Annotated in this window: 51 protein-coding genes, 1 tRNA gene and 1 pseudogene (2 of these 53 only partly in view); 41 read left to right on the top strand and 12 right to left on the bottom strand. The window is 69.0% G+C overall.

The window, feature by feature from the left end; translation table 11 throughout:
- From Q5Z10_RS20815 to Q5Z10_RS20795, 5 genes are all read left to right on the top strand, one after another.
- A protein-coding gene (locus Q5Z10_RS20815; RefSeq protein WP_303637235.1) for an RNA-binding protein crosses the window boundary here: on the top strand, positions 1-770 show its end. It extends 778 nt beyond the left edge of the window; 770 of the gene's 1,548 nt are visible here — the last part of the coding sequence; its start codon lies beyond the left edge, outside the window; it ends in the stop codon at positions 768-770.
- A 275-nt stretch (positions 771-1,045) separates the two neighbouring features.
- Positions 1,046-1,185 (top strand) — tRNA-OTHER (locus tag Q5Z10_RS20810).
- Positions 1,186-1,270: 85 nt separating this feature from the next.
- Complete coding sequence (locus Q5Z10_RS20805) at positions 1,271-2,497, top strand: RtcB family protein (protein ID WP_303637234.1); 1,227 nt, start codon at positions 1,271-1,273, stop codon at positions 2,495-2,497.
- Between the two features lie 82 nt (positions 2,498-2,579).
- On the top strand, positions 2,580-3,596 hold the full coding sequence (rtcA, locus tag Q5Z10_RS20800) for an RNA 3'-terminal phosphate cyclase (RefSeq protein ID WP_303637233.1): 1,017 nt from the start codon (positions 2,580-2,582) through the stop codon (positions 3,594-3,596).
- A 127-nt stretch (positions 3,597-3,723) separates the two neighbouring features.
- A complete protein-coding gene (locus Q5Z10_RS20795; RefSeq protein WP_005411629.1) occupies positions 3,724-4,170 on the top strand; it encodes a universal stress protein in 447 nt (148 codons plus the stop codon).
- 120 nt (positions 4,171-4,290) lie between these two features.
- On the opposite strand, the gene Q5Z10_RS20790 is transcribed toward Q5Z10_RS20795, so the two are convergent.
- Complete coding sequence (locus tag Q5Z10_RS20790) at positions 4,291-4,575, bottom strand: DUF2782 domain-containing protein (protein WP_303637232.1); 285 nt, start codon at positions 4,573-4,575, stop codon at positions 4,291-4,293.
- Between the two features lie 98 nt (positions 4,576-4,673).
- Here Q5Z10_RS20790 and polA point away from each other — a divergent pair, with 98 nt between their 5' ends.
- Entirely contained in the window at positions 4,674-7,448 is a 2,775-nt protein-coding gene (gene polA, locus Q5Z10_RS20785; RefSeq protein ID WP_303637231.1) for a DNA polymerase I, read from the top strand.
- A gap of 381 nt (positions 7,449-7,829) precedes the next feature.
- On the top strand, positions 7,830-8,303 hold the full coding sequence (locus Q5Z10_RS20780; RefSeq protein WP_303637230.1) for a DUF421 domain-containing protein: 474 nt from the start codon (positions 7,830-7,832) through the stop codon (positions 8,301-8,303).
- Positions 8,304-8,353: 50 nt separating this feature from the next.
- Here Q5Z10_RS20780 and Q5Z10_RS20775 read toward each other — a convergent pair whose 3' ends face one another.
- The 5 genes from Q5Z10_RS20775 to Q5Z10_RS20755 all read right to left on the bottom strand — a co-directional run bounded on the left by Q5Z10_RS20775 (position 8,354) and on the right by Q5Z10_RS20755 (position 13,925).
- Positions 8,354-9,517 (bottom strand): hypothetical protein, encoded by a 1,164-nt coding sequence (locus Q5Z10_RS20775; RefSeq protein ID WP_303637229.1) that lies wholly within the window; start codon positions 9,515-9,517, stop codon positions 8,354-8,356.
- A gap of 96 nt (positions 9,518-9,613) precedes the next feature.
- Positions 9,614-10,510, bottom strand: a complete 897-nt coding sequence (gene hemF / locus Q5Z10_RS20770) for an oxygen-dependent coproporphyrinogen oxidase (RefSeq protein ID WP_303637228.1) — start codon at positions 10,508-10,510, stop codon at positions 9,614-9,616.
- Between the two features lie 31 nt (positions 10,511-10,541).
- Positions 10,542-11,105 carry a hypothetical protein gene (locus Q5Z10_RS20765; protein ID WP_303637227.1) on the bottom strand — a complete coding sequence of 188 codons (564 nt, stop codon included), beginning with the start codon at positions 11,103-11,105 and terminating at the stop codon, positions 10,542-10,544.
- Between the two features lie 34 nt (positions 11,106-11,139).
- Positions 11,140-11,559 (bottom strand): NUDIX hydrolase, encoded by a 420-nt coding sequence (locus tag Q5Z10_RS20760; RefSeq protein WP_303637226.1) that lies wholly within the window; start codon positions 11,557-11,559, stop codon positions 11,140-11,142.
- Entirely contained in the window at positions 11,556-13,925 is a 2,370-nt protein-coding gene (locus tag Q5Z10_RS20755; protein WP_303637225.1) for a S9 family peptidase, read from the bottom strand. Before Q5Z10_RS20755 ends, Q5Z10_RS20760 begins: the two co-directional genes overlap by 4 nt.
- A 167-nt stretch (positions 13,926-14,092) precedes the next feature.
- Between Q5Z10_RS20755 and Q5Z10_RS20750 the strand changes: the two genes are divergently transcribed.
- The 26 genes from Q5Z10_RS20750 (at position 14,093) to Q5Z10_RS20625 (ending at position 38,835) form a co-directional block, all read left to right on the top strand.
- Positions 14,093-14,422, top strand: a complete 330-nt coding sequence (locus Q5Z10_RS20750) for a hypothetical protein (RefSeq protein WP_303637224.1) — start codon at positions 14,093-14,095, stop codon at positions 14,420-14,422.
- 37 nt (positions 14,423-14,459) lie between these two features.
- Positions 14,460-15,104: an RNA polymerase sigma factor gene (locus tag Q5Z10_RS20745; protein ID WP_303637223.1), complete on the top strand. Its 645-nt coding sequence runs from the start codon at positions 14,460-14,462 to the stop codon at positions 15,102-15,104.
- Positions 15,101-15,316: a hypothetical protein gene (locus Q5Z10_RS20740; protein ID WP_303637222.1), complete on the top strand. Its 216-nt coding sequence runs from the start codon at positions 15,101-15,103 to the stop codon at positions 15,314-15,316. The genes Q5Z10_RS20745 and Q5Z10_RS20740 overlap by 4 nt, the downstream gene beginning before the upstream one ends.
- A 258-nt stretch (positions 15,317-15,574) precedes the next feature.
- Positions 15,575-16,972: a cytochrome ubiquinol oxidase subunit I gene (locus Q5Z10_RS20735; protein ID WP_303637221.1), complete on the top strand. Its 1,398-nt coding sequence runs from the start codon at positions 15,575-15,577 to the stop codon at positions 16,970-16,972.
- A 1-nt stretch (position 16,973) separates the two neighbouring features.
- Positions 16,974-17,987 carry a cytochrome d ubiquinol oxidase subunit II gene (gene cydB, locus Q5Z10_RS20730; RefSeq protein WP_303637220.1) on the top strand — a complete coding sequence of 338 codons (1,014 nt, stop codon included), beginning with the start codon at positions 16,974-16,976 and terminating at the stop codon, positions 17,985-17,987.
- A 229-nt stretch (positions 17,988-18,216) separates the two neighbouring features.
- Positions 18,217-18,963, top strand: a complete 747-nt coding sequence (locus Q5Z10_RS20725) for a beta-ketoacyl synthase chain length factor (RefSeq protein WP_303637219.1) — start codon at positions 18,217-18,219, stop codon at positions 18,961-18,963.
- Positions 18,956-19,753, top strand: a complete 798-nt coding sequence (locus Q5Z10_RS20720; RefSeq protein WP_303637218.1) for a lysophospholipid acyltransferase family protein — start codon at positions 18,956-18,958, stop codon at positions 19,751-19,753. The genes Q5Z10_RS20725 and Q5Z10_RS20720 overlap by 8 nt, the downstream gene beginning before the upstream one ends.
- Positions 19,740-19,997 carry a phosphopantetheine-binding protein gene (locus tag Q5Z10_RS20715; RefSeq protein WP_005411610.1) on the top strand — a complete coding sequence of 86 codons (258 nt, stop codon included), beginning with the start codon at positions 19,740-19,742 and terminating at the stop codon, positions 19,995-19,997. Before Q5Z10_RS20720 ends, Q5Z10_RS20715 begins: the two co-directional genes overlap by 14 nt.
- 16 nt (positions 19,998-20,013) lie before the next feature.
- Positions 20,014-20,271 (top strand): acyl carrier protein, encoded by a 258-nt coding sequence (locus tag Q5Z10_RS20710; RefSeq protein ID WP_303637217.1) that lies wholly within the window; start codon positions 20,014-20,016, stop codon positions 20,269-20,271.
- A gap of 22 nt (positions 20,272-20,293) precedes the next feature.
- The gene (locus tag Q5Z10_RS20705; protein WP_303637216.1) at positions 20,294-20,845 is read left to right on the top strand and encodes a COG4648 family protein; all 552 of its coding nucleotides are present in this window, start codon (positions 20,294-20,296) and stop codon (positions 20,843-20,845) included.
- On the top strand, positions 20,838-22,523 hold the full coding sequence (locus tag Q5Z10_RS20700) for an ApeI family dehydratase (RefSeq protein WP_303637215.1): 1,686 nt from the start codon (positions 20,838-20,840) through the stop codon (positions 22,521-22,523). The genes Q5Z10_RS20705 and Q5Z10_RS20700 overlap by 8 nt, the downstream gene beginning before the upstream one ends.
- Complete coding sequence (locus Q5Z10_RS20695) at positions 22,513-23,283, top strand: glycosyltransferase family 2 protein (protein ID WP_303637214.1); 771 nt, start codon at positions 22,513-22,515, stop codon at positions 23,281-23,283. The genes Q5Z10_RS20700 and Q5Z10_RS20695 overlap by 11 nt, the downstream gene beginning before the upstream one ends.
- Position 23,284: 1 nt before the next feature.
- Positions 23,285-24,226 carry a lysophospholipid acyltransferase family protein gene (locus Q5Z10_RS20690; RefSeq protein WP_303637213.1) on the top strand — a complete coding sequence of 314 codons (942 nt, stop codon included), beginning with the start codon at positions 23,285-23,287 and terminating at the stop codon, positions 24,224-24,226.
- On the top strand, positions 24,216-25,766 hold the full coding sequence (locus Q5Z10_RS20685) for an HAL/PAL/TAL family ammonia-lyase (protein ID WP_303637212.1): 1,551 nt from the start codon (positions 24,216-24,218) through the stop codon (positions 25,764-25,766). The genes Q5Z10_RS20690 and Q5Z10_RS20685 overlap by 11 nt, the downstream gene beginning before the upstream one ends.
- Entirely contained in the window at positions 25,753-26,184 is a 432-nt protein-coding gene (locus Q5Z10_RS20680) for an acyl-CoA thioesterase (RefSeq protein ID WP_303637211.1), read from the top strand. The genes Q5Z10_RS20685 and Q5Z10_RS20680 overlap by 14 nt, the downstream gene beginning before the upstream one ends.
- Positions 26,181-26,810 (top strand): outer membrane lipoprotein carrier protein LolA, encoded by a 630-nt coding sequence (locus Q5Z10_RS20675; protein ID WP_303637210.1) that lies wholly within the window; start codon positions 26,181-26,183, stop codon positions 26,808-26,810. Before Q5Z10_RS20680 ends, Q5Z10_RS20675 begins: the two co-directional genes overlap by 4 nt.
- Positions 26,782-29,157, top strand: a complete 2,376-nt coding sequence (locus Q5Z10_RS20670) for an MMPL family transporter (protein WP_303637209.1) — start codon at positions 26,782-26,784, stop codon at positions 29,155-29,157. The genes Q5Z10_RS20675 and Q5Z10_RS20670 overlap by 29 nt, the downstream gene beginning before the upstream one ends.
- A 50-nt stretch (positions 29,158-29,207) precedes the next feature.
- The gene (locus Q5Z10_RS20665) at positions 29,208-30,458 is read left to right on the top strand and encodes an NAD(P)/FAD-dependent oxidoreductase (RefSeq protein ID WP_303637208.1); all 1,251 of its coding nucleotides are present in this window, start codon (positions 29,208-29,210) and stop codon (positions 30,456-30,458) included.
- A complete protein-coding gene (locus Q5Z10_RS20660; protein ID WP_303637207.1) occupies positions 30,446-31,003 on the top strand; it encodes a DUF3261 domain-containing protein in 558 nt (185 codons plus the stop codon). The genes Q5Z10_RS20665 and Q5Z10_RS20660 overlap by 13 nt, the downstream gene beginning before the upstream one ends.
- Positions 31,000-32,184: a beta-ketoacyl-[acyl-carrier-protein] synthase family protein gene (locus Q5Z10_RS20655; protein WP_303637206.1), complete on the top strand. Its 1,185-nt coding sequence runs from the start codon at positions 31,000-31,002 to the stop codon at positions 32,182-32,184. Before Q5Z10_RS20660 ends, Q5Z10_RS20655 begins: the two co-directional genes overlap by 4 nt.
- On the top strand, positions 32,181-32,639 hold the full coding sequence (locus Q5Z10_RS20650) for a hotdog family protein (RefSeq protein WP_303637205.1): 459 nt from the start codon (positions 32,181-32,183) through the stop codon (positions 32,637-32,639). The genes Q5Z10_RS20655 and Q5Z10_RS20650 overlap by 4 nt, the downstream gene beginning before the upstream one ends.
- The gene (locus tag Q5Z10_RS20645; RefSeq protein WP_303637204.1) at positions 32,636-33,367 is read left to right on the top strand and encodes a 3-ketoacyl-ACP reductase FabG2; all 732 of its coding nucleotides are present in this window, start codon (positions 32,636-32,638) and stop codon (positions 33,365-33,367) included. The genes Q5Z10_RS20650 and Q5Z10_RS20645 overlap by 4 nt, the downstream gene beginning before the upstream one ends.
- On the top strand, positions 33,367-34,605 hold the full coding sequence (locus tag Q5Z10_RS20640; protein WP_303637203.1) for a beta-ketoacyl-ACP synthase: 1,239 nt from the start codon (positions 33,367-33,369) through the stop codon (positions 34,603-34,605). The genes Q5Z10_RS20645 and Q5Z10_RS20640 overlap by 1 nt, the downstream gene beginning before the upstream one ends.
- Positions 34,606-34,642: 37 nt before the next feature.
- A complete protein-coding gene (locus Q5Z10_RS20635) occupies positions 34,643-35,083 on the top strand; it encodes an excinuclease ATPase subunit (protein ID WP_303637202.1) in 441 nt (146 codons plus the stop codon).
- A gap of 160 nt (positions 35,084-35,243) precedes the next feature.
- Positions 35,244-35,504, top strand: coding sequence for a YcgL domain-containing protein (locus Q5Z10_RS20630; RefSeq protein ID WP_303639236.1), 261 nt, complete (start codon positions 35,244-35,246; stop codon positions 35,502-35,504).
- Complete coding sequence (locus Q5Z10_RS20625) at positions 35,497-38,835, top strand: ankyrin repeat domain-containing protein (protein ID WP_303637201.1); 3,339 nt, start codon at positions 35,497-35,499, stop codon at positions 38,833-38,835. Before Q5Z10_RS20630 ends, Q5Z10_RS20625 begins: the two co-directional genes overlap by 8 nt.
- Positions 38,836-38,919: 84 nt before the next feature.
- On the opposite strand, the gene Q5Z10_RS20620 is transcribed toward Q5Z10_RS20625, so the two are convergent.
- Positions 38,920-40,707 (bottom strand): monovalent cation:proton antiporter-2 (CPA2) family protein, encoded by a 1,788-nt coding sequence (locus tag Q5Z10_RS20620; protein ID WP_303637200.1) that lies wholly within the window; start codon positions 40,705-40,707, stop codon positions 38,920-38,922.
- Between the two features lie 347 nt (positions 40,708-41,054).
- On the opposite strand from Q5Z10_RS20620, the gene mgtE reads away from it, so the two are divergent.
- Positions 41,055-42,425, top strand: coding sequence for a magnesium transporter (mgtE, locus tag Q5Z10_RS20615; protein ID WP_303637199.1), 1,371 nt, complete (start codon positions 41,055-41,057; stop codon positions 42,423-42,425).
- Positions 42,426-42,523: 98 nt separating this feature from the next.
- Positions 42,524-45,250, top strand: coding sequence for a bifunctional acetate--CoA ligase family protein/GNAT family N-acetyltransferase (locus Q5Z10_RS20610; RefSeq protein WP_303637198.1), 2,727 nt, complete (start codon positions 42,524-42,526; stop codon positions 45,248-45,250).
- A 48-nt stretch (positions 45,251-45,298) separates the two neighbouring features.
- Here Q5Z10_RS20610 and Q5Z10_RS20605 read toward each other — a convergent pair.
- Positions 45,299-45,390 (bottom strand): annotated as a pseudogene (locus Q5Z10_RS20605) (YbjQ family protein); the annotation flags it as partial.
- 158 nt (positions 45,391-45,548) lie between these two features.
- Between Q5Z10_RS20605 and Q5Z10_RS20600 the strand changes: the two are divergent.
- Positions 45,549-46,250, top strand: a complete 702-nt coding sequence (locus Q5Z10_RS20600) for an alpha/beta fold hydrolase (protein WP_303637197.1) — start codon at positions 45,549-45,551, stop codon at positions 46,248-46,250.
- Positions 46,251-46,323: 73 nt separating this feature from the next.
- On the opposite strand, the gene dkgB is transcribed toward Q5Z10_RS20600, so the two are convergent.
- Both dkgB and Q5Z10_RS20590 read right to left on the bottom strand, forming a co-directional pair.
- On the bottom strand, positions 46,324-47,133 hold the full coding sequence (dkgB, locus tag Q5Z10_RS20595) for a 2,5-didehydrogluconate reductase DkgB (protein WP_303637196.1): 810 nt from the start codon (positions 47,131-47,133) through the stop codon (positions 46,324-46,326).
- 87 nt (positions 47,134-47,220) lie between these two features.
- Positions 47,221-48,435 carry an MFS transporter gene (locus Q5Z10_RS20590; RefSeq protein ID WP_303637195.1) on the bottom strand — a complete coding sequence of 405 codons (1,215 nt, stop codon included), beginning with the start codon at positions 48,433-48,435 and terminating at the stop codon, positions 47,221-47,223.
- Between the two features lie 104 nt (positions 48,436-48,539).
- Here Q5Z10_RS20590 and Q5Z10_RS20585 point away from each other — a divergent pair, with 104 nt between their 5' ends.
- On the top strand, positions 48,540-49,442 hold the full coding sequence (locus Q5Z10_RS20585) for a LysR family transcriptional regulator (protein ID WP_303637194.1): 903 nt from the start codon (positions 48,540-48,542) through the stop codon (positions 49,440-49,442).
- 80 nt (positions 49,443-49,522) lie between these two features.
- Here Q5Z10_RS20585 and Q5Z10_RS20580 read toward each other — a convergent pair whose 3' ends face one another.
- Entirely contained in the window at positions 49,523-51,646 is a 2,124-nt protein-coding gene (locus Q5Z10_RS20580) for a methyl-accepting chemotaxis protein (protein WP_303637193.1), read from the bottom strand.
- Positions 51,647-51,829: 183 nt separating this feature from the next.
- On the opposite strand from Q5Z10_RS20580, the gene Q5Z10_RS20575 reads away from it, so the two are divergent.
- Both Q5Z10_RS20575 and Q5Z10_RS20570 read left to right on the top strand, forming a co-directional pair.
- Positions 51,830-52,285, top strand: a complete 456-nt coding sequence (locus Q5Z10_RS20575) for an Rrf2 family transcriptional regulator (protein ID WP_303637192.1) — start codon at positions 51,830-51,832, stop codon at positions 52,283-52,285.
- The gene (locus tag Q5Z10_RS20570) at positions 52,275-53,180 is read left to right on the top strand and encodes an NAD(P)/FAD-dependent oxidoreductase (protein WP_303637191.1); all 906 of its coding nucleotides are present in this window, start codon (positions 52,275-52,277) and stop codon (positions 53,178-53,180) included. The genes Q5Z10_RS20575 and Q5Z10_RS20570 overlap by 11 nt, the downstream gene beginning before the upstream one ends.
- An 83-nt stretch (positions 53,181-53,263) precedes the next feature.
- Here the strand turns inward: Q5Z10_RS20570 and Q5Z10_RS20565 are convergent, their stop codons facing one another.
- Entirely contained in the window at positions 53,264-54,220 is a 957-nt protein-coding gene (locus Q5Z10_RS20565; protein WP_303637190.1) for an aldo/keto reductase, read from the bottom strand.
- A gap of 170 nt (positions 54,221-54,390) precedes the next feature.
- On the opposite strand from Q5Z10_RS20565, the gene Q5Z10_RS20560 reads away from it, so the two are divergent.
- Both Q5Z10_RS20560 and Q5Z10_RS20555 read left to right on the top strand, forming a co-directional pair.
- Positions 54,391-55,248, top strand: coding sequence for a class I SAM-dependent methyltransferase (locus Q5Z10_RS20560; protein ID WP_303637189.1), 858 nt, complete (start codon positions 54,391-54,393; stop codon positions 55,246-55,248).
- A gap of 80 nt (positions 55,249-55,328) precedes the next feature.
- Positions 55,329-55,732 carry the 5' portion of a pseudouridine synthase gene (locus tag Q5Z10_RS20555; RefSeq protein ID WP_303637188.1) on the top strand. It continues 136 nt past the right edge of the window, so only the first 404 of its 540 coding nucleotides appear in the window; its start codon is at positions 55,329-55,331; the stop codon falls past the right edge of the window.

Raw genomic sequence — 55,732 nt, 5'->3', positions numbered from 1 at the left:
TGTTCGACGACCCGGCCAGGGTGCAGCGGATTGCCGGGCGCCTGCGCGATGCGCAGCAGGTGCGGCGCTCACGCGTGCTGCCGTACCAGCTGCTGATGGCCTACCTCGCCGGCGACGGCCTGCCGCAGCCGATCCTGCAGGCGCTGCAGGACGCGATGGAGATCGCGACCGGCTCGGCGCCGGCATTGCCGGGTCGGGTGGTGGTGGCCGTGGACGTGTCGGGCTCGATGCAGTCGCCGGTGACCGGCTACCGCAAGGGCGCCAGCACCCGGGTGCGCTGCGTGGATGTGGCCGCGCTGATCGCAGCCTGCGTGCTGCGTGGACAGCCCGAGGCCACCGTGTTGCCGTTCGACACGGAGGTGCGACCGGTGCGGCTGAACCCGCGCGACAGCGTGATGACCCTGGCCCGGCAGCTGGCGATCAATGGCGGTGGTACCTCGGTCAGCGCGCCGCTGTGCTGGCTCAACGTCCAGCGCCAGCCGGTCGACCTGGTGGTGATGGTGTCGGACAACGAGAGCTGGCGTGATACCCGTGCCGGCAACCAGACCGCCACGATGCTGCAGTGGGATGCGATCAAGCGTCGTTGCCCGCAGGCACGGCTGGTGTGCATCGACCTGCAGCCGGTGGCCAGCAGCCAGACCGTGCAGCGCGAGGACGTGCTGCACATCGGCGGCTTCAGCGACGCGGTGTTCGACCTGCTGGCGCAGTACGCGCAGGCGCCGTCTGATGGCGGCGGCTGGGTCGAGCGCATCGAGGACATGACGTTGTAAGGCGGCAGGGAGGCCGCAAGGAACCGCCCGGCTGGCAATGGGGCCAGCCGGGCAGGGCCAGAATCAAAGCTTTTCGCGGTGAATGCTGGTGGAACTACATTGGTTGTCCCTTCGGGGTCGGGTTCGAGTCCCGCCTTTCCTGCCGTGCGCGGGGAAAGAGACGTTCCACTCCTTTTGTCACCGCACCTGTTTCAACGCCGGCCCTGCGAATGCCGGAGGAACTACAGCCTGTCACGCTCCAGGTCGCGGGTTCGAATCCCGCTCGTCGCGGCAACGCGGCGGTAGCTCAGTGGTAGAGCAGGATGTTCCTCCAATGTTGTCGCAGTACCGGCGCCTTCGCTTTCGTTGCGCGGGGAATGCAGGCCGAACTACATCGGAAACCCTTCGGGGTCGGGTTCAAGTCCCGGCCGCCGGCCCCGGCAACGTGGCAGGCGGAGCGTTCGGCCACCTTTGTCACCGCACCTTTTCTGTTTTTGCTTTGGATGAAAGGAAACATCACCATGACCACCATGAACTATGACGTGATCCAGCAGCCGGGCGCTGCGCCGATCAAGCTGTGGACCCGCGGCGTGCCACTGGAAGACCAGGCGCGTGAGCAGCTGCAGAACATCGCCCGGCTGCCCTTCATCCACAAGTGGATCGCGGTGATGCCCGACGTGCACCTGGGCAAGGGCGCAACCGTGGGTTCGGTGGTGCCGACCGTTGGCGCGATCATTCCCGCTGCGGTGGGCGTGGACATCGGCTGCGGCATGATCGCCGTGCGCACCACGTTGACCGCCAGCGACCTGCCGGACAACCTGGCGGCGGTACGCAGCGCGATCGAGCGGGCGGTGCCGCATGGCCGCAGCGTGACCCGTGGCGGCCGCGACAAGGGCAGTTGGGACACGCCGCCCGAGCTGGCGGTGGAGGGCTGGGCGCAGCTGGTGGATGATTTCGCGCTGATCTGCGAGCGTCACCCGCGCCTGAAGAACACCAACAACCTCAAGCACCTGGGAACGCTGGGGACCGGCAACCACTTCGTCGAAGTGTGCCTGGACCAGGACCAGCGCGTGTGGTTCATGCTGCACTCCGGTTCGCGTGGCGTGGGCAATGCCATCGGCACCTACTTCATTGAACTGGCCAAGCAGGAAATGCGCCGCTGGATGATCAACCTGCCCGACCAGGATCTGGCGTACCTGCCCGAGGGCAGCCAGCACTACGGTGACTATGTGTTCGCGGTGGACTGGGCGCAGCGTTTCGCACGCATGAACCGCGAGGTGATGATGCGCAACGTGGTGGCGGCGGTGCGCACGGTGATCAGCAAGCCGTTCGAGGCGCAGGCCGAGGCGGTGAACTGCCACCACAACTACGTGAGCCGCGAAACCCACTTCGGCCAGGACGTGATGCTGACCCGCAAGGGCGCAGTCAGCGCGCGCAAGGGCGAGCTGGGCATCATTCCGGGCAGCATGGGCGCCAAGAGCTTCATCGTGCGCGGCCTCGGCAACGAGGACAGCTTCCACAGCTGCAGCCACGGTGCCGGCCGCGTGATGAGCCGGACCCAGGCGCGCAGGCTGATCAGCGTGGATGACCACGCCAAGGCCACTGCGCACGTGGAATGCCGCAAGGATGCGGAGGTGGTGGACGAGTCGCCGGCGGCCTACAAGCCGATCGAGGCGGTGATGGAGGCCCAGCGCGATCTGGTCGAGATCGTGCACACGCTGCGCCAGGTGGTGTGCGTGAAGGGATGAGGCAACCCGCGCGCGGCACGTACTGCGCCGCGCGCGGTGGTACCGCCTGGTACTGCAACACCGGGCAGCAAGGAACAGGCAGATGGACATGATTGAACTGGAGGGGGCGCACGGTGGCGGGCAGTTGCTGCGTTCGGCGCTGACCCTGAGCCTGTGCACCGGCACCGGCTTCACGATGCACAACATCCGCGCGATCCGGCGCAAGCCGGGACTGATGCGCCAGCACCTGACTGCGGTGAACGCCGCAGCGCGGATCGGCAACGCCTGCACCCACGGTGCTGCGCTGGGCGCCACCTCGCTGCGCTTCGAGCCGGGCGCGGTGACGGCCGGCGACTATCACTTCGCCATCGGCAGTGCCGGTTCGGCCACGCTGGTGCTGCAGACGGTGCTGCCGGCCCTGTGGCGCGCGCAGGGGCCGTCGCGGTTGCGCCTGGAGGGCGGCACCCACAACCCGCTGGCACCCAGTGCCGATTTCATCGCCGACAGCTACCTGCCGTCGCTGGCGCGGATGGGCGTGCAGGCCTCCATGCAGCTGCTTCAGCACGGTTTCCATCCGGCCGGTGGCGGTGTGGTCGAGGTGCAGGTGGCGCCCTGCGCGGTGCTGCAGGCGGCACGGATGGAACGTCGCCCGGCGCTGGAATCGATGCAGGCGCAGGTGCTGATGTCGGGCCTGTCCGGCAGCATCGGCGTGCGCGAGCTGCAGGTGCTGGCCGACAGACTGGGGGTGGATCCGCATCCACGCCACGTGCAGTCGATCCGGCCGGCCCTGGGCCTCGGCAATGTGGCCCTGGTGCGCGTGCGTCACGGCGATCATGTGGAAGTGTTCGCTGGCCATGGCGAGCGGGGCGTGTCGGCCGAGCAGGTCGGCGCGCGCCTTGCCGGCCAGGTGCAGCAGTATCTGGAAGGCGGCGGCGTCGTGGGCGAACACCTGTCCGACCAGCTGCTGGTGCCGATGGCGCTGGCCGGAGGTGGGTCGTTCACCACGCATGTGATCAGCGACCACCTGGCCAGCAATGCCCGCCTGATCGAGAAGTTCCTGCCGGTGGCGTTCGACTGGCAGCGGCACGAAGGCGCCTGGCGGGTGACCGTCGAGACGTGAGCATGCCGCCGGGCCAGGCCCGGCGGGCATCATTCCCGTCGCGGATTGATCGTGCTCAAGGCGCGATCTGCACATGGGGTGTGCAATGGTGGCGTTCCCATTGGGTAGATCACCGCGGAGCCCCACCATGTACAAGCGCATCCTGATCGCCACCGACGGTTCCGAGCTGGCCGACAAGGGCCTGGCCAAGGGCCTGGAGCTGGCCAAGGACCTCAACGCCGAGGTCGACATCGTCACCGTCTCCGAACCCTGGGCCGTCGGCATGTACGACGCCATGGGCTGGAGCGTGGGCTACATGAACAGCCCCGAATACAAGGCCGACCGCGAAGAGGGCGCACAGAAGGTGCTGCAGCCGGCGCTGGCCAAGGCCGCCGAGCAGGGCATCACTGCCAACCCGGTGCATGTGCTGGACCGCTACGCCGCCGACGGCATCATCGAGACCGCCGGTGAGCGCAACAGTGACCTGATCGTAATGACTTCGCATGGCCGCCGCGGCGTGACCCGCGTGCTGCTGGGCAGCCAGACCGCCGAGGTGCTGGCACGCAGCACGCTGCCGGTGCTGGTCATCCGCTGACACCACCGCGTCCCGGGGAGGGGACCCGACGCCGGCCGCAGGATGCGCGCCGGCGTCATCTTTCGTGGCCTGATGCGCCTCCACGCCCGGCGTGGAGGACGCCCTCCCGCCGCACCCGCATCACCAGCTGTACAGCTTCCAGTAGACCGGCGACACGCCGTCCTTGTCATTGTCGAAGCGGCCATCGCCGTTCTGGTCATACAAGTAGAACGGCGCACCGCGCGAGGGCGTCACCTTGACCATGCGCAGCTGTCCCGACACGCGGTACTCCTCGATGGTGTCACCGTTGTCCATGGTGCGTTTGGAGACGTCGGCGCCCTTGACGTCGACCGGGGGCGCCCCGCCGCCGCCCAGGCTGGCGCAACCAGCAAGCAGAAGTACGGAAGCCAGCATCAGGGTCTTCATCGGCGGCGGCCTTTGCCTGGGTAGAGCCCCGATTATGCCCCAATGGCACGTCGCCGCCGTGTCGCCGCGGTGCAGGCACGGGCGCGTAGAATCGGCGCATGAGCAGATTAGTCCTGATCGACGGGTCCAGTTACCTGTACCGCGCGTTCCACGCGCTGCCGCCCCTGTCCAATGCACAGGGTGAGCCCACCGGCGCGCTGTTCGGCGTGGTCAACATGCTGCGTTCAACGCTGAAAGAGCGCCCGGCCTACGTCGCGTTCGTCGTCGACGCGCCCGGCAAGACCTTCCGTGACGACCTGTACGACCAGTACAAGGCCAACCGCCCGCCGATGCCCGACGAGCTGCGCAGCCAGGTCGAGCCGATGTGCCGCATCGTCGAGGCGCTGGGCATCAGCATCCTGCGCATCCCCGGCGTGGAAGCCGACGATGTGATCGGCACGCTGGCGCTGCAGGGCCTGGCGCAGGACCTGAAAGTGACCATTTCCACCGGCGACAAGGACTTTGCCCAGCTGGTCCGTCCGGGCATCGAGCTGGTCAACACCATGACCGGCAGCCGCATGGATTCGGACGCTGCGGTGATGGACAAGTTCGGCGTGCGCGCCGACCAGATCGTCGACCTGCTGGCGCTGATGGGCGACACCGTTGACAACGTGCCCGGCGTGGAGAAGTGCGGGCCGAAGACCGCCGCCAAGTGGCTGGCCGAGTACCAGCACCTGGACGGGGTGATGGCGGCCGCGCCGAGCATGAAGGGCAAGATCGGCGAGAACCTGCGCGCCGCGCTGGAGCGCCTGCCGCTGAACCGCGAGCTGGTGACCATCCGCACCGACGTGGCGCTGGAGGCCAGCCCGACCACGCTGGCCCTGCGCGAGCAGGACGTGCCGGAGCTGACCGAGCTGTATGCGCGTTACGGCTTCACCCAGGCGCTGAAGGAACTGGGTGCGCCGCTGCCGGCACCGGCTGCGGCCAGCGAGGCCACCCCGAGCCTGCGCGGCACCGCCGCCGGCTTCGCCCGTGGCAGCGCCGAGGCACCGGCAGCGGGCACGCTGGACCCGGCACTGGCCGCACCGGGAGCGTACGAGACCGTGCTGACCGCCGAGCAGCTGCAGGCCTGGGTCGAACGTGTGCAGCAGGCCGAACTGATCAGCTTCGATACCGAAACCGATGCGCTGGACGCGATGCGCGCGCGCCTGGTGGGTGTCAGCCTGGCGGTCGAACCGGGCAAGGCCGCCTACATTCCGGTCGGCCACGACTACCCGGGGGCGCCAGCCCAGCTGCCGCTGCAGCAGGTGCTGGACGCGCTGCGGCCGGCGCTGCAGGATCCGGCGAAGAAGAAGCTGGGCCAGCACGGCAAGTACGACCTGCACGTGCTGCGCCGCCATGGCGTGGACGTGCAGGGCTACCACGACGACACCATGCTCGAGAGCTTCGTGCTCAATTCCACCGCCACCCGCCACGACATGGATTCGCTGGCCCTGCGCTACCTGGGCTACAGCACCATCAAGTTCGAGGACGTGGCCGGCAAGGGCGCCAAGCAGATTCCGTTCTCCCAGGTGGGCATCGACGAAGCCAGCCGCTATGCGGCCGAAGATGCCGACATCACCCTGCGCCTGCACCACGCACTGCGGCCGCAGCTGCTGGCCGAACCGGCGCTGGACAGCGTCTACCGCGATATCGAGATGCCGCTGGTGCCGGTGCTGGCCAGCATCGAAGCCAACGGCGTGCGCATCGACGCCGACGAGCTGCGCCGGCAGAGCCAGGACCTGTCCTCGCGCATGCTGGCCGCGCAGCAGAAGGCCACCGAGCTGGCCGGGCGCAGCTTCAACCTGGATTCGCCCAAGCAGCTGCAGGCGGTGCTGTTCGACGAACTGAAGCTGCCGGCGGTGGTGAAGACCCCGAAGGGCCAGCCGAGCACCAATGAAGAGGCGCTGGAGGCGATCGCCGAGCAGCACGAGCTGCCACGGGTGATCCTGGAGTACCGCGGCCTGGCCAAGCTGCGCAGCACCTACACCGACAAGCTGCCGGAAATGGTCAACCCGGATACCGGACGCGTGCACACCAGCTACCACCAGTCCGGCGCCGCCACCGGCCGCCTGTCCTCGTCCGACCCGAACCTGCAGAACATCCCGATCCGTACCGAGGATGGACGCCGCATCCGCCGCGCGTTCATCGCTCCGCAGGGCTGCCAGCTGCTGGCGGCCGACTATTCGCAGATCGAGCTGCGGATCATGGCCCACCTGTCCGAGGACCCGGGCCTGGTGCGTGCCTTCGAGCAGGGCGCCGACGTGCACCGCGCCACCGCCGCCGAGGTGTTCGGGCGCACCCTGGACGAGGTGACCCCGAACGAGCGCCGCGCCGCCAAGGCGATCAACTTCGGCCTGATGTACGGCATGAGCGCCTTCGGCCTGGCCCGCAACCTGGGCATCGACCGTGGCCAGGCGCAGGACTACGTGGCGCTGTACTTCAGCCGCTACCCGGGCGTGCGCGATTTCATGGAGCGCATGCGCCAGCAGGCCCGTGACCAGGGCTACGTGGAGACGCTGTTCGGCCGCCGCCTGTACCTGAATGACATTCATGCACGTAACCAGGGGCTGCGTGCCGGCGCCGAACGCGCAGCGATCAATGCGCCCATGCAGGGCACCGCCGCCGACATCATCAAGCGTGCGATGGTCGAGGTGGACCAGTGGCTGCGCGAGAGCCGGGCGCCGGCGCGGATGATCCTGCAGGTGCACGATGAACTGGTGTTCGAAGCCGAGGCCGGATTCATCGACGAACTGCGTACACAGGTCGTAGAACGCATGTCGCAAGCAGCACAGCTGCGTGTGCCGTTGGTCGTGGATACCGGTGTCGGCAGCAACTGGGATGAAGCGCATTGAGTCGCATTCAGGCCGGAAACGGCGTGAATTCGTTCATTTGCCTGTTATTTCTGACTCGAACATGAATGTTTCCTCGAAGGGGGCATATTAAATTGGGCCCCTTCACGAACCGTTAGTGTTCGGAGTGCTTCTATAACTCTCGACAGGCGCAATGCCTGTTGTGGATCTCTCCCATCCCCTGGAGCAGATCTCGGAACGGGGACTCCTCCCCAAGTGCCCGTTCCCCGGCCCCGTTGACCTCCCCCTGGTCAGCGGGGCTTTTTATTTTCTCCGCCGTATGTTGCGCCGCCCGGGTGCGCCCGGCCCGGCCCGCTGCGCAGGTGATTGCCAGCCCGCGCACCCTGCGCCACGCTGGGCCATCGCATCCAGGGGCAAAGGCGCATGCACGATCTGTTCGCACTGGCGATGCCGTGGTGGGAGTTCGTCCTGCGCGCCATCATTGTCTACGTCGTGGTGCTGGGCATGGTCCGGCTCAGCGGCAAGCGCGCGCTGGGACAGATCACCCCGTTCGACGTGCTGCTGATCGTGCTGCTCGGCAACGCGGTGCAGAACGCGCTGCTGGGCACCGACACCTCGCTGGGTGGCGGCCTGCTGCTGGCGGCCACCCTGATCCTGCTCAACTACGGCGTGGGCTGGCTGACCACCCGCAACCGGCGCATGGAACGCCTGATCGAAGGCGAGCCGGTGGTGATCGCCCGCGACGGGCGGCTGCTGGAGGCGGTGCTGCGCCGCGAGCTGGTCAGCACGGCCGACTTCGAAGCCGCGTTGCGTCAGCAGGGTTGCCTGCGGGTGGAGGACGTCGAACTGGCGCTGCTGGAAACCACCGGCCACATCACCATCCTCCCGAAGAAGTAGCCTGACGCCCGCTCAGCGCCGAGCGCGCGCCCGGCGCCGACCCGCCTCGATCATGGCGTGCAGCGTTCGCCGCCTGCAGCCGGTTTGCGCTCGTAATAGGCGAAACGGTTGCCGCCATCGATACCGATCAGGTTGCCGTTCTGCAGCGGCTGCAGCACGAAGTCGCTGCCGAGTTCGCGATGGATGAGGATGCGGCCGTCGCGCAGGCTCGCACGCAGTGGCTGCTCGCGGCCGCCGGCCTGGACCACGCCGCCTTCCAGGAAGCGCACCTGCGACAGCACGCTGCCCACGGCTTCGAAGCTGCCACAGGGCAGCGTGGCGGCGGGCACCGGCGTGAGCGCGGATGCAGGCGCGCTGGCGAGAACAGCAAGGTCCTTGGCCGGCGTACAGGCCGGGGCGTCGGTGCGCTGTGCACAGGACCGGTGCAGTGCATCGCGGGCCTGCTGCAGGCGGCCATTGCTCCACAGGGTCTCGGCGGCGTCGGCACAGAACGTTTCGCCCTGCTGCACGCGGCACAGCTCGTCCAGTTCATCCAGCTGTGCCGGTGGCAGCGGCGCATCCACCGAATGCTGCAGGCCGAGCACTGCCTTGCCCATCATTTCCGAAGCGATTTTTTCGGCCGCCGCCATGCAGCCCTCGGCGTCGAACGACGGTGACGCCTCCTTGCAGATCTCGGGCATCGGCGGATCGTCCGTGTTCGGGGCGGCGTCCTTGGCCTGCTGCTGGTAGGTCTCCAACAACTGCATGCAGGCGGCGCCCACGCCCTCGGCGCACCAGGCGTGCAGCTTCAGCGGTTCAGCCTCCGGCAGGGCCTCCAGGCACTCGGAGGTGTTCATCACGCACCCGCCCTCGATGGGTTCCGGCATCGCTTTGCATGCGGCGGCGCTTTCACGGGTGAACTCGCGATAGGGCGTGTTGATCGTGCGGTCGCCGTTGGAGAAGTACCAGTTCTCCAGACGGCCCGTGGACAGGTTGCCGGTGCCGAGCATGTCGTCCTGGCGGACGATGCGCAGGTCCTCGGTGGCCTGGTAGGGGCCGGACAGAGAACCATGGCCTTCGCTTTCGAGGGTCAGCGTGGTGTTGCCGCTGGTGTCCTTGTAGGTGCCGCAGGCCATCGACTGCGCGGCCGCCGGCAGGCTGGCCGAGGCCAGCGCGAACACCAGCAGCAAGCGCCAGCCCGCAGTGCGGGGGCGGGGGAGAACAGCAACAGGCATGGGGGTCGTGCTTGAACGAAAAGTGCAGGCCTGTCTGGTGCAGGGCGCAGCACGGGCAGGGGAACGACGCCACGTCCCAGGCGTGGCGCCGGAAGATCAGATCCAGTCGCGCGGCACCAGGTAATCGGCCAGCCGCGCCTCGGCGCTGCCTGCCTCCGGGGTGAAGCCGTATTCCCAGCGAACCCGCGGCGGCAGGCTCATCAGGATGCTCTCGCTGCGGCCACCGCTCTGCAGGCCGAACAGGGTGCCGCGGTCGTAGACCAGGTTGAATTCCACGTAGCGGCCGCGGCGGTACAGCTGGAACTCGCGTTCGCGTTCGCCGTAAGCGCTGTCCTTGCGTTGCCGCACGATCGGCAGATAGGCATCGAGGAAGCCATCGCCGACCGCGCGCAGGTAGTCGAAATCGCGTTCGAAGTCGCCGTGCAGGTCGTCGAAGAACAGGCCGCCGACACCGCGCGTTTCGTTGCGGTGGCGCAGGAAGAAGTACTCGTCACACCAGCGCTTGTGCGCGGCATAGCGCTCCTCGCCGAAGGGGGCGCACAGGGCGTGCGCGACCTGGTGCCAGTGCTGCACGTCTTCGTCGAAGGGATAGAACGGGGTCAGGTCGAAGCCACCGCCGAACCAGCTGGCCACCACTTCGCCATCGCGCTGGGCCTGGAAGAAGCGCACGTTGGCGTGCGTGGTGGGCACGTAGGGGTTGAGCGGGTGGAACACCAGCGACACGCCGGTGGCGCGCCAGGACGCGCCGGCCAGTTCCGGGCGGTTGGCCGAAGCCGACGGCGGCAGGCGGCTGCCGGACACATCGGAAAAGCCGATGCCGGCCTGCTCGAACACCGCACCCTCGCGCAGCACGCGGGTGCGCCCGCCACCGCCCTCGGCCCGCTGCCACAGGTCTTCCTGGAAGCGGGCCCGGCCATCGGCGGTTTCGATCGCTGCACAGATGCGATCCTGCAGGTCGGTGAGGTAGGCGCGCACGCGCTCGAATTCGTTCATGGCGCGTACTTTACCGCAGGGCCCGCACCCTTCAGCGGAACCGTGCGCGGATGTCCGGCCGCAGCAGGCGCCAGCCCAGCCAGCCCTGCAGCCCGGCGAACAGTACCGAGGTTCCCAGGAGCATGAGCGTCATCAGCAGGCGCTGCACCTGCAGCTGTTGCCGCAGCGCATCGTCGTCGGCGATCAGGCCGATCAGCTGCCGCATCACCGCATCCAGCCACCCGGTGATGACGAAGTTGGCCAGCGCGCTCAGACCCAACGCCCACACGAAGGCCCACAGGCCCCAGCGGCGCTCGTGCCACAGGCCCCAGCTGGCCACGGTGGACGCCAGGCACAGCAGCGCCGCGATCATGGACGTGGCCACCGGGTGCGCGAGCATCCACAGCAGACTGCCATCCACATGGTGTTCCCGGGCCAGCGTCACCATCGCCTGCCAGAGCGGGGCCGGGGCCAGCACCGCAGCCACCACGGCCTGGCCCAGGAAGAACACCACCATCAACAGGCACAGCCAGAACGAGCCCTGCGCCAGCGGCGTGACCCAGGTGTTGCGGGGGGCCGGGGCCGGCGAGGGAAGATCGGGAATGGAGGAAGACATCCGGTGTCCTTGCGCTGCGATGGCGCCCGCCGGGTCAGCGGGCCGTCGCCAGGGCGGCGACCGCCGGCAGGATATGGTGTTCACACAAGGGCGCCAAGGGCAGGCCGTGCGGCGGTTGCAGCGGCACCCAGGCCAGTTCGGCGATTTCCGCCTGCGCGCAGGGCTCACCTTCGATCCACACCTGCCAGGCCTGCGCCTGCACGCGGTGGCCGGGCTCGTTCACCGCCCAGTCCTCGAAACTGCCGAGTGCGATGGCGGAGGCGGTGTGCAGCTGCACACCGAGTTCTTCGTCCAGCTCGCGCGCCAGCGCCTGCAGTGGCGCTTCACCCGGCGCGGGCTTGCCACCGGGCTGGATGAAGCGGCTGGCACCGTGCTTGCGCACCACCAGCGCCCGGCCGCGGTCATCCAGGATGACCGCAGCCACGATCCGGATCGTGGCCGCGGCAGTGCTCACTTCAGGTTCTGCTCGAACAGCTTGAGGATGCGCTTGTACTGGTCCAGCCAGGAATCGGCACGGGTGTAGCCGTGGCGTTCCAGCGGGTACGGCGCAATGGACCAGTTGTCCTTGTGCAGCTCGATCAGGCGCTGGGTCAGGTTGACCGAATCCTGGAAGAACACGTTGTCATCCATCATGCCGTGGGCGATCAGCAGGTGGTCCTGCAGGTTCTGCGCGTACTCGATCGGCGAAGACACGCGGTACGCCTCCGGGTCGATGTCCGGGGTGTTGAGGATGTTGCTGGTGTAGCCGTGGTTGTACTGGTGCCAGTCGACCACCGGGCGCAGCGCGGCGCCGGCCTTGAACGTGCCCGGCGAGCGGAACAGCGCCATGAAGGTCATGAAGCCGCCGTAGGAACCGCCGTAGATGCCGGCGTGGTCACGGTCGCCCTGCTGGGTGTCGACCAGCCAGTCCAGGCCGTCCTTGTAGTCTTCCAGTTCCGGATGGCCCATGTTGCGGTAGATCGCCGTACGCCAGTCGCGGCCGTAGCCCTCGCTGCCGCGGTAATCCATGTCCAGCACGATGTAGCCCTTCTGCACCAGCAGGTTGTGGAACATCTGCTCGCGGAAGTAGGCCGGGTAGCGCTGGTGCACGTTCTGCAGGTAGCCGGCGCCGTGCACGAACATCACGATCGGGTACTTCCTGCCGGGTTCCTTGTTTTCGGGTTCGTAGTACTTGGCCCAGACCACGCCGGCACCGTGCCTGGACGGCACCGCCACCAGCTTCGGCTGGATCCACTGGCGCGCCTTGAACTCGGCGGTGCGGGTGTCGGTCAACATGCGCGCCTGGCCACCGGCACTGGGGACAACCGCCACCTGCGCCGGCAGGTACGCGCCGGAGTAACGCACCAGCAGCTGCTGGCCATCCGGCGACAGCGAGAAGTCTTCCACGCCATTGAGGCTGGTCAGTTCGCGCACCTGGCGGCTGCCGGTGTCGACCGCACAGACCTCGTAATCATGCGGGGCCTGCTGGTTGCACAGGAAGTAGAAGCCCTTGCCATCGGCCGACAGCACCGGCGCCGAGGTTTCCCACTTGCCGCGGGTCAGCGCCTGCGGCTTGGCCGTGCCGGCCTGGGTGTACAGGTGCGAGTAGCCCGATTCCTCGGACAGCAGCCACAGCGTGCGGCCGTCGGCCATCCAGCCGAAATCGTTGAAGCCCCAGTTGATCCACGCGTTGTCGGTCAGCCGGTGGCGGTTCTGCACGCGGCCATCGGCGGCGGCTACGCTGATGATCCAGCGATCCTTGTTGTCATTGGCGCGCAGCATCACCGCGGCCTGCTGGCCGTCGGCGCTCCAGCGGATGCCGCCGCCCATGAAATCGCTCATCACCTGCACGCTGCGTTCGCCCTTCAGCGCGTCCTTGCCGGCCTTGCGGCGCAGCTCGGCCAGCGGATCGGTGCTGATGCCGGGCAGGCTGGCCAGCGACAGCTTTTCGGCCTTGCCGCTGCGCACGTCCACGAACCACAGGGTGTGCGGCTCGGCGCCATTGCGGCCGACGCGGGTGCGGGTGTCTTCGGTTTCCTCGTAGCCCGACTCGGTCACGTACAGCGGCATCTTGCCGCCGCGGCCGTCGTCGAAATCCTTCGGCTTGGTGGTGACCACCAGGTGCCCCAGGTCCGGCGACAGCACGCTGTCGACGATCTCCACCTCGGCCCCCAGGAATACCGGGCCCGGTGCACGGGTCGGGTCGGCCTGGCGCCAGCGCTGGTCCTGTTCCTTCAGCGCCTCACGCTGCTCGCGGTCGCGGCGCAGGGTTTCCAGGGTGCGCAGCTGCTGGTCGCGCAGCACGTCGGCCTTCGGCGGCGCGCCCGGGTCCTTCTCGGCCTTCAGGCTGGCCACCTGCTGCACGCCGCTGGCGGCGGTCCAGTGGAACCAGTTCTGGCCCACGCGCCAGATCACGCCGTTGTCGGCGGCGAAGTTCACGCCGCTGGCGCGTTCGTTGCTGCGGGTCAACTGGGTCAACGCGCCGCTGCGCAGGTCGCGCACGAACACGTCGCCATTGCGCACGAAGGCGCTGCGGGTACGGCTGCGGTCGTAGACCGGGTCGGCCACGTCCAGGCTGCCGCGCTGGTCATCGGCCACCTGCGCGGCCACGCCACCGGCGACCGGCTGGCGGAAGGTGTCGCGCACCGGGCTGCCGTTGCGCTTGAGCTGGTACTCCACCTGCTGGCTGTTCCACGACCACCAGGCCTTCTCGACCGGCGGACCGATCCAGTCCGGGTCGGCCATGGCCTGTTCGATGGTGAGCGGCGTCGGCGCGGCATGCGCGGCCGGTGCGGCCAGCACGGCCGACAGCAGGAGGGACAGGGGCAGCACTCGGGACATGGGCGGACGGCACCAGAAGAGGAAACCGGGCAAGGGTAGCAGCCGCTCGTGCCGCGGGAGGGGGCCACAGGTCATGGCAGCGGAATCGGCAAAACGCTGCAACCGGTTGCCGGCCTCGCGCATCCATTCTCCTGAACCCGCATCATCCACCGGACAGGAGCCCGACCATGCAGGAACTCATCCCGATCACCCTTTTCATCTGCATCGCCTATGCGATCCATGCCATTGCCGATGCGCGTGCGCGCAGCAAGCTGGTGGCCCCGCACGTGCCCGAGGAAGTGATCCGCTCGCTGGCCGTGCTGGAAGAAGAGCGCCGCCGCCAGGGGGCGCTGCGCTGGGGCATCAGCCTGGTCTGCCTGGCCCTGGCCATGGCCCTGCTGGAAGCCATCGGTGCCCGTGACCTGACCTTTGGCGCCGCCGCCGCGCTGGTCGGCAGTGCCGGCCTCGGCCAGCTGCTGGCGTGGCACTTCACCCGTCCTGCCGCACGCAGGGGCTGAGCCGGCACATGCCACGGGCGCCAGGAGGGCATTGCGCATGAGCCTGCTGGGCGGTGCCCTGGCCGCGCTGCGCGGGCGTTCCCGCGACGCTCCCGTGGAGACACCGGCTGCGTGGGAGGACGACCGCGCGCTGGTGGTCGCGATCATCGATGGTTCGCAGGCAGCGTTCGCGCAGCTGGTGCGGGCCCATCAACGCACCTGCGCGCATGTGATCGGGCGCATGGTCGGCGACCGCGACCAGGTGGCTGACCTGCTGCAGGAAACCTTTCTGGCGGTGTTCCGCCAGCTGCACCGGTTCCGCTTTGAATCTTCGTTGCGGACCTGGGTTTCGCGGGTGGCCTACACCACCGCGCTGCAGCACCTGCGCCGGCGACGGCTGGAGGCGCAGTGGATGGTGGCGGTGGAGGAGCCGGAGGAACGCGGTATCGGCGACGACGGCCCGGGCCCGGCCGAGCTGAGTGAGGCACTGCAGTCCGGGCGCCACCTCGGCGCGGCGCTGGAGCGGTTGAGTGCGCCGCAGCGGCTGATCGTCGGCCTGCATTATCTGGAGGATTTCGATCTGGCCGAGATCGAACAGGTGACCGGACTGGCGCGCGGTACCATCAAGAGCCACCTGCACCGCGCGCGCCAGGTCCTGAAGCAGGAACTGACGCGGCACGCCACCGCCGGAGAGCTGCTGTGAGCACACCGACCGACCCCCGCGATGCGGAAGCGCGCGCACTGGCGCAGGCGTTGCGTGAGCAGGCGCAGCAGGAAGACGCGCCGGATGTGAGCGAGGCGCTGCAGCAGCGCATTGCCACCGAGTCGCGCGACAGTGGTGTGGGCTATGTGGTGGTGCAGGTGGTGTTGTTGGGGGCGTTGGTGGCGGCCGGCGCCTGGTATTTCTGGCAGTGAGGCCTCCGCCGGGCATGGCCCGGCGCTACCGTGGGGGGGGGCTGGGTCGCCGGGCATGGCCCGGCGCTACCGTTTTCCCCGCGCATGGCTATGCGTTCGTCGGATCGGCGCCCGCGGGTCATGGGGCGCGGGCATGGCCCGGCGGGCTGTCGCAGCCTGCGACAAAGTGAAGCAGCGCGTCACCTGGTCGCATCCTGCCTTAACCAATTCCTCCTAAAGTGGTCCGGTATCCCACCGGTCGCAGGCAGGAGGCGTCCCTTGGACGCGTTGTTGTTGTCCCGGATCCAGTTCGGATTCGTCATCAGTTTCCACGTGCTGTTCCCGGCCTTCACCATCGGTACGGCCAGCTGGCTGGCCTTCATCGAATGGCGCTGGCTGCGCACGAAATTGCCGGTATGGCGCGAGCTGTACTTCTTCTGGCAGAAGATCTTCGCCGTGTCGTTCGGCATGGGCGTGGTCAGCGGCATCGTCATGGCCTTCCAGTTCGGCACCAACTGGCCGCGGCTGAGCGAGGTCGCCGGGACGGTGATCGGCCCGCTGCTGACCTACGAAGTACTGACCGCCTTCTTCCTGGAAGCCAGCTTCCTCGGCGTGATGATGTTCGGCTGGGGCCGGGTCTCGCCGCGGCTGCATTTCCTGTCCACCTGCATGGTGGCGCTGGGCACGCTGTTCTCCACGTTCTGGATCCTGTCGTCCAACAGCTGGCTGCACACCCCGGCCGGCTACGAGATGGTCAACGGCATCGTGCATCCGGTGGACTGGTGGCAGGTGGTGTTCAATCCCTCGTTCCCGTACCGCCTGGCGCACATGGCGCTGGGCTCGTTCATCACCACCTGTTTCGTGATCGGTGGCGTCGGCGCGTGGTACCTGCGCAGGGGCACGCACGTGGAAGCCGGCCGCCGCATGCTGATCGCGGCGGTGGCGTTCGCCGCGCTGACCGTACCGGTGCAGATCTTCGTCGGCGACATGCATGGCCTGAACACGCTCAAGCACCAGCCGATGAAGATCGCGGCGATGGAAGCGCACTGGCATGAAACCAAGGAAGGCGAGGGCGTGCCGCTGGTGGTGTTCGCACTGCCCAACGAAAAGGAAGAGCGCAACGATTTCGAAGTGGCGATCCCGAAGCTGGGCAGCGTGATCCTCACCCACAGCCTGGACGGTACCTTCGATCCGCTCACCTCGGTACCCGCCAGCGAGCGGCCACCGGTGACGCCGGTGTTCTTCGCCTTCCGCATCATGGTCGGGCTGGGCACGCTGATGCTGCTGCTGGCCTGGGTCTCGGCCTTCCAGTTGTGGCGCAGGAAGCTGCTCGATTCGCCGTGGCTGCTGCGTGGCTGGAACTGGATGCTGCCCAGCGGCTTCATCGCGCTGCTGTCGGGCTGGTTCGTCACCGAGATGGGGCGCCAGCCGTGGGTGGTGCATGGCGTGCTGCGCACCGCCGATGCGGTCGGCCCGCAGAGCGCGTGGATGACCGCGCTGTCGCTGGGCGTCTACGTGGTCGGCTACGCCTTCGTGTTCGGCTGGGGTATCTGGTATCTGGTGAAGATCCTGCGCCACGGGCCGCAGCCCTACGACCAGGGACCGTCGCTGGACCATGGCAGCCACACCCCGGCGCGCCCGTTGTCGGCGGCCGACGAACCGCTGGAGGAGCGCTGACATGGACCTGATGACCTGGCTGCCGGTGGCGTGGTTCGCGGTGATCGGCTTCGGCGTGCTGATGTACGTGGTGCTGGATGGCTTCGTGCTCGGCATCGGCATCCTCGCCCCGTTCGCCGAGGACGAGGAACAGCTGGACCTGATGATGAACACCGCCGCGCCGATCTGGGACGGCAACGAGACCTGGCTGGTGCTGGGCGGTGCCGGCCTGCTGGCGGCGTTCCCCAAGGCCTACGCGGTACTGCTGTCGGCGCTGTACCTGCCGGTACTGCTGCTGGTGGTGGCACTGGTGTTCCGCGGCGTGGCGTTCGAGTTCCGCTTCAAGGCGCACCGCTCGCGGCGGGTGTGGAGCGTCGCCTTTGGACTGGGTTCGGTGCTGGCCACGTTCGCCCAGGGCGTGATCCTGGGCACGCTGGTGCAGGGCCTGCGGCTGGTCGATGGGGTCTACCAGGGCGGCGCGTTCGGCTGGTTCAGCCCGTTCGCGATGCTGACCGGCGCCGCGCTGGTGGCCGGCTATGCGCTGCTGGGCAGCACCTGGCTGATCCTCAAGACCGAGGGCCGCGTGCAGGCGCTGGCGCGGCAGATGACCCGTCCGCTGGTGGTGGCGGTGATCGCGGCGATGGGGCTGGTCAGCAGCTGGCTGCCCTTCCTCGATTCGCGGCTGATGGCGCGCTGGTTCAGCGACGGCAATTTCTGGTGGCTGTCGCCGGTGCCGCTGCTGACCCTGGCGGTGGCGGTCGCGTTGTGGCGCAGTGCCACCCACCCGCGCCGTGACCTGCCCCCGTTCCTGCTCAGTCTGGCCCTGTTCGTGCTCGGCTTCGCCGGCCTGGTGCTGGGCATGTGGCCGTACCTGCTGCCGCCGTCGATGACCCTGTGGCAGGCCGCGGCGCCGGAATCGTCGCTGGGCTTCACCCTGGTCGGGCTGGTGGTGCTGCTGCCGGTCATCCTGGGCTACACGGCCTGGTCCTACCGGGTCTTCCGCGGCAAGGTGCGCGCCGACGCCGGCTACCACTGATCCACACGCCGCCACGCGCGGTGACGGGGAGCGGCCGGTGACCGTTCCCCGTTGGGCTTTGTGAAACATGTCATCCCCGCGTCGGACGTGCTAGCGTGCGCACCTTTCCGGCAGCCAGGGGGGCGGCCGGCGACGTCCTGGACGGATGCGTGGCTGCAGGAATGGGGGGCTGCCGCGTATCGCCATCATGGCTCGTGCCTATCGTTCGCCCATCGAAACATCACCGGTAATGATCGAATTCTCCGTTGTCGACTGGGCCGCCTGGGCGCCTGGGCTGAACGAGCGCAGCCAATGGCGGGGCTGGGCCGACGCACCGTTCCTGCCGCATGGTGAGGGCGCTCCGGCGCTGGCCGAAGTGCCGGCCATGCAGCGGCGCCGCATCGAGCGGCTGGGGCGCATGGCGATCCAGACCGCCTGCTGGTGCGAGGACGGGCAGGGCGCCGACAGCCAGGTGCCGCTGGTGTTCGCCAGCCGCCATGGCGACGTGGCCCGTTCGATGGACCTGCTGGGATCGCTGGCGGCCGACGAGCCGCTGTCGCCGACCGGGTTCGGTCTGTCGGTGCACAACGCGATCGCCGCGCTGTATTCGATCGCCCGCGGCCATCGCGGCAATTACCTTGCGCTGTCCGCCGGCCAGGCCACGGTGGAGGCGGCCTGCCTGGAAGCGGTCGGCCTGCTGGCTGACGGCGCGCGCGAAGTGCGTGTGGTGGTCTATGAGTCGCCATTGCCCGACGTTTATGCCGGTTTCGCCGACGAACCCGACCCGTTCTTCGCCTGGTGCTGGCGTCTGGCGGCGCCGGGCAGCGCCGATGGCACTGATCTGTCGCTGCACTGGCAGGCCGCGACCGACGCGGCGCCGACCGTCCCGGGCCTGCTGCCGCACGCGCTGGACCTGCACCGGTTCCTGCTCTCGGCCGACCCGCAGCTGACCCATGTGACCCAGGGCCAACGCTGGTGCTGGCGGCGCCGTGGCTGAGGCGCTGCGCCGCCTCGACCATGCCTGGCGGGTGTTCGGCACCGGCCTGAGTTTCGCTGCCTTCGGCGTGGGCGGGCTGCTGCTGGGCGTGCTGGTGATGCCGGTGCTGCTGCTGATGCGCGACCCGGTCGCCCGCCGCCGCCGCGCCCGCCGCGTGGTCCAGTGCGCCTTCGCCAGCCACGTCTGGCTGATGCGCCGGCTGGGGGTGATGACGCTGCAGGTCGAGGGGCGCGAACGCCTGCACCGTGATGGCCTGCTGGTGCTGGCCAACCACCCGACCCTGATCGACGTGGTGTGCCTGATCGCCCTGCTGCCCAACGCCGACTGCGTGGTCAAGCGCGCGGTGGCCTGCAATCCGTTCATGCGTGGCCCGGTGCGCGCGGCCGGCTACATCGCCAATGATGACGGCGCCGGCCTGGTCGATGACTGCGTGGCGGCGGTGCACGCCGGCGGTACCCTGGTCATCTTCCCGGAAGGCACCCGCAGCGTGCCGGGACAGCCGCCGCGGCTGCAGCGCGGGGCCGCCAACATCGCCGTGCGCGGCCGCCTGGACATCACCCCGGTGCGCATCACCTGCACCCCTCCGACGCTGACCAAGGGCCAGAAGTGGTATCGTGTGCCCTCACGTCGCTTTCACGTTCAGCTGCAGATCGGCGAAGATATCCCGATCGCGCCGTTCCTGGCCGAAGATGACTCGCCAAGGGGGGATGCCTTGGCAGCCCGTCGCGTCACCGACCACCTCACTCGTTATTTCGACCTGTCTGGAGATCCGACCCGTGCAAGCACTTGAGCACGAGATCAAGGAATTGATCATTTCCTCGCTTTCGCTGGAGGACATCACCCCGGAGGACATCGATCCGACGGCGCCGTTGTTCGTTGAAGGGCTGGGCCTGGATTCGATCGATGCGCTGGAACTGGGCCTGGCGCTGCAGAAGAAGTACGGTGTCAGCCTATCCGCCGATTCGGAAGAAACCCGTCGCCATTTCTCCAGCGTGCGTGCGCTCGGCGAGTTCGTCGCCGCCCGCCAGTCGTAAGGCGCCAGGAACTGCCATGACCAAGAATGAACTGTTCGAGCGCATCGTCCGCATCCTGACCGACAGCTTCGAGATCGAGCCGGCCCGGATCAGCCCGGAGTCGCGCCTGTATGACGACCTGGACATCGACAGCATCGATGCCGTGGACCTGATCGTGCAGCTGAAGCCGCTGCTCGGCCGCAACCTGCAGCCGGAAGCCTTCAAGGCCGTGCGCACGGTGCAGGACATCGTTGATGTCGTGCATGGCCTGCTGCCGGACCAGGCGGCTGCCTGACAGAAGCACAGGCATCACCTCCATGGCACGGGCACGCATGGTCGTGGTGGCAGCGATTTCGCTGGCCTATCCCGTGCTGGTCTACCTGGCGATGGGCCGGTTCGAGCCGCGCTGGCTGTCACTGCTGCTGTTCGGGCTGGCGCTGCTGCGTGCACTGAGTACCCGGCAGCCCCTGTGGTGGGCCGCCGCTGCCGGCGCCGGCCTGCTGGCGGGGCTGGCCACGGTGCTCAACCAGGCGCTGCCGCTGAAGCTGTACCCGGCGCTGGTGAACGTGGTGATGCTGACGGTTTTCGCCACCAGCCTGCGCTTCGGCCCGCCGCTGGTGGAACGCCTGGCACGCCTGCAGGAGCCGGACCTGCCGCCGTTCGCGGTGGTCTATACCCGTCGTGTCACCCAGGTGTGGTGCGGCTTTTTCGTTCTCAACGGGGGCCTGGCCCTGCTCACGGCGCTGTACGCGTCGGACCGGGTCTGGATGCTCTACAACGGATTGTTGGCGTACGTGATGATGGGATTGTTGTTCGCGGGCGAATGGCTGGTGCGGCGGCGGGTCAAGGCGGCACACGCGCATGTCTGAGTGGATCGCCCTGGACCGGCTGCTGGTCACCGCGCAACCCGGCCGCGAGGTGGGAATCTGTGACGGCATTGCCATCGATCACACCGCATTCCGCGCAAGCGCACTGGCCTGGAAGGCCGCCTTCAGTGCGGCCGAAGGCCGCGACTGGGCGCTCTACTTCGACGATGCCGTGGCCTTCGCTGCCGCGCTGTTCGGCGCCTGGCACGCCGGCAAGCGGGTGTTCCTGGCCGCCGACAACCTGCCCGCCACCCTCCAGGTGCTGCAGCCGCAGGTGAGCGGATTCGCCGGCGATCTGTCCGCCGATTACCGGCCGCTGCAGCGCGGCACCGTCGGCCCAGACGCCGCGCTGCCGCCGTTGGACGAGCGTGCCTGCGAACTGTGCGTGTTCACCTCCGGCAGCACCGGCCAGCCGAGTGCGATCCGCAAGCGGCTGGATCAGCTGGCGCGCGAGGTGGATGCCCTGCAGGCGGCCTTCGGCGCCCAGCTCGACGGCGCGCAGGTGCATGGCACGGTGTCGCACCAGCATATCTACGGCCTGCTGTTCCGGGTGCTGTGGCCGCTGGCGGCCGGTCGCACGATCCAGCCGCGCCGCTTCTTCCATGAAGATCTGGTAGGTGCGCTGGCCGGGGCCGATACGGTGCTGGTGGCCACGCCGGCCCATCTCAAGCGCCTGCCCGGGCAGCTCGACTGGGCCAGCCTGCACGGGCGGCTGCGTGCGGTGTTCTCGTCCGGCGGGCCGCTGCCGGAGGACGCTGCACGGCAGGTCCGCCAGTGGTTGGGCGTGGCCCCTACCGAGGTCTATGGCAGCAGTGAAACCGGCGGCATCGCCTGGCGCCGCTGGGAGACCGATGTGCCGCCGTGGCAGCCGCTGCCGGGCGTGCAGTGGCGCATCGAGGAGGACTGCCTGGCGGTGGCGTCGCCGCATCTGGAAACGGCCGGCTGGTGGCGTACCCAGGATCGGGTGGAAGCGCTGGCCGATGGCCGCTTCCGCCTGCTCGGCCGCGCCGACCGCATCGTCAAGATCGAAGAACGCCGGGTCTCGCTGGACGCCCTGGAACGCGCCCTGCGCGAGGATCCGGAAGTGGACGACGTGCGCGTGCTGGTGCTGTCCGGCCAGCGCGAACAGCTGGCCGCGGTCGTGGTGCCGGCGGATCCGGCACTGGCCCGCGCCGGCGATGGCGCGCGCCGCGCGCTCGGGCAGCGGCTCGGTGCGCGGCTGGCGCAGGGGCATGATGCGGTCACCCGGCCACGGCGCTGGCGGCTGGTCGACGCACTGCCGCTCAACGCGCAGGGCAAGGTCACCCAGGCGGCGCTGCGCGCGCTGTTCCAGCCGCTGATGCCGGTGCCGGTGTGGGAACGGCGCGAGGACAGCGCCGCCACCCTGCGGATGGTGCTGGACCCGGCATTGCGCCCGTTCCAGGGGCACTTCCCGCAGGCCGCGATCCTGCCGGGCGTGGCGCAGCTGGACTGGGCGGTGCGCTTCGGCCGCCAGGCGTTCGCACTGCCAGCCGGGTTCCTGCGCATGGACGCAGTGAAGTTCCAGCACATCGCCCGCCCGGGCGACGAACTGACCCTGCAGCTGGAGTGGGACGCGGCGCGCAGCGTGCTGACGTTCCGCTACACCTCTCTCCATGGCGTGCACGCCAGCGGCAAGGTGGTCTTCGCCGATGCGCACTGAGCCGGCCATCCCCGGTGGTGCGTTCGCGCCGCTGGTGGTCATTCCTGTCTATGACCACGAACACGCCATCGGCGCGGTGGTGGAGGGCGTACAGGCCGCCGGCCTGCCATGCCTGCTGGTGGATGACGGCTCGCGGCCCTCCTGCGCGGCGGTCCTGCGGGCGCTGGCGCAGCGCAGCGGGGTCGCGCTGCTGCGGCTGGAGGAGAACCAGGGCAAGGGCGGGGCGATGCTGGCCGGCTTCGGCGAAGCGCAGCGCTGCGGCTACAGCCACGTGCTGCAGATCGATGCCGACGGCCAGCACGATACCGGCGACCTGGCCCGCTTCATCGACAGCGCGCGCGCGCATCCGGACGCAGTGATCTGCGGCATTCCGGCCTACGATGCCAGCGTGCCCAAGGCGCGCCTGTACGGTCGCTATGCCACCCATGTCTGGGTCTGGATCAACACGCTGTCGCTGCACCTGCGCGACACCATGTGCGGCTTCCGCGTGTATCCGCTGCCACCGGTGCTGCGCCTGGTGGGCGAAGAGACCATCGGCCGGCGCATGGATTTCGACACTGAGATCATGGTGCGCCTGTACTGGCGCCAGGTGCCGGTCGAGCACCTGGCCACGCGCGTGACCTATCCGGCCGATGGCGTCTCGCACTTCGACGTGTGGCGTGACAACGTGCGCATCAGCCGCATGCACACGCGCCTGTTCTTCGGCATGCTGTGGCGTGCCCCGCGGCTGCTGTGGCGCCGCCTGCAGGGGCAGGGCTGAGATGGAACGCGCGCAGGGCGCTCCGCATTGGGCCGATATCGGCGAATCCACCTCGGTGGCCGGCGTGCTGTTCCTGTGCTGGGTGCATCGCTGGTTCGGGCGCTGGCCCTTCCGCCTGTGCGTATGGCCGGTGGTGGCCTGCCACTGGCTGGGCAACCGCGTCGGCCGCCAGGCATCGATGCAGTACCTGCACCGGCTGCAGGCGCATACCGGCGCGTTGGGCCATGCACCCACGCGGCGCGACAGCCTGCGCCATTTCTTCAGCTTCGCCGACACGATGCTGGACAAGATCCTCGGCCTGGGCGGGCGCTATCCGCCGCAGCGCATCCGCCTGCAGCGCGACCTGGTGCTGAACAGGATCGCGCGTCGCGAAGGCGGCCTGATCCTGACCGCGCACATCGGCTGCCTGGAACTGTGCCAGGTGCTGGCCGAGCAGGTGCCGGGCTTCCGCATCACCGTGCTGGTGCACACCGCGCATGCGCAGCGCTTCAACCGGCTGTTGCAGCGGCTGGACCCGCTGGCGGCAGTGGAACTGGTGCAGGTGACCGAAATGGGCCCGGCCACGGCGATGCTGCTGGCCGACAAGGTCGCCTCTGGCGGCTTTGTGGCCATCGTCGGCGACCGTGTACCGGTGCAGGGCGGGCGCAGCGTGGTGGCCGATTTCCTCGGCCACCGCGCGCCGTTCCCGATCGGTGCCTATGTGCTGGCCGCCGCCTTGGGCTGCCCGGTCTACACGATGTCCTGCCTGCACGAGGGCGAGGGCTATCGCGTGGCGTTTGAACAGTTTGCCGACCGCGTGCTGCTGCCACGCGGCTCGCGCGATGCCGCACTGGCCGAACAGGCGCAGCGTTTCGCGCACTGGCTGGAACTGCAGGTCACCCAGTCCCCGTTGGACTGGTTCAATTTCTTCCCCTTCTGGGACCAGGCTCCTCATGACGATTGACGCCGTACCCGTGTGCCGCTTCGGCGATGCACCGCTGACCATTGAAGACGTGGTCGCCCTGGCCCAGCGCCGCTGCGAAGCCGCCCTGAGCGACGTGCCGGTCTTCCGCGCGCACATCCAGCGCGGTGCCGATTTCCTCGACCGCCTGCTGCGCGAGGACGGGGTGATCTACGGCGTGACCACCGGCTACGGCGATTCGTGCACGGTGAACATCCCGCCGGCGCTGGTGGCCGAGCTGCCGCACCACCTGTACACCTACCACGGTTGCGGGCTGGGCCGTTACCTGGACCCGGCCGAGACCCGTGCGGTGCTGGCCGCGCGCCTGGCCTCGCTGGTGCGCGGCATGTCCGGCGTCAGCGTGCCGCTGCTGGAAGGGCTGGCCACGCTGCTGCAGCACGACGTGCTGCCGCTGATCCCGGCCGAAGGCTCGGTGGGCGCCAGTGGCGACCTGACCCCGTTGTCCTACGTGGCGGCGGTGCTGTGCGGCGAGCGCGAGGTGCTGCACGACGGGCGCGTGCAGCCGGCGGCCGAGGTGCTGGCGCTGATCGGCATGACCCCGCTGAAGCTGCGGCCGAAGGAAGGCCTGGCGATCATGAACGGCACCGCGGTGATGACCGGCCTGGCATGCCTGGCCTGGCAGCGCGCCGACTACCTGGCGCGCCTGGCCACCCGCCTGACCGCCTTCAACGTGTTGTCCAGCGACGGCAACGCGCACCACTTCGACGAAACCCTGTTTGCGGCCAAGCCGCACCCGGGCCAGTCGCGCATCGCCGCGCGCCTGCGCAGCGATCTGCACAGCGAGCGCCCGCCGCGCAACGAGCAGCGCCTGCAGGACCGCTATTCGCTGCGCTGTGCGCCGCACGTGATCGGCGTGCTGGAAGACACGCTGCCGTTCCTGCGCCAGCTGATCGAAACCGAGCTGAACAGCGCCAATGACAATCCGTTGATCGACGCCGAAGGCGAGCGCATCCTGCACGGTGGCCACTTCTACGGCGGCCATATCGCACTGGCGATGGATACGCTGAAGAACACCGTGGCCAATCTTGCCGACCTGCTCGACCGGCAGCTGGCGCTGGTGGTCGATGCCCGCTACAACCACGGCCTGCCGGCCAACCTGTCGGCGGCCACCGGGCCGCGCGCGGCCATCAACCATGGCCTGAAGGCGCTGCAGATCAGCGTGTCGGCGTGGACCGCCGAAGCGCTGAAGCAGACCCTGCCGGCTTCGGTGTTCTCGCGCTCCACTGAATGCCACAACCAGGACAAGGTCAGCATGGGCACCATCGCCGCGCGCGACTGCCTGCGCGTGATCGAACTGACTGAACAGGTGGTGGCCGCGATGCTGATCGCTGCCCGCCAGGGCCTGGCCCTGCGCGAACGGGTTGGCATGAACGCGCAGTTGCATGGCAGTCTGGCCGACATGTACGCCGACCTGGGGCAGCGCATCGCCCTGGTCGAAGAAGACCGCGCGCTGGATCGCGAACTGCGGGAACTGCTGGTGGAGATCCGCGCGCAACGCTGGGAGCTGTATGTCGGTGAATGAGGCCATCGAACGGGTCGGCGAGATTGCGTTGACCCCTGCTTTCCATGACTGCGACCCGATGAACGTGGTCTGGCATGGCAACTACTTCAAGTACTTCGAGATCGCACGCTGCGCGCTGCTCGGCCGCTACGACTACGACTACCCGCAGATGCTCGAATCGGGCTACCTGTGGCCGGTGGTCGACGCGCGGGTGAAGTACGTGCGCCCGCTGCTGTTCAACCAGCCGCTGCGCGTGATTGCGCGCATCGTGGAGTGGGAGAACCGGCTGAAGATCGAATACGAAATCCTCGATGCGGCCAGCGGCCAGGTGCTGACCCGTGCGATGACCATCCAGGTCGCGGTCGACGCGGCCAGCAAGGAGATGCTGTACCAGTGCCCGGCGGTGCTGTGGGAGCGTCTTGGAGTGCCTGCCCCGTGAACCGGATTCTCCATCTTCCGCGCGTGCTGCTGTGCGCGCTGCTGCTGATTGCTGCGCCGTGGGCGCAGGCCGCCGATCCCGCCGTGGATGCGATCACCCAGGCAGTGGCGCGGCCCGACGTGCTGCGCGGCCAGTTCACCCAGGAAAAGCAGGTCAGCGGGTTCAGGAACCCGCTGCGCTCGCAGGGCCGGTTCGTGGTCGCGCGCCAGCACGGCGTGATCTGGTCCACGCTCAAGCCGTTCCCCTCCGAGGTGGTGGTCACCGCCGACCGCATCCTCAGCCGCCAGCGCGACGGCAGCACCCGGGTCGAGCTGGACGCGCGCCAGCAGCCGGCGATGCGCTCGGTGAACGCGATCATGTTCGCGCTGATGAGCGGTGACGTGCAGGCGCTGTCCAGCCAGTTCAACGTGCAGGCCAGCCGTGACGGACAGGGCTGGCGACTGCGGCTGACCCCGAAGTCGGCGATGCTGGCCAAGGCCTTCCAGTCGCTCACCCTGCAGGGCGACCGCTACGTGCGCCAGGTCGAGATCGTCGAGGCCAACAAGGACCGCACGCAGATCACCTTCAGCGCCCTGAGCGAGGCCCCGGCCACGCTCAATGCCGATGAGGCGCGCCGCTTTGAGTGAGGCTGCGGCAGCCAACGCAGCGGACCGCCTGCGGCGCTGGTGGCACTGGCTGGGCATCGCCTGGCTGGTGCTGCTGCTGGTGCTGGGCGTGCAGCAGTGGCGGCTGTGGAGCGAGCAGTCGCGGATCGACACCGACATCCTTGCCCTGCTGCCACAGGATGCGCATGACCGCCTGTTGAGTGACGTCACCCGGCGCATCGCCGATGGCAGTTCGCGGCAGGTGGTGGTGTTGCTCGGCAGCAAGGATGGCGCTGCCGCCAAGCGCGCGCAGGCGGCCTTCGCGGCGGCCATGGCGCAGGACGCCGAGCACGCCCTGCTGGTGCCCAGTGGCTCGATCGAAGGCTGGTTCGATGAGGCGCGTGCGTTCTACGCGCCGTACCGTGACCGCCTGCTGACGCCGGCCCAGCGCGGGCAGCTGCAGGGCAGCGCGCCGGGCGCGCTGGCCGAACAGGCCCTGGCTGCGCTGTACGGCCCGATGGGTGCGCCGCGGCTGACTGAATGGCGGCAGGATCCGCTGTCGCTGTGGCCGCAGTGGTGGCAGCAGCAGGCGCAGGGTTCGGGCTTGCGCCTGGGCGATGACGGCCTGCTGGAAGCCGAAGGCAGGCATTGGGCGGCGCTGCAGTTCGACACCCCTGGATCGGCCTTCAAGCTTGATGGCGAGCGCCACCTGGACGCTCTGCTCGAGCGTGCCGGGCAGGCGGCCAGGGCGGCCGCACCGGAGCTGGAGATCCTGCATGCCGGCGTACCGCTGCATGCTGAGGCCGCAGCCGTGCAGGCCAACCGGGAGATCAACACCATCGGTTGGGGCTCGCTGGCGGCGGTGCTGCTGCTGGTGTGGCTGGCGTTCCGTTCGCTGCGGCCGATCCTGCTGGTCGGCGCCTCGCTGCTGATCGGCTGCGGGGTGGCGTTGGCGGTCACGGTGCTGGTGTTCGGCAAGGTGCATGTGCTGACACTGGTGTTCGGTGCCTCGCTGGTCGGCGTCGCCGAAGACTATGGAATCCACTGGTTCGCCTCGCGCCAGGCCGAACCGGCCGAGCGCCGCTGGAAACTGCTGCGGCACCTGCTGCCGGGGCTGTGGCTGGCGCTGCTGACCAGCGCGCTGGCCTACCTTGCGCTGGGCCTGGCACCGTTCCCGGGCCTGCGCCAGATGGCGCTGTTCTCGGTGGTCGGTCTGGCCGCAGCGTTCCTGACCGTGATCTTCTGGTTCCCGTGGCTGGACGGCGGTGACATCGGCAAGACCCGTTTCTCGCAGTGGCTGGGCAACACCCTGGAGCGCTTCCCGCGCCTGCACGGTACGCGCCCGGTGGCGGTTTTCCTGGCGGTGGCGGTGCTGGTGTCGGCCGTCGGCATCGCCCGCCTGCAGAGCAATGACGACCTGCGCAGCCTGCAGTCGTCGCCGCCGGCACTGATGGCCCAGCAGATCCGCCTCAGCCAGCTGCTGGGCATGCCCAGCCCGGCGCAGTTCTACCTGGTGCAGGGCCGTGACGCCGGACAGCTGTTGCAGCGCGAAGAAGCGCTGACCGAGCGCCTGCGGGTACTGGCCGGTGACAAGCGCATTGGTGGCTATCGCGCGATCAGCGACTGGCTGCCGTCGCCGGCGCGCCAGCAGGCCGATGCCGCGCTGACCGCGAAGGTGGAACCGGGCGTGCTGCAGGCGGTGTCCGATGCGGTCGGCGAACCCCTGGCGCGCCCGCAGTTCGCCGCCACGCCCTTGACCGCCGACGCATTCCTGGCCTCGCCGGCCTCACAGCCGTTCCGACACCTGTGGGTGGGCGAGGTGGGAGGGCAGATGATCAGCGTGGTGATGGTCGACGACCTGTCGCGCGCCGATGCGCTGACGACCCTGCGTGGGGTGGCGGAGGGTCTGCCGGGTGTGCGCTGGGTGGACCGCACGGCCGACTTCTCGCAGCTGCTGGGCCACTACCGCAAGCTGATGGGCGGGCTGCTGCTGGTCGGCATCGTGCTGGTGTTCGGCGCGCTGTGGCTGCGCTACCGGCGCCAGGCCTGGCGCGTGATCGCGCCGACGCTGATTGCCGGCGCGTTGACGCTGGGCCTGCTGGGCCTGTTCGGCCAGCCGCTGCAGCTGTTCAACGTGCTGGCGCTGATGCTGCTGCTGGGCATGGGCATCGACTACGGCATCTTCCTGATCGAGCACCGCGGCGATGCCAGTGCCTGGCTGGCGGTGTGCGTGGGCGCGGCCAGCACCTGGCTGTCGTTCGGCCTGCTGGGGCTGTCGCAGACCCCGGCGCTGCGCGCGTTCGGGCTGACCCTGCTGTTCGGCATCGGCCTGGTCTGGCTCATCTCGCCGCTGTTCCGGCCGCCGCCGCACGGTGCGCCACCGGCCTGACCCGCTTCCGTTTTCTTCCTTCCACCTGATCGAGCAACAAGGACGCCCCGATGAATACTGCTGTGGATGCTGTCGAACGTACTGAGATCCTGATCATCGGCGCCGGCCCGGCCGGCTCCGTGGCCGCGGCGATGCTGCGCCAGCAGGGCCGCCAGGTGCTGATGCTGGAGCGCCAGCAGTTCCCGCGCTTCTCCATCGGTGAAAGCCTGCTGCCGCAGAGCATGGAGTACATCGAAGCGGCGGGGCTGCTGCAGGACGTGGTCGAGGCCGGCTTCCAGCACAAGAACGGCGCCGCCTTCGTGCATGGCCAGGCGCGCACCGCGTTCGACTTCAGGAAGAAGTTCTCGCCGGGCTGGGGCACCACCTACCAGGTGCAGCGTGCCGACTTCGACAACGTGCTGGCACGCGGCGCCGAGCGCATGGGCGCCACGCTGCGCTTCGGCGATGAAGTGCTGTCGGTCGAGCCGGGCCAGCAGCCGGCGGTGACCGTGCGCCGCCCGGATGGCAGCACCTACCGCATCGAGGCCGATTTCATTCTTGATGCCTCCGGTTTCGCGCGCCTGCTGCCACGCCTGCTGCAGCTGGAATCGCCCTCCAACTTCCCGGTGCGCGGCGCAATCTTCTGCCACGTGCGCGACAACATCCCGGCCGAAGCGGACTTCGACCGCAACAAGATCCTGATCACCACCCACCCCGAGCATATCGACGTCTGGTACTGGACCATCCCGTTCTCCAACGGCTGCTGCTCGCTGGGGGTGGTGGCCGAGCCATCGTTCTTCGAGCGCTATGACGGCGACGATCTGCAGAAGCTGCAGGCCATCGTCGGCGAGGATCCGAACCTGACCTCGCTGCTGGCCAATGCCGAATGGGCGGTGCTGCCGGTGCGCCGCATCACCGGCTACTCGGCCAATGTCAGTTCGCTGTGGGGCCCGGGCTATGCGCTGCTGGGCAATGCCGGCGAATTCCTTGATCCGGTGTTCTCCTCCGGCGTGACCATTGCGTTCAAGTCCGCGCAGCTGGCCAGCGACTGCCTGGCGCGACGCTACGCCGGCGAATCCGTCGATTGGGAGGCCGAGTTCTCGGTCCCGCTGCGTGCCGGCGTGAAGACCTTCCGCCGCTTCGTGGAAAGCTGGTACGAAGGCGGCTTCCAGAAGATCATCTACCACCCCGACCAGCAGCCGGCAGTGCGCGACATGATCAGCTCCATCCTGGCCGGCTATGCCTGGGACACCAACAACCCTTACGTGGCCGATGAAAGCGGCCGCCGCATGCGTGTACTGGAGGAACTGTGCAGCGCCTGATTGTCCGTACCACGGCGCTGCTGCTGTGCCTGCTGCTGGTCGCCTGTGCCAGCCGCATGCCGCGGCCACAGGTCGAGCTGCCGCCGCTGCGGCTGGCGCCGTCCAGCCTGGGCGCGCCGCTGGCGCTGCAGCAGCAGCTGCATTTCCGCTTCGGCAGCCACCAGCGCGATCTGGATGCGCTGCTGGAAGCAGACGCCGAGCGCGTGCAGCTGGCCGTGCAGGCGCTGGGCCAGACCGGCGTGCGCCTGCAGTGGGATGGCCAGCAGCTGACCCAGCAGCGCGCGCCCTGGCTGCCGCCGCAGGTGCGCGCCGAGCGCGTGCTGGATGACCTGCAGTTCGCGCTGTGGCCGACCGCGGCGATCGCCGCCGCGCTGCCGGCCGGCTGGCAGGTCAGTGATGACGGCCGCGAACGCCGCTTGTCGCGCGATGGCACGGTATGGCTGCAGCTGCAACGGCTGGCCGATGGCAGCGTGCAGCTGGACAACCGCGCCGAGGGTTACATCCTGCGCATCGAATCGATCGACATGGCCGGGCAGGACGGATGAGTGCACCGATTTTCCTGAACGACCTCGGCGTGGTGTGCGCGCTGGGCGAGGGCCGCGCTGCCGTGGCGGCGGGGCTGTTCGCCGATGTGCCCGGTGGCCTCAGCGACAACGACAGCCTGCTGCCGGGCCGTACCCTGGCGCTGGGCGAGGTGCGCAGCGGGCTGCCGGCCCTGGAGCACCTGCCGGTGTCGCTGCGGGGGCGCAACAACGCCCTGCTGGACGTGGCACTGGCGCAGATCGCACCGGCCGTGGCCGATGCCATTGGCCGCTACGGCGCCGAACGGGTCGCCGTGGTGCTGGGCACCAGTACCTCCGGCATCGGCGAATCGGAGCAGGCGCTGCGCACCCGCGCCGAGCAGGGCCGCTGGCCCGACGGCTTCGACTACGCGCAGCAGGAAATGGGTACCGCCGCGCAGTTCGTACGCGAACGCAGCGGTGCGCTGGGCCCGGCCTGGACGCTGTCCACGGCCTGCTCGTCCAGCGCCAAGGCGATGATGTCGGCCGCACGTCTGCTGCGCGCCGGCCTGGTCGATGCGGTCATCGCGGGGGGCGCCGACTCGCTGTGCCGCTTCACCGTGGCCGGCTTCAGCGCGCTTGAATCGGTCTCGGCGGTCCGCTGCAACCCGTTCTCGCAGCATCGCTGCGGCATCAACATCGGCGAGGGCGCCGCGCTGTTCCTGATGACCCGCGAACCCGGGCCGGTCAGCCTGGCCGGCTGGGGTGAATCGGCCGATGCCCACCACATGTCGGCGCCCGACCCGCAGGGTCTGGGCGCCATCGACGCCCTGCAGCAGGCGTTGCAGCGTGCCGGCTGGGCGCCCGCGGAAGTGGACTACGTCAACCTGCACGGCACCGCCACCGGCCACAACGATGCGATGGAAAGCCTGGCCGTGGCCCAGGTGCTGGGCACTGCGGTGCCGGCCAGTTCGACCAAGCCGCTGACCGGCCACACGCTGGGCGCGTCCGGTGCCATCGAAGCCGCGCTGTGCTGGATCCTGCTGGCCGAGAACCCGCAGCAGCAGCTGCCACCGCACTGGTGGGACGGGGTGCCCGACCCGGCGTTGCCGGCACTGCCGCTGGTGGCGCCGGCCACGTTCCTGGCGCAGCCGCCGCGGCGGGTGCTGAGCAATTCATTCGCCTTTGGCGGCAGCAATGCCGTGCTGGCCCTGGAGCGCCGATGAACCTGCCGCTGTATCCGATCGAAGACGTGGTGCCGCACCGCCAGAACATGTGCCTGCTGGAGCGCATCCTGCGCTGGGACCAGGACGGCATCGACGCCGAACTGGTGGTGCCCCATGCCGGGCTGTTCGTCGAGGACGGTGCCATCCCGGCGTGGGTGGGCATCGAATACATGGCCCAGGCCATTGCCGCCTGGGCCGGCTGCCGCGCTCGCAGCGCCGGCCGCCCGCCGCAGCTGGGCTTCCTGCTTGGCAGCCGGCGCTACAGCAGCCAGCGCAGCGGATTTCCCTGCGGCACCCGCCTGCAGGTACAGGCGCGCTGCGAGCTGTTGGGTGACAATGGATTGGGGATGTTCGCCTGCCGCATCCTGGCGGGCGAGGAAGAATGGGCGGTTGCCAACGTATCGGTCTACGAACCAGCCGATGCGATGGCCTATCTGGAGAGTGGACAGGCATGACAGGGAATCGAAGCGTGCTGGTGACCGGCGCCAGCCGGGGCATCGGCCGGGCCATTGCGCTGCACATCGCGCGCGATGGCTTCGACGTGGTGGTGCATTGCCGCAGCCGCGTGGAGGAAGCACAGGCCGTGGTGGCCGAGATCCATGCACTGGGCCAGCAGGCCCGCGTGCTGGCCTTCGACGTGGCCGACCGGGCAGCCGCGCGTGCGGCGCTGGAAGCGGACGTGGAAGCGCATGGCGCCTATTACGGCGTGGTCTGCAATGCCGGCATCGCCCGTGATGGCGCCTTCCCGGCGCTGTCCGAGGACGACTGGGACCAGGTCATCCACACCAACCTGGATGGCTTCTACAACGTGCTGCACCCGCTGATCATGCCGATGGTGCGGCGGCGCAGGCCGGGCCGCATCGTCACCCTGTCTTCGGTGTCCGGCGTGGCCGGCAACCGCGGCCAGGTCAACTACAGTGCGGCCAAGGCCGGCATCATCGGTGCCAGCAAGGCGCTGGCGCTGGAACTGGCGAGTCGCCAGATCACCGTCAACTGCGTGGCGCCGGGCCTGATCGAGACTGACATGCTCAACGACGAAGTGGTCGATCACGCGCTGAAGCTGATTCCGGCCGGCCGCGTCGGCCGTCCCGAGGAAGTGGCCGCCACCGTGGCCTTCCTGCTGTCCGAGCCGGCCGGTTACATCACCCGCCAGGTGATCTCGGTGAACGGGGGGATGATCTGATGGCCGCCGATCGTCGCGTGGTGGTCACCGGTGCTGCCGCCATCAGTCCGCTCGGCCACGACTGGCCGACCATCCAGGCCCACCTGCGCAGCTGCCGCAACGCGGTGCGTTCGATGCCGGAATGGGATGTCTATGCCGGCCTGAACACCAAACTGGCCGCGCCGGCGCAGGACTTCGAGCTGCCGCCGAACTACAACCGCAAGACCACCCGCTCGATGGGCAAGGTCGCGATCATGTCGGTGCGCGCCACCGAGATCGCGCTGCGCGAGGCCGGTCTGCTCGAACACCCGGTGCTGCGCAGCGGCCGCACCGGCGTGGCCTATGGCTCGTCTTCGGGCAGCCACGAGGCCACCGGTGAATTCGGCCGCATGCTGCATGAGTTCACCACCGACGGCATCAGCGCCACCACCTACCTGAAGATGATGAGCCACACCGCGCCGGTCAACATCGGCGTGTTCTTCGGCCTGTCGGGGCGGGTCTACACCACCTCCAGCGCCTGCACCTCGGGCAGCCAGGGCGTGGGTGCCGGCTACGAAGCGATCCGCAGCGGCAAGCAGACGGTGATGGTGGCCGGCGGTGCCGAACAGCTCGATGCCACGGCCGCAGCGGTGTTCGACACGCTGTTCGCCACCAGCACCCGCAACGATGCGCCGCAGACCACGCCGCGCCCGTTCGATGCCGGCCGCGATGGCCTGGTGCTGGGCGAGGGCGCCTGCACGCTGATCCTGGAGGACCTGGAACACGCGCAGGCACGCGGTGCCACCATCCTGGCCGAGATCGTCGGCTATGGCACCAACAGCGACGGCCAGCACGTCACCCAGCCCAGCGCCGACACCATGGCCCAGGCCATGCGGCTGGCGCTGGAGGATGCCGGTCTGACGCCAGCGCAGATCGACTACGTCAACGCCCACGGCACCGCCACCGACCATGGCGACATCGCCGAGACCCAGGCCACCGCGCAGGTGTTCGGCACCCGTGTGCCGATCAGCTCGCTGAAGAGCTACGTGGGTCATATGCTGGGTGCCTGTGGTGCGTTCGAAGCCTGGATGAGCATCGAGATGATGCGCGCCGGCTGGTTTGCGCCGACCCTGAACCTGGCCGAGGTCGATCCGCGCTGCGGCCAGCTCGACTTCATCACCGGGCAGGGTCGTGAACTGCAGGCCGAGTATGTGATGAGCAACAATTTCGCCTTCGGCGGCATCAACACCTCGCTGGTGTTCCGCCGCTGGCAGGCGTGATCCCGCTGTACCCGCACCCCAACAAGGAGACGTTCCGATGCGCCGCACCCTGCTGATCGCCACTGCCACCGCGCTGCTGGCCCTGACTTCCACCGCCTCGGCCCGCGATACCCGCGTCGAGCAGTCCCTGCGTGACCTGGTCAATTCGCAGGCCGCCAAAGATGCCGGCATCGACGGCAGCGTGCGCTTCTACCTGGCCGGCCAGCCGGTCAGCGTGCAGCAGCGCCTGGGCGAGGACGTGACCAACAAGAAGACCAACGCCGCCAACAAGAGCGACGAAGAAGCCTGCCGCTGGGTGGCCCTGTCGGCGCTGCGCGCGCTGCAGGACGGTGCCAAGTCGCGCGGTGCCAACGCCGTGGTGGACATCGTCAGCTACTACAAGAAGAACGAGTTCAAGAGCGCGACCAACTACGAATGCTACGCCGGCGCGATCCTGGCGGGCGTGGCGCTGAAGGGCACCTACGCGAAGGTCAAGTAAGGCCGACGCGTGGCCCGGCGCTGGCTGAACGCCACCGCCACATTGCTGAACCCCGGCGGGGAAACGCCGTCGATCGCGCCGTCATCGTCGCGCGACGGCTTTCCCCGCTGTCGGCTTTCCGACACAATCACGGCTCTTCCCGGGTTATCGTCCCGTGGACATGCACGCCTACGTCTATAAAAGCCAACTCAAGCCGGACACCTACGTCTATCTCGCCCGACGCGACGACTTCAGCGCATTGCCTGCGCCGCTGTCGGCATCGCTGGGTACGCTCGTGTTCGTCCTGGAAGTGACCCTGGACGCCCAGCGCCGGCTGGCCCAGGCCGATCCGGCCAAGGTACGCAGCGAACTGACCGACCGCGGCTTCTACCTGCAGGTGCCACCGTCGGTGAGCAGCCTGATGCCGCGCCACTATGACTGAGCTTTCCCGCCCCCGCGCCCTGTCGATCACCTTCGCCCTGGGCGCCGTGCTGGCGCTGGGGTCGGCGCTGGGCGGGCTGCCCGGTGCCGTGCTGGCGGCACTGGCGCAGCCGGCGTTCGCGCTCGCCGTCTCGTGGTGGCGGCGCAGCCGCGCGCTGCGCGCGCCGAAGCAGGTGGCCGGTCAGGACCTGCCCGCGCTGATCGCACTGTGGACGGCGGCGCCGGTGCTGCTTGCCCTGCTGCTGGCCTGGCCGCTGGCCGCGCTGCGTGACAGTGGCAGCCTGGCCGCGGTGCTGGGCCTGAGCGTGCTGGTCAGTGCCGGCCTGCTGGCCGCCTGGCGAACCTGGCCGCTGTGGAACGATGTCGAACGTCTCGACGGCGGGCTGGCCCAGCACTGGCAGGCCCTGGCCGGGCGCGATCTCAGCGCCTGGCGTGGCCTTGGCGTGGCTGCGCTGGTGATCACGCTGGCCGCGCTGGTGGTACTGCCGGCCTGGCCGGGGCTGCTGCCGGACAGCGCGCGCTGGCCGGCGGCGCTGGCGGTGCTGCTGCTGTCGCCGCTGCTGCACCTGTTGCTGCAGCGCGTTGCGCCGGCGCCGCTGGTCGCGCTGCGCGCACCGGCGGGTCTCGATCAGGCGGCCGAGCGCGAAGCCCTGTTCAGCACCGCGGTGGACGCCACGCCGCTGGAAGCGATGGCACCGCAGGAGCTGACCCCGGCGCTGTATGAAGCCGCACGCCATGGCCGCATCGATCGCGCGCTGCAGCTGCTGCAGGCCGGTGCCGATGCGCATGCTCTACCGGCGCCGGAGTGGCGCGACCAGCGCAGCCTGGCGGTGCTGGCCGCGGTACTGCCCGACCTGCGCCTGCTGCGCGAACTGATCGGCCGCGGGGTCGACGTGAATGCGCCCCACCGCGGCATGACGCCGTTGCTGGCGGCCACCCGCGACAGCTGGCACGGCCGCCCGGAAGCGGTGATGACCCTGCTCGCCAACGGCGCCGACTCGCGTGCCACCGACAGCGATGGCAACACCCCGCTGCACCACGCTGCACGCAGTTCGGACCCGGGCGTTGCCGCGCTGCTGCGCGATGCCGCCGCCGAAGTGGATGCACTGAACGCTGACGGCTGGTCGCCGCTGGCGGTGGCCTGCCAGGTCGGCAACTGGCGCCTGGCCCGCTTCCTGCTCGAGCGCGGTGCGCGCAGCGAGCCGACCGACGGCACCCCGGTGCTGCTGGCCGCCGCCGCCACCGAAGACGATGATCCGGCCGGCGTGCAGCTGCTGCTCAAGCACAAGGCGCGGGCCGACGCCCGTGATCGCCAGCGCCGCAGCGCGCTGCACGAGGCGGCACTGGCCGGGCATGTGGACATCATCGGCGTGCTGCTGTCGGCGGGCGCCAACCTGGAGGCACGCGATGCCCTGGGCCGTACCCCGTGGCTGGAAGCAGCGCGTGCCGGGCGTGCGGCGGTGGTCGAGCATCTGCTGCCGCACAAGCCCGATCTGGTGGCGGTGGATGCCGATGGCCGCAACGCGGTGCTGCTGGCAGCCATGGCCGAGGATGTGTCGCCGCTGCTGATCAAGCGCCTGCTGGAGCTGGGCATCGTTGCCGACGCCAGCGATCCGGCCGGCCGCCGCGCGGTGGATTACGCAGCCGAAGCGGGGCGCTGGGCGATCGTCGCCCTGCTCGATCCGTCCTATCCGTTGCCGGCGGCAGTCAGCGATGGCCTGGCCGAACGCGGTGACGCGGCCAGTGCCAGTGGCCTGCTGCCCGACCGCCCGCCGTTGACCCTGCTGCGCGAAGCGCTGGGGTTCGGCAATACCGAGGGCATGGCCGCGCTGGCCCGGCTGTGCCAGCCGGAAGAACTGGGTGGCCTGCTGCTCGACCCGGAACTGGCGCTGGAACCGCGCGCGGTCGACTGGCTGCTGGGCCACGGTGCCGATCCCTATGTGCGTGATGCCTGCGACGACACGCCGATGTTCGCCCTGCTCTCGCGCGGCATCGATGCGGTGCCGGCGCTGCAGGTGATGCTGCAGCGTGGCCTGTCGCCGGCCGGGCGCGGTGGCCTGGCGCGTTTCCTCGCCGCCTGCGCGCAGCACGACCAGGCCGCACGTGGCCTCGAACAGCTCGCGCTGGAGTTGCTGGAACGCGGTGCCGATCCGTTTGCCGCATCGCCTGCCGGTGATCCGCCGCTGTCGCTGGCCGTGCGGCTGGGCTGGCTGCGCCTGCAGCAGGCCCTGCTCAACACCGGCGTGGACCGCGAAGCACGCGACAGCCACGGCATGACCGCCCTGCATCTGGCCACGGCGCTGGCCCGCGAAGGCGCGCTGAAGCTGCTGGTGCAGCATGGCGCCTCGCCGGAGGCGCGCGCGGCCGACGGGCAGACGCCGCTGGGCGTGGCGCTGTCGATCGGCCGCCGCGACCTGGCCGACTGGCTGGACTGGCGGGTGTGGCCGCTGCCGCGCCGCACCCTTCGTGAAGGCGACCTGCCGGCGGCGGCGATGGCCGGTGATGTCGATGCGGTGCGCCGCCTCAACGACCTGGGCTTTGCCATCGACGCGGTCGACGCGCAGGGCTGCACCGCGCTGCTGCGTGCCGCCGGTGGCGGCCATCTGGCCGTGGTCGACCTGCTGCTGGCGCGCGGCGCCGACCCCCAGCACGCCGCGGCCAGTGGCGCGACGCCGCTGTCGGCGGCGGTCAGCATGCGCCAGGTCGAGATCGTCTCGGCCCTGCTCGATGCCGGCGCACAGCTGGAACACCGCCTGCCGGGCGGGGTGACGGTGCTGATGCTGGCATCCGCGCTGGGCCTGCCGGATATCGTGGCCCGGCTGCTGACCGCCGGTGCCGACGTGCATGCCGGCGATGCCCAGCAGCTGGCGCCGTTGCACTGCGCTGCGCTGTACGGCTTCAGCGCGCGCGATCGTTCACGCCTGCTGGCCCTGCTCGATACCCTGCTGCTGGCCGGGGCCGAGCCGGACCAGGCCGCGGCGGGTGCGGTCACGCCGCTGCTGCTGCTGCTGGGCGCGCGCGCGGAACCGGGGACCGCCTGCGACGAACAGGTGGTGATGGCCGCAGTCGAACGCCTGCTGGATGAGGACGTCAGCCTGGACGTGCGTGATCCACGGGGGTTCGGCCCACTGCATCTGGCCGCCCTGCACGGGCTGCCGCTGCTGGTGCAACGCCTGCTGCGCGCCGGTGCCGATCCGGAAGCCCGCGACGGGCTCAACCGCAGTCCGCGCGAGATTGCGGTGATGCGCGGCTTCATCGACGTCGCCGCCGAGTTCGAACCGCGCGTGCCGGGGGTTTCGTCGATGGCGCGGTTCCTGCGCGACAACGGCTGACGCCCCGCCGGGCATGGCCCGGCGCTACCCCTGCAGGTAGCCATGACCGGTAGCGCCGGGCCATGCCCGGCGGCCCATGGGCCGTCAACGTTCCCTGTCGCCGTCGCTTTCCGCGTCCGCTTCGAACAGATGCATCAGGTCGTTGCGCGCATCGCGCGAGGTCTGGATCACCGCCGCCTCGTCGTCGTACACCAGGTACTGGTCGCGCAGCAGCTTCTCATCGTGCTCGCGGAACTGCTGCACATGGCGTTCGGCCACCTCCGCCGCCACGCCCAGCGCGGTCAGCACGCGCCCGCTCATTTCCAGGCTGGTCCCGAACACCTCGCGGAACGGTTCGGCCGACATGTCCATCAGGCGCCAGGCATGCTGGCGGTTGCGTGCGCGCGCCAGCACCACCGCGTCCGGGTACAGCCGGCGCACCATGCGCACCGCGCGCAGGTTGGTCTCCGGGTCGTCCACGGTGATCACGAACACATCGATGTGCTCGCCACCGGCCGCGCGCAGCATCTCCGGCCGGGTCGGGTCACCGTAGTACAGCTGGTTGCCGAAGCGGCGCAGGTCGGCCACGGTGTCCGGGTTGGCTTCCAGCGCCACGAACGGCACCTTCTGTGCCGTCAGCAGGCGCGCGATGACCTGGCCGAAGCGGCCCATGCCGGCGATCAGCACCTTCGGACGGTTGTCCGGCGCCACCGTGTCGGCCGGCGCGGCATCGCGTGGCGTCGCCCGCTCCTGGCCCAGCAGGCGCAGCAGGGCGATCATCAGCAGCGGTGTGATCGCCATCGACAGGCCGACGATCGCCACCAGCCGGTCGTGGTTGGCGTTGCCCAGCAGGTGCGCCCGCTGGGCTTCGTTGAACACCACGAAGGCGAACTCGCCCCCCAGCCACAGCACGCTGCCCAGCAGCAGCGACTGCCGCGAACTGAGCCGGGCCATGCGGCCGATCAGGTACAGCAGGCTGAACTTGACCACCAGCAGGATCGCCACGCCCGCGGCGATCATCCACGGTTCGGCGGCAATGCGGTCCAGGTCGATGCCCATGCCCACGGCAATGAAGAACAGGCCCAGCAGCAGCCCCTTGAACGGCTCGATCTGCGCTTCCAGTTCGTGCCGGAACTCCGAATCGGACAGCAGCACGCCGGCCAGGAAGGCCCCCAGGCTGGGGCTGAGGCCGGCCTCCTGCATGAACCAGGCGGTACCCAGCACCACCAGCAGGGCGGTGGCGGTGAACACTTCCGGGCTGCGGGTGCGGGCGATGATGCCGAACACCTTGCGCAGCACCGGCCGCCCGCACAGGATCACCACGGCCAGCGCGCCCAGCGCCACGGCCACATCGTCCCAGCGCAGGGTCTCGTTCTTCACCCCGCCCAGCAGCGGAATGGCGGCCAGCAGTGGAATCGCGATCAGGTCCTGGAACAGCAGGATGGCAAATCCCAGCCGGCCATGGTCGCTGTTGATCGCCTTGTGTTCGGACAGCAGCTGCAGGCCCACCGCGGTGGACGACAACGCCAGTGCCACGCCGACCACCAGGGCGCTCTTCCACTGGAAGTGATCGAGCAGCAGCAGGCCCCCCAGCACCAGCCCGGACAGCGCAACCTGCGCCGCGCCGGCGCCGAACACCGACCGCCGCATCACCTTCAGGCGCGCTGGCGACAGCTCCAGCCCGATCACGAACAGCAGCATCACCACGCCGGTCTCGGCGGCGCCGAGGATGCGGTCGGCATCCTGCACGAAGCCCAGCCCGTCCGGGCCCAGCACGACGCCGGCCGCCAGGTAGCCCAGCACCGCGCCGAAGCCGAACTTCTTGAATACCGGCACCGCGATCACGGCGGCCAGCAGCAGCACCAGAGCCAGTTCCAGACCACCGCTATGCATGGGAATACCTGGTCATCGGGGAGGCCCGCGGTGCGGCCGCTCGGGTGGGGGAGGGCGCGGCGAAGGCCGCCCGCACATTATGCGCGCGTGGCCGTGTACGGACGAGAACGGCAATGCGACCGGCATCCGGTCGACACGGCTGCGGGTTGACCTGTCCGGCGCGCAGGTCCAGACTCCCCGCCGCTGCCGGCGTGTCCGCCAGTACACCCTTCCGGAGTTCCCAACCCATGTCCAGCGACAGTAGATCTCGACCTCGGTCGACGCCAGCGATGGCCACCGCCTGACATCGGGACGGTTTGCCTGCGTTGGCGTTGCGCGAGGTCGCACCCCCACGAAGGCGAATCACCATGAACCAGAAGCAGTTGCTGCGTCCGGTGGCCGATGCCGCGGCATTGGCCGCGCCGCTGGCCAACTACAACACCGCCGACGCGGTGGAATTCATCAACACGCTCGAACTGGAGCGCGCCGCCGAGACCCTGGCGGCGCTGTCGCTGCCGCGTGCGGTGAAGATGCTGGAAGCGCCGGAGCTGCACCGCAGCGGCGATCTGGTGGCGGCCCTGCCGCCGGCGCGTGCCGCCGCCCTGCTGGGGCTGATGGCCGATGATCGCGCCACCGACATCGTCCATGAGCTGGATGAGGAACAGCGCGCGCGGCTGATCCCGCTGCTGGGCAGCGATGCGCGGCAGACCATCCAGACCCTGCTCAGCTACCCGCCCAACACCGCCGGCGCGCTGATGACCACCGAGTTCGTGGCGGTGCCGGCCAGCTGGACCGTGGCCCAGACCCTGCAGCACATCCGCCAGGTCGAGCGCACCCGCGAGACCGTGTACGCCATCTACGTGCTCGACCCGGCCAGCCGCCAGCTGCAGCAGGTGGTGACCATGCGCCGGCTGATCACCGGCCTGCCGGAGGAGTCGATCCTGGATGTCGCCCAGGTCAACCCGCCGGTGACGGTGGATGCGCAGATGGACCAGGAAGAAGTGGCGCGGCTGATCCGCCGCCACGACCTGCTGGCGATCCCGGTGGTCGATGCACAGCAGCACCTGCTCGGCATCGTCACCGTCGATGACATCCTGGACGCGCTGATCGAGGAATCGACCGAGGATGCGCACAAGTTCGGTGGCATGGAGGCACTGGACAAGCCGTACATGCAGATCGGCTTCTTCGAGATGCTGCGCAAGCGCGCCGGCTGGCTCAGCGTGCTGTTCGTGGGTGAAATGCTGACCGCCAGCGCCATGCAGCACTACGAGGACGAGCTGGCACGCGCCGTGGTGCTGACCCTGTTCATTCCGCTGATCATGAGTTCCGGCGGCAATTCGGGCTCGCAGGCCACGTCGCTGCTGATCCGCAGCCTGGCCCTGCGCGAACTGCGCCTGCGCGACTGGTGGAAGGTGGCCCTGCGTGAAGTGCCCACCGGCATGGTACTCGGCGCCATTCTCGGCTGCCTGGCGATCGTGCGCATCGTGGTCTGGCAGCTGGGCGGACTGCACGATTACGGCGAGCACTGGATCCTGCTGGCCATCACCATCGGTGCGGCGCTGGTCGGTATCGTCACCTTCGGTTCGCTGTCGGGTTCGATGCTGCCATTCATCCTGAAGCGGCTTGGCTTCGACCCGGCCAGCGCTTCGGCGCCGTTCGTGGCCACCCTGGTGGACGTGACCGGCCTGGTGATCTATTTCAGCATTGCCGCGATGATCCTGCACGGCACGCTGCTGTAACGGGAGCGTCAACCACGCAGGGCGTGATCCAGTGAGCGCCTCGCAGCTTTTTGCGCCCGATCATGCGCCCGGCGCGCCGGTGCGTGTACCGTAGGCGCATGAGTACCTACCACCTGCAGTCTGTGTTCCGTCCGCAGTCGGTCGCGGTGATCGGCGGCAGCCCGCGTGAGCGCTCGGCCGGCCGCGCGGTGATGCGCAACCTGCGTGGCACCGGCTTTCCCGGCAAGGTGGCGTGGATCAACCCGCGGCATGCCGAGATCGACGGCATCCGCACGGTGAAGCGGCTCAAGGACCTGGACTGGGTGCCGGAGCTGGTGGTGATCACCGCACCGGCGGCGATCGTGCCGCAGGTGGTGCGCACTGCCGCCGAGCGCGGCGTGCAGGCGGCCATCATCCTCACCGCGCACCTGGGCGAAGGCCCCGGCTCGTTGTCGGCGCAGGTGGAGGCGGTAGCGCGCAGGCACGGCCTGCGCATCCTCGGCCCGCACTGCCTGGGCGTGATCGCGCCGCACGCGCGGCTCAACGCCAGCATCGCCGCGCACTTCCCGCAGGCCGGCGATCTGGCGCTGATCTCCGAGTCCTCCGCCATCGCCGCCGCGCTGGTGGAGTGGGGCGTGGCGCGTTCGGTCGGCTTCTCCGCCGTGGTCTCGCTCGGCGATACCCTGGATGTGGATTTCGGCGATTTGCTGGACTACTTCGCCACCGACTACCGCACCCGCGCCATCCTGCTCTACGTCGAACAGATCAAGGACGCGCGCAAGTTCATGTCGGCCGCGCGCGCGGCGGCCCGTGCCAAGCCGGTGGTGGTGGTCAAGTCCGGCCGTGCCGATCGGGTGCCGCCGGGCAGCGCCGATACCCATGTGCAGGCACTGGCGCGCGCCGACGATGTGTACGGCGCCGCGTTCAACCGTGCCGGCCTGCTGCGGGTGGGTGCGCTGGACGAACTGTTCACCGCGGCCGAATCGCTGGGGCGGCTTGGCACCTTCCCCGGGCGCCGGCTGGCCATCCTCAGCAACGGCGGTGGTGTCGGCCGGCTGGCGGTGGATCAGCTGGCCGCCCTGCGCGGCACCCTGGCGCAGTTGTCCGACAGCACCGTGCAGACGCTCGACGCGGTGCTGCCGCAGGGCTGGTCACGCAGCAACCCGGTCGACATCGTGGTCGACGCCGATGGCGAGCGCTATGCCGCCGCCATCGAGGCGTTGCTGGCCGACAGCGAGAACGATGCGGTGATGGTGGTCAACGTCCCGACCGCCTTCACTTCGTCTGCCGATGCCGCGCAGGCGTTGACCCGGACCCTGGGCCTGCGCCCGCGTCATCACCGCGACAAGCCGGTGTTTGCGGTGTGGCTGGGCAATGACGACCAGGCCACCGCCACCCTCAACGCTGCACGGGTGCCGACCTATCCGACGGAAGCGGAGGCCGTGCGTGGCTTCCAGCACCTGGTGCGCTACCGCGAAGCGCAGAACGCGCTGATGGAGACACCGCCCAGTCTGCCGCAGGATTTCAGCGTGGATGCGGCGGCCGCGCGGGCGCTGGTCGATGTGGCGCTGGCCAACGGCCAGCGCTGGCTGGATCCGCTGGCCACCCACGAACTGCTCAAGGCCTACGGCATTCCCTCCGCGCCGGTGATGCACGCGCGCGACGCGCACGAGGCGATGGACCTGGCGCAGCCGCTGCTGGAGCGCGGCGCGACGGTTGCATTGAAGGTCCTCTCGCCGGACATCCCGCACAAGTCCGAAGTGGATGGCGTGCGCCTGAACCTGGCGACGCTGCCGGCAGTGCAGAGCGCCGCCAACGCGATCCTGACGCGCGCACGCCAGCTGCGCCCCGATGCGCGCATCGATGGCCTGCTGGTACAGCCGACCATCGTGCGGCCGAAGGCGCGCGAGATCATCGTCGGCATCGCCGATGATGCAACGTTTGGACCGGTGATCGTGGTCGGCCGCGGCGGTACCGCGGTCGAAGTGATCAACGACAAGGCACTGGCGCTGCCGCCGCTGGACCTGCGGCTTGCCCATGAACTGATCGGCCAGACCCGCGCCTCACGCATTCTCAAGGCCTATGGCGATGTGCCCGCCGCGGATGAGCGTGCGCTGGCGTTGGCACTGGTCAAGCTGGCGCAGCTGGCTGCCGATATCCCGGAAGTACGCACGCTGGATATCAATCCCCTGCTGGTCGACAGTCGCGGCATTCTTGCGCTGGACGCACGCGTGGCGGTGGCGCCATCGCGCATCCTGCACAAGGGGCGTGGCCATCCACGCTTCTCGGTGTTTCCGTATCCGAAGGAATGGGAACGCACCATCGAATTGTCCGACGGCGGGCGTGCCTTCGTGCGGCCGGTGCGGCCGGAGGACGACGCGCTGTTCCGCGCGTTCTTCGCCCGGGTCAGCGACGAAGACCTGCGCCTGCGCTTCTTCCAGTCGGTGAAGCACTTCAGTCACGAGTTCATCGCCCGCCTGACCCAGCTCGACTATGCGCGTTCGATCGCACTGGTGGCGATCGAACCCCGCAGCGGTGAAATGCTGGGCGCGGTGCGGCTGCACGCCGACGCCGACTACCACCGGGGCGAGTACGGCATCCTGATCCGCTCGGACCTGAAGGGCCACGGCATCGGCTGGCGCCTGATGGCGATCATGATCGAGTACGCCAAGTGGCTCGGGCTGGACGTGGTGGAAGGCCAGGTGCTGCGCGAGAACAGCACCATGCTGGCGATGTGCCAGAGCCTGGGCTTCACGACGAAGCTGGATCCGGACGAACCGACCGTGATGGTGGTGACGCTGCCGGTGCAGCAGGTGGAGGTCCCCGATGTCCCGCCGGTGGTGTGATCGTTACCACATCGGTAGCGCCGGGCCATGCCCGGCGGAATGTCGGATTCAACGCAGCGGTTCCACCACCACCGCCGCGCCGTAGCACAGTACTTCGGTCAACCCGGTCATTACATCGTAGCCTCGTAGCTCATGTCGATCAGTGTGGAGGAACCGCAGAATCTATCCGCACGGCGAGCATCGGTCGGTCTGCCTGACGACAACGGAGTGGAATGATCGTCGCGGAGGTGTCGTTGCGGGAGGAGGGTGAGTCATTGGTGCTGTAGCGCCCGCAGTCATGCACCATCACAATACCCGCATGACCGACCGCATTCCCCTGCTGCTGCTCCCGGGCCTGCTCAACGATGCCGAGCTGTGGCGCGCGCAGCTGGCTGACCTGGCCGACATCGCCGACTGCAGCGTGGGCGACCAGACCCGTGGCGAAACCCTGCAGGCCGTGGCCGAGGACGTACTGGCGCAGGCGCCGGAACGGTTTGCGCTGGCGGGTTTCTCGCTGGGCGGGTTCGTCGCCCAGCAGATCCTGCGCATCGCGCCGGAACGGGTGCTGCAGCTGGCGTTGATCGACACCTCGATCCACGCCGATTCGCCCGAGCGCGCCGAGCAGCGGCGCAGCCAGCGCGCCAGCGTGCGCCTGCCGGGGAAGTTCCACGGCTTCGGAGATACCTTGATGCGCAGCTACATCGATGCCTCGCGCCTGGACGACTACGTGCTGGTGCAGCGTGTGCGCGACATGACCGCCCGCCTGGGCGCGGAAGTGTTCCTGCGCCAGAGCGCGCTGGAACGCCGCGATGGTCATGATGTGCTGGCCGGTTACCGCGATCCGTTGCTGATCGTCTGCGGAGCAAATGACCGCATCACGCCGCTGGCGGTGAGCGAGGAAATGCACGCCCTGGTGCCGCATTCGCAGCTGGTGGTGGTGCCCGATTGCGGGCATCTGGCGCCGATGGAAAAGCCCGAAGAGGTGAGTGCGGCGATGCGCGGGTGGTTGCTGCCTCGCTGATGGATCCGCCGGGGATGGCCCGGCGCCATCCGCGGTCATCCGGTAGCGCCGGGCCATGCCCGGCGCCTTCTGCTCAATCCCAGGCCGGGGCGATGCCCTCCGGGTTGGCCAGGCGGTGGCCGCGGTCAAGCGTGGCGATCTGCGCCATGTCCTCGTCGGTCAGGCGCACTGCCGCCGCTTCCAGGTTGGCTGCCAGGTTCTCGCGCTTGGTCGAGGAGGGAATGACCGAGAAGCCCTGCTGCAGCGCCCAGGCCAGCGCCACCTGCGCCGGCGTGGCCTGGTGGCGGCCGGCGATGGCCTGGATCACCGGATCCTTCAGCACTTCGCCATAGGCCAGGCTCATGTAGGCGGTGATGTGGATGCCGTTGTCCTGCAGGAACTTCACCAGCAGGCGGTTCTGCAGGTACGGGTGGATCTCGACCTGGTTGGTGGCGATCGCCTCGGCACCGAGGATCTCGATGGCCTTGCGGGTCTGGGCGATGGTGAAGTTGGAGATGCCGATCTCCCTGGTCAGCCCCTGCGCCCTGGCTTCGGCCAGCGCTGGCAGGTATTCCTCCATCGGCACGTCCACCTTGTCATTCGGCGAAGGCCAGTGGATCAGCGCCAGGTCCACATGATCGGTGCGCAGCTTGTCCAGGCTGGTGCGCAGGCTGGCCAGCAGCGCATCGCGCTTGAATTCGCTGATCCAGACCTTGGTGGTCAGGTAGATCTGCTCGCGCGGCACGCCGGATTCGGCGATGGCCTGGCCGACTTCGGCTTCATTGCCGTAGATCTGCGCGGTATCCACGGCGCGGTAGCCGACCTCCAGCGCATTGCGCACCGAGTCGATCACGGTCTGGTCTTTCAGGCGGAAGGTGCCAAGGCCAAAGGCAGGAACGGTCATGGGAAGCTCCAACGGGGGGAAAGGCGTGAAAGGAAAGGGTAGGTCAGCGTTCGTATGCGTGCCGACAACAGTGCATTGCACGGATCGTCAATGGGCGGCCACGGCAATGCCATCGGCGCGGTCATCGATTCCATCACGGCGGTCCAGGCGGCCACTCAGTACGGTCAGCGCGTACGCGCCCACCACCACCAGCGCACCCAGCCAGGGTGTGTGCATCAGGCCGATGTGCTCGACCACCAGGCCGCCCAGCGAGGCGCCCAGGGCGATGCCGATGTTGAAGGCGGCGATGTTCAGGCCCGACGCCACGTCGGTAGCCTGCGGGGCGTAGCGCTGCGCCTGCTTGACCACATACACCTGCAGACCGGGCACGTTGCCGAATGCCACCGCGCCCAGGGCGAGCACGGTCAGCAGCATCAGCCAGGGGCTGTGTGCGGTGAAGGTCAGCACCAGCAGCACCAGCGCCAGCAGCGCGAAGATGCGCTTCAGCGCGGGGACCGGACCCAGCCGGTCGGCCAGGCGGCCGCCCCACAGATTGCCGATGGCCACCGACACGCCGTACACCAGCAGCACCAGGCTGACCGCGTTGGCCGAAAAGCCGGTGACCTCCTGCAGGATCGGCGCCAGGTAGGTGAAGGCCAGGAAGGTGCCGCCGTAGCCCAGTGCGGTCATCGCATAGACCAGCAGCAGGCGCGGCTGCGCCAGCACGCCCAGCTGCTGGCGCATGCTGGCCGGCGCACTCTGCGGCAGCCTGCGCGGCACGAACAGCAGCGCGCCCAGCAGCGCGACCACGCCGAGCCCGGCCACCGCCAGGAAGGTGGCGCGCCAGCCCAGGTGCTGGCCGACGAACGTACCCAGCGGCACGCCGGTGACCAGTGCCACGGTCAAGCCGGTGAACATGATGGCGATCGCGCTGGCGGCCTTTTCCTTCGGCACCACCGCCGTGGCGATGATCGAACCGATGGAGAAGAACACGCCGTGCGCCAGCCCGGTGAGGATGCGGGCGACGATCAGCGAGGTGTAGCCCGGCGCCATCCAGGCGATGACGTTGCCCAGGGTGAACAACACCATCAGCGCCACCAGCAGGGTCTTGCGCGGTACGCGGCCGGTGAGCGCGGTCAGCACAGGTGCGCCGATGGCCACGCCGAGCGCGTACAGCGAAACCAGCAGGCCGGCCGAGGGCAGGCTGACCTGCAGGTCAGCGGCGATGGTCGGAATCAGGCCGACGATGACGAATTCGGTGGTGCCGATGGCGAAGGCGCCGAGGGTCAACGCCAGCAGTGCGAGGGGAATGCCACGGGTCATGGCCGGCTCCAGCAGAAGGAAGGCGCGCAGTGTGCGCGGCCCGCCCGGACCGAAAAACCGGTCTTCACGCCAATCACTCTTGCGCCATGGTCAATAATGGCGCCATGAAAACCACCCTCGACGAGATGCAGGCCTTCCTGGCGGTGATCGACTGCGGTTCGATCAGCGCCGCCGCCGAGCAGCTGGGGCAGACGCCGTCCGGTGTCAGTCGCGCACTGGGCCGGCTGGAGGACAAGCTGGGCACGACCCTGCTGACCCGCACCACCCGCCGCCTGCACCTCACCGCCGAGGGCGAGGCCTACCTGCGCCATGCGCGCGCGATCATCGATGCGGTGGAATCTGCCGAAGAACAGATGGCCGCCCGCCGCGAACGGCCGAGCGGCCGGCTGCGCGTGGACGCGGCGATGCCCTTCGTGCTGCAGGTGATCGCACCGCTGGTGGCCGGCTATCGCGCGCGCTACCCGGAGGTGCAGCTGGAACTGAACAGCTCCGAGCGCTACATCGACCTGCTGGAGCGGCGCACCGATCTGGCCATCCGCATCGGCCCGCTGGCCGACTCCACCCTGCACGCGCGCCCGCTGGGCCGCTGCCGGCTGCAGCTGCTGGCCAGCCCTGCCTATCTGCAGGCCCACGGTGAACCGCCCAGCGTGGCGGCGCTGGGCCAGCACACGCTGCTGGGGTTCAACGAGCCCGAATCGCTGAACCGCTGGCCGCTGCCCGGCGATGCCGACGGGCAACTGCTGGTGCGTCCGGACGTGGCCGCATCCAGTGGCGAAACCCTGCGCCGGCTGGCAGTGGAGGGTGTGGGCATCACCTGCCTGTCCGACTTCGTGACCGATCGCGACCGCGCCGCCGGCACCCTGGTGCCGGTGCTGGCCGCGCACACGCTGGATGTGTACCAGCCGATCCATGCGGTGTACTACCGCAACACCGCGGTGTCGGCCCGGATCAGTTCGTTCCTGGATCACCTGGGCGAGGTGATGGCGCAGTCCGACTACCTGCGCTGAGGCCGGCTGCGCTCGCCGGGCAGGGCCCGGCGCTACCGTACTGGCGCGGCGGCAGCGCCGCTCCATTCCCGGCGGAGACGTCAGGCGGCGCGCGAAAACGCGTTCCTGCTCGTCGCCGTCGCCGTCGCCAGATCGAACACGTCCACCGCTTCGATCAGGCGGTCGGCCTGCTGGTCCAGGCTGCGCGCAGCGGCGCTGGCTTCCTCCACCAGCGCGGCATTCTGCTGGGTGGTGCCATCCATCTGGATGATGGTCTGGCTGACCTGCTCGATGCCGGCGCTCTGTTCCTGCGAGGCGGCCGAGATCTCGGCCATGATGTCGGTCACGCGCTGCACCGAGGCCACGATCTCGGCCATGGTCTGGCCGGCGCGGCGCACGTGCTGGGCGCCGTGGCCGACCTGTTCGACCGACGCCTCGATCAGTGACTTGATCTCCTTGGCAGCGGCAGCCGAGCGCTGTGCCAGCGTGCGCACCTCGCTGGCGACCACGGCGAAGCCGCGGCCCTGCTCGCCGGCGCGCGCCGCTTCCACGGCAGCGTTCAGGGCCAGGATGTTGGTCTGGAACGCGATGCCGTCGATCACGCTGATGATCTCTGCGATCTGCCGCGACGAACCTTCGATCGCATCCATGGTCGCCACCACCTGGCCGACCACCTCGCCGCCCTGCGAGGCCACACCGTGTGCGCCGATCGCCAGCTGGTTGGCCTGGCGCGCGTGCTCGGCGTTCTGGCGCACGGTGGAGGTCAGCTCCTCCATCGACGCAGCGGTCTCCTCCAGGTTGGCCGCCTGCTGCTCGGTGCGGCGCGACAGATCGTTGTTGCCGGCGGCGATTTCGGCTGCGGCGGTGTGGATGTTGCCCGAGGCGTGCTTGATGTCGCTGACGATCGTGGCCAGCTGCGCCGCAGTGGTGTTGGCGTCGCCGGCGATGCGCGCGAACACGCCCTGGAAGTCGCCCTGCATGCGCGCGCCAAGGCGGCCATCGGCGATCGCGCGCAGCATCGTCGAAACCTCGGCCAGGTTGTGGTCGGTGGTCTGCATCAGCTGGTTCAGGCCCTCGACCATCGCCCGGAAGTCATGTTCGAAGCGCGCGCTCTGGCCGCGCTGGCTGAAATCGCCGGCGGCGGCGGCCTCGGCCAGGCGGCGGATCTCGCCGTTGATCGCGCCGAGATTGGACTTCACTGCATCCAGTGCTTCGGTGATCACTGCCTTTTCGCCGGGCAGGCGTTCCATGTCCTGGCTGAGGTCGCCCACCGCGTAGCGGCCCATGATCGAAATCGCGCGCATCTTCACCTGGATGTGCGCATCGACCAGGGCATTGGTTTCGGCCACCATCCTGCCGTACGCACCGGGAAACGCGCTGGCGTCCATGCGGTGGCTGATGGTGCCGGCGTCGTGCGACTGCGCCATCGCCGCCTGCGCGGCCAGCACGCCGCGCAGGGTGCCCTGCACCGCCTGCATGGCCTGGGCCAGGCGGCCGATCTCATCACGGCTGCGGACCTGCACCACATGATCGAGGTCGCCTGCCGCGACCGCACGTGCCGCCGCTTCCACCGCCAGCACCGGCTGCACCACCGCGCGCCGCAGCCACCAGCCCAGACCGGTCAGCAGCAGCACCGCGGCGACCACGGTCAGCACCGCGCACAGCACCAGCATCTGTCGTGATGCCTGCGACCGCGCGTTCACTGCGGCTTCGGCCACCGCGCTGGTCCGTGCGCTCAGCGCATCCAGCGCCTGCGTCAGCGGCCGGTCCTTGCCGCGCACCAGGGCGTCGCCGGCTGCCGGATCGTGGTCGGCGGCGGCGAACGCCTGCAGCGCACCGTGGTAGGCCTGCTGCAACTGCGCGTGCTGGGTGGCGAAGGACCGCGCCAGTTCGCGTGTGCGGGCATCGGGGCTGGTCGCCAGGCCCTTGGCAAGGTCGGCAACCAGGCGGCCCTCGCTGTCGAACGCCTGCAGGTGACGCTTGCGCAGCTCGGCATCGCGGCCGCGCAGCAGCACGTTCTTCCATTCCTGCACCTGGCCGCGGAACTCGCGCTGCAGGCGCTCGGCATCGCGGCTGTGGGCGACCTCCGGCGGAACCTCGGTGGACAACTTCAACCAGGCCGATGCCAGACCCGCAAGGGCGCACAGCAGGACAACGGCCAGACCGACAGAAACGGCACCGAGCAGCTTCGACTGCAGCCGCGGCGCATGGGAAGAGGCATTCATGGGGCGAGATCTCGGAAGGGGAGCGATGCGGTATCGACCGGGCTTGAGGTCTCTGAAGTGCGATGTGTGTCACATTCGCGTTTCGTTTAGTGACGTGAAGGAAATGTTTCATAGGACAAATGTGTCCATATGGAACAAAACAAGACCCTCGACAGCGGGATTAAATGTAACTAGTCTGGTTACATGAAATCCGCCAACCCGCTTTCCGACGCCCTGCACGTGATGGCCCACCTGGTCGGCCAGCCGGGGCCGCGGACCTCCGAACAGCTGGCCAGCTGCCTGCCCACCCACCCGGTGGTGATCCGCCGCCTGCTGGCGCAGATGCACCGGGCCGGCCTGGTGCGCAGCCTGCGCGGGCATGGCGGTGGCAGCCAGCTGGCCCGCGACGCGGCCAGCATCAGCCTGCACGACATCTACCTGGCGGTCGGTGCGCCGCCGCTGGTGCAGGTCGGTACCCGCGAGGGCACGGCCGGCTGCCCGATCCAGCAGCTGGTCAACGACGCCCTGCTGGAAGGTGCACGCGAGGCGCAGCGCCTGCTCGAGCAGCGGCTGCGCGCCACCACGCTGGACCAGCTGGGCGCCGACTTCGCCCGCCATCTTGCCCACCACCGTTCCCTGGAAGGTCACCATGAACCCTGATGTCCTCATCGTCGGCGGCAGCTACGCCGGCATCGCCGCCGGGCTGATCCTGGCGCGCGCGCGCCGGCCGGTCACGATCATCGACGCCGGCACACCGCGCAACCGCGCTGCCAGCCATTCGCATGGCGTGCTGGGCATGGACGGCATCAGCGGTGCCGAGCTGCTGAAGAACGCCCGCCAGCAGCTGCTGGACTATCCCAGCGTGCGCTGGCTGCACGCCGAGGCCGTGCAGGCCCATGCCAGCAGCGCCGGCGTGCAGGTGCAGACCGCCGATGGCCAACGGCTGGCCGCGCGCAAGCTGCTGCTGGCGACCGGCATTGCCGACCAGCTGCCGGACCTGCCCGGCCTGGCAGAGCGTTGGGGCAGCACCGTGCTGCACTGCCCGTACTGCCATGGTTACGAAGTGGGTGGCGGGGCGATCGGGCTGCTGGGTGGCCAGCCGTTCTCGGCCAGCAAGGCGCCGCTGTTCGCCGACTGGGGCAACGTGACCTTCTTCAGCCAGGGGCGGGAGATCGGCGCCGACGACAGTGCCGCCCTCATGCAGCGGGGAGTGCAGGTGGAAACCACGCCGGTGGTGCGCGTGCAGGGTGACCAGCCGACCTGGCTGGAGGTGGAGCTGGCCGATGGCCGCCGCATCGCACAGCGCGCCCTGTTCGTGCCCGCACTGCAGGGCATGGCCACGCCGCTGGTGCAGCAGCTGGGCTGTGCGCTGGTGGAAAGCCCGCTGGGCGTGCTGGTGGAGGTCGACGCGATGAAACAGACCTCGGTTGCGAACGTGTACGCCGCCGGCGATGCGACCACCGTGGGCAACATCACCCTGGCCACGGCCGAAGGCGTGCGCGCCGGCATCGCCGTGCATCACGCGCTGGTGGCCGAGGACAGCCTGCCGCGCTGACGGCAGGGGCGCTGGCAGGTGCCGACCCGGATCGGCACCACTGCATCCATGCCAAGCGCGGAGGAGAGGGCAACGGCGTGCGATCAGCCCTCGACGCTGGCCGCATCCAGCTGCGCGACGTCCTGCCCGCTCAGGCCGACATTGGCGGCCGCCAGCAGGTCGTGCAGCTGTTCCACGCTGGTGGCGCTGACGATCGGGGCGGTGATCGACGGCCGTGCGATCTGCCAGGCCAGCGCGATCTGTGCGGGGCTGGCAGTGTGCCTGCTGGCCACATCGTCCAACGCCTGCAGGATGCGCAGGCCGCGCGGGTTCAGATAACGCTTCACCACGGTGGCGCCGCGCGCGCTGCTCTTGCCGGCATCGTCGGCGCTGCGGTACTTGCCGCTGAGGAAGCCACTGGCCAGCGCGTAGTAGTTGATCACGCCGATCTGTTCGCGCTGCACCAGCGGTTCCAGCGCCGTCTCATAGCCGGCCCGGTCGTACAGGTTGTACTCCGGCTGCAGGGTTTCATAACGCGGCAGCCTGTAATCCGTGGAGACCTTCAGTGCATCGGCCAGGCGCGTGGCGCTGTAGTTGGAGGCGCCGATCGCGCGCACCTTGCCGGCTTCGATCAAGCGGCCGAAGGCGGCCAGCGTGGCCTCCAGCGGCGTCGATTCATCATCCTCGTGGGCCTGGTACAGATCGATCACGTCGGTCTGCAGGCGGCGCAGCGAATCTTCCACCGCGGCATTGATGTTGTCCGGAGTCAGCCCGGGGCGTTCGGCCCACTTGCCGACCTTGGTGGCCAGCACGACCTTGTCGCGCTTGCCGCTGCGGGCGAACCACCTGCCGAGCAGGGTTTCCGACTCGCCGCCCTGGTTGCCCGGCACCCAGGCTGAATACACGTCGGCGGTATCCACCAGGTTGAAGCCTGCATCCACGAAGGCATCGAGCAGGGCGAAACTGGCCTTTTCGTCTGCGCTCCAGCCGAACACGTTGCCACCGAAGGCGAGCGGACGTACATGCAGGCCGGAACGGCCCAGTTCACGGATTGCCGTCATGGGCACGGACTCCTTGGGGGGAAGTTCTCCAGCATAGAGCGCGGGGTGTTACCGCGCTGCGGCGCCCCCCACAAAACAGTGTTCCGTCGCGTGCGCGCGGCTAACGTTTTGTGAACACCTTGGGCGCGGTGGCTGCTAGTCTCGCCGCATCTTCCGCTGGAGTCGCCCTGATGATTGCTGCCTCTTCCCTGCGTGGTTGCCGCCTGCTGCTCGCATCGGCGCTGCTGGTCGCCGTTCCCGCCATCGCCGCGCCGACCCCGGCGGCAGCGGCGAAGATCCAGGTATCGCCGGCCATCGACACGGCGGTGAAGGCGCCGACCCGCGATCCGGCCAACGTCAAGCGCGATGGCTTCCGGCATCCTGCGCAGACACTGTCGTTCTTCACTGTGGCACCGCAGAAGACCGTCATTGAAATCACTCCCGGCAACGGCTGGTATTCGGAAATCCTGGCGCCGCTGCTGCGTGACCAGGGCCATTACATCGCCGCCGTGGTCGACCCGCAGGCCGTGCCGGAAGGCCGTGGCCGCGACTACCAGCAGCGCAGCCGCGACAGCCTGGAAAAGAAGTACGCCGCGGCACCGGCGCAGTTCGACAAGACCGCCGTGGTGGCCTACGACCCGGCCAAGCCGGTGTTCGGCCCCGCCAACTCGGCCGACGTGGTGCTGACCTTCCGCAACGTGCACAACTGGCGCAAGGCCGGCCAGGCGCAGGGCATGTTCCAGGGCTTCTTCAACGTGCTCAAGCCGGGCGGCGTGCTCGGCGTGGTCGAACACCGCGCCAAGGCTGATGTGGCCGATGACGATGACACCGGCTACGTCGGCCAGCAGCAGGTGATCGCGATGGCCGAGGCCGCCGGCTTCAAGCTGGATGCGCGCAGTGAGGTCAACGCCAACCCGCGCGACAGCAAGGACCACCCGAATGGCGTGTGGACGCTGCCGCCGACCAACCAGCATGACAAGGCCGACGCGGCGAAGTACCAGGCCATCGGTGAAAGCGACCGCATGACCCTGCGCTTCATCAAGCCATAACCCGGCAGCACCGGGCCAGGACCGGCGGGCACGCGGCGTGGCATGGGACAATGCCACGCCCGCCGCCTGCCGCTTCCGCGATGCTGATTGCCTTCAACAAGCCGTTCAACGTGCTCTGCCAGTTCACCGACCGCAGCGTACCGCCGCGACCGACCCTGGCCGGGTTCGGCCTGCCGCCGCGCGTATACGCCGCCGGTCGGCTCGACCATGACAGTGAAGGCCTGTTGCTGTTGACCGACAACGGCACGCTGGCGCACAAGCTGACCGACCCGAAGCACAAGGCCGACAAGACCTACTGGGTGCAGGTGGAAGGGACGCCCAGCGATGAGCAGTTGCAACGGCTGCGCGACGGGGTGGTGCTCAACGACGGGCCGACGCTGCCGGCCAGGATCGAGCGCCTCGATCCGGCGCCGCAGCTGTGGACGCGGGATCCGCCGGTACGCTTCCGCAAGACGGTGCCCGACAGCTGGCTGGCCATCACGAT

The organism is Stenotrophomonas sp. 704A1 (assembly GCF_030549525.1).
GTDB classification, from domain to species: domain Bacteria; phylum Pseudomonadota; class Gammaproteobacteria; order Xanthomonadales; family Xanthomonadaceae; genus Stenotrophomonas; species Stenotrophomonas tuberculopleuritidis.
Note: the sequence above shows the minus strand (reverse complement) of the source record. Positions and strands in the feature narration are given on the sequence as shown.

Excerpts from the sequence above, each read along its gene's own strand:
- Q5Z10_RS20705 (WP_303637216.1), top strand. The coding sequence starts at position 20,294 with ATGGCACGGGCACGCATGGTCGTGGTGGCAGCGATTTCGCTGGCCTAT.
- Q5Z10_RS20600 (WP_303637197.1), top strand. The coding sequence starts at position 45,549 with ATGACCGACCGCATTCCCCTGCTGCTGCTCCCGGGCCTGCTCAACGAT.
- Q5Z10_RS20805 (WP_303637234.1), top strand. The coding sequence starts at position 1,271 with ATGACCACCATGAACTATGACGTGATCCAGCAGCCGGGCGCTGCGCCG.
- Q5Z10_RS20640 (WP_303637203.1), top strand. The coding sequence starts at position 33,367 with ATGGCCGCCGATCGTCGCGTGGTGGTCACCGGTGCTGCCGCCATCAGT.
- Q5Z10_RS20625 (WP_303637201.1), top strand. The coding sequence starts at position 35,497 with ATGACTGAGCTTTCCCGCCCCCGCGCCCTGTCGATCACCTTCGCCCTG.
- Q5Z10_RS20765 (WP_303637227.1), bottom strand. The coding sequence starts at position 11,105 with ATGTCTTCCTCCATTCCCGATCTTCCCTCGCCGGCCCCGGCCCCCCGC.
- dkgB (WP_303637196.1), bottom strand. The coding sequence starts at position 47,133 with ATGACCGTTCCTGCCTTTGGCCTTGGCACCTTCCGCCTGAAAGACCAG.
- Q5Z10_RS20710 (WP_303637217.1), top strand. The coding sequence starts at position 20,014 with ATGACCAAGAATGAACTGTTCGAGCGCATCGTCCGCATCCTGACCGAC.
- rtcA (WP_303637233.1), top strand. The coding sequence starts at position 2,580 with ATGGACATGATTGAACTGGAGGGGGCGCACGGTGGCGGGCAGTTGCTG.
- Q5Z10_RS20585 (WP_303637194.1), top strand. The coding sequence starts at position 48,540 with ATGAAAACCACCCTCGACGAGATGCAGGCCTTCCTGGCGGTGATCGAC.
- Q5Z10_RS20690 (WP_303637213.1), top strand. The coding sequence starts at position 23,285 with ATGGAACGCGCGCAGGGCGCTCCGCATTGGGCCGATATCGGCGAATCC.
- Q5Z10_RS20680 (WP_303637211.1), top strand. The coding sequence starts at position 25,753 with ATGTCGGTGAATGAGGCCATCGAACGGGTCGGCGAGATTGCGTTGACC.
- Q5Z10_RS20580 (WP_303637193.1), bottom strand. The coding sequence starts at position 51,646 with ATGAATGCCTCTTCCCATGCGCCGCGGCTGCAGTCGAAGCTGCTCGGT.
- Q5Z10_RS20700 (WP_303637215.1), top strand. The coding sequence starts at position 20,838 with ATGTCTGAGTGGATCGCCCTGGACCGGCTGCTGGTCACCGCGCAACCC.
- Q5Z10_RS20755 (WP_303637225.1), bottom strand. The coding sequence starts at position 13,925 with ATGTCCCGAGTGCTGCCCCTGTCCCTCCTGCTGTCGGCCGTGCTGGCC.
- Q5Z10_RS20590 (WP_303637195.1), bottom strand. The coding sequence starts at position 48,435 with ATGACCCGTGGCATTCCCCTCGCACTGCTGGCGTTGACCCTCGGCGCC.
- Q5Z10_RS20670 (WP_303637209.1), top strand. The coding sequence starts at position 26,782 with ATGCCGATGAGGCGCGCCGCTTTGAGTGAGGCTGCGGCAGCCAACGCA.
- Q5Z10_RS20750 (WP_303637224.1), top strand. The coding sequence starts at position 14,093 with ATGCAGGAACTCATCCCGATCACCCTTTTCATCTGCATCGCCTATGCG.
- Q5Z10_RS20645 (WP_303637204.1), top strand. The coding sequence starts at position 32,636 with ATGACAGGGAATCGAAGCGTGCTGGTGACCGGCGCCAGCCGGGGCATC.
- Q5Z10_RS20650 (WP_303637205.1), top strand. The coding sequence starts at position 32,181 with ATGAACCTGCCGCTGTATCCGATCGAAGACGTGGTGCCGCACCGCCAG.
- mgtE (WP_303637199.1), top strand. The coding sequence starts at position 41,055 with ATGAACCAGAAGCAGTTGCTGCGTCCGGTGGCCGATGCCGCGGCATTG.
- Q5Z10_RS20790 (WP_303637232.1), bottom strand. The coding sequence starts at position 4,575 with ATGAAGACCCTGATGCTGGCTTCCGTACTTCTGCTTGCTGGTTGCGCC.
- cydB (WP_303637220.1), top strand. The coding sequence starts at position 16,974 with ATGGACCTGATGACCTGGCTGCCGGTGGCGTGGTTCGCGGTGATCGGC.
- Q5Z10_RS20665 (WP_303637208.1), top strand. The coding sequence starts at position 29,208 with ATGAATACTGCTGTGGATGCTGTCGAACGTACTGAGATCCTGATCATC.
- Q5Z10_RS20685 (WP_303637212.1), top strand. The coding sequence starts at position 24,216 with ATGACGATTGACGCCGTACCCGTGTGCCGCTTCGGCGATGCACCGCTG.
- Q5Z10_RS20575 (WP_303637192.1), top strand. The coding sequence starts at position 51,830 with ATGAAATCCGCCAACCCGCTTTCCGACGCCCTGCACGTGATGGCCCAC.
- Q5Z10_RS20620 (WP_303637200.1), bottom strand. The coding sequence starts at position 40,707 with ATGCATAGCGGTGGTCTGGAACTGGCTCTGGTGCTGCTGCTGGCCGCC.
- Q5Z10_RS20775 (WP_303637229.1), bottom strand. The coding sequence starts at position 9,517 with ATGCCTGTTGCTGTTCTCCCCCGCCCCCGCACTGCGGGCTGGCGCTTG.
- Q5Z10_RS20570 (WP_303637191.1), top strand. The coding sequence starts at position 52,275 with ATGAACCCTGATGTCCTCATCGTCGGCGGCAGCTACGCCGGCATCGCC.
- Q5Z10_RS20610 (WP_303637198.1), top strand. The coding sequence starts at position 42,524 with ATGAGTACCTACCACCTGCAGTCTGTGTTCCGTCCGCAGTCGGTCGCG.
- Q5Z10_RS20725 (WP_303637219.1), top strand. The coding sequence starts at position 18,217 with ATGATCGAATTCTCCGTTGTCGACTGGGCCGCCTGGGCGCCTGGGCTG.
- polA (WP_303637231.1), top strand. The coding sequence starts at position 4,674 with ATGAGCAGATTAGTCCTGATCGACGGGTCCAGTTACCTGTACCGCGCG.
- Q5Z10_RS20745 (WP_303637223.1), top strand. The coding sequence starts at position 14,460 with ATGAGCCTGCTGGGCGGTGCCCTGGCCGCGCTGCGCGGGCGTTCCCGC.
- hemF (WP_303637228.1), bottom strand. The coding sequence starts at position 10,510 with ATGAACGAATTCGAGCGCGTGCGCGCCTACCTCACCGACCTGCAGGAT.
- Q5Z10_RS20630 (WP_303639236.1), top strand. The coding sequence starts at position 35,244 with ATGCACGCCTACGTCTATAAAAGCCAACTCAAGCCGGACACCTACGTC.
- Q5Z10_RS20635 (WP_303637202.1), top strand. The coding sequence starts at position 34,643 with ATGCGCCGCACCCTGCTGATCGCCACTGCCACCGCGCTGCTGGCCCTG.
- Q5Z10_RS20695 (WP_303637214.1), top strand. The coding sequence starts at position 22,513 with ATGCGCACTGAGCCGGCCATCCCCGGTGGTGCGTTCGCGCCGCTGGTG.
- Q5Z10_RS20780 (WP_303637230.1), top strand. The coding sequence starts at position 7,830 with ATGCACGATCTGTTCGCACTGGCGATGCCGTGGTGGGAGTTCGTCCTG.
- Q5Z10_RS20565 (WP_303637190.1), bottom strand. The coding sequence starts at position 54,220 with ATGACGGCAATCCGTGAACTGGGCCGTTCCGGCCTGCATGTACGTCCG.
- Q5Z10_RS20560 (WP_303637189.1), top strand. The coding sequence starts at position 54,391 with ATGATTGCTGCCTCTTCCCTGCGTGGTTGCCGCCTGCTGCTCGCATCG.
- Q5Z10_RS20795 (WP_005411629.1), top strand. The coding sequence starts at position 3,724 with ATGTACAAGCGCATCCTGATCGCCACCGACGGTTCCGAGCTGGCCGAC.
- Q5Z10_RS20655 (WP_303637206.1), top strand. The coding sequence starts at position 31,000 with ATGAGTGCACCGATTTTCCTGAACGACCTCGGCGTGGTGTGCGCGCTG.